Annotated in this window: 53 protein-coding genes (2 of these 53 cut by a window edge); 34 read left to right on the top strand and 19 right to left on the bottom strand. The window is 70.4% G+C overall.

The genetic code is table 11. The annotated features are described in order from the left end of the window. Both KALB_RS38685 and rsrA read left to right on the top strand, forming a co-directional pair. Positions 1-533 carry the 3' portion of a sigma-70 family RNA polymerase sigma factor gene (locus tag KALB_RS38685; protein WP_081789728.1) on the top strand. It extends 148 nt beyond the left edge of the window, so 533 of the gene's 681 nt are visible here — the last part of the coding sequence; the start codon falls outside the window, past its left edge; the stop codon is at positions 531-533. Next, positions 530-856 (top strand): mycothiol system anti-sigma-R factor, encoded by a 327-nt coding sequence (rsrA, locus tag KALB_RS38680; protein WP_025361044.1) that lies wholly within the window; start codon positions 530-532, stop codon positions 854-856. Before KALB_RS38685 ends, rsrA begins: the two co-directional genes overlap by 4 nt. Positions 857-929: 73 nt before the next feature. Here rsrA and KALB_RS50370 read toward each other — a convergent pair whose 3' ends face one another. Then, entirely contained in the window at positions 930-1,004 is a 75-nt protein-coding gene (locus tag KALB_RS50370; RefSeq protein ID WP_096498094.1) for a 50S ribosomal protein bL37, read from the bottom strand. A gap of 184 nt (positions 1,005-1,188) precedes the next feature. On the opposite strand from KALB_RS50370, the gene KALB_RS38675 reads away from it, so the two are divergent. Together KALB_RS38675 and KALB_RS38670 are read left to right on the top strand one after the other, a co-directional pair. Continuing rightward, positions 1,189-1,404, top strand: coding sequence for a biotin/lipoyl-binding carrier protein (locus tag KALB_RS38675; RefSeq protein WP_025361043.1), 216 nt, complete (start codon positions 1,189-1,191; stop codon positions 1,402-1,404). Positions 1,405-1,427: 23 nt separating this feature from the next. After that, the gene (locus tag KALB_RS38670; RefSeq protein WP_025361042.1) at positions 1,428-2,912 is read left to right on the top strand and encodes a sensor histidine kinase; all 1,485 of its coding nucleotides are present in this window, start codon (positions 1,428-1,430) and stop codon (positions 2,910-2,912) included. A gap of 88 nt (positions 2,913-3,000) precedes the next feature. On the opposite strand, the gene KALB_RS38665 is transcribed toward KALB_RS38670, so the two are convergent. Together KALB_RS38665 and KALB_RS38660 are read right to left on the bottom strand one after the other, a co-directional pair. Next, positions 3,001-3,255 carry a WhiB family transcriptional regulator gene (locus KALB_RS38665; RefSeq protein ID WP_025361041.1) on the bottom strand — a complete coding sequence of 85 codons (255 nt, stop codon included), beginning with the start codon at positions 3,253-3,255 and terminating at the stop codon, positions 3,001-3,003. 254 nt (positions 3,256-3,509) lie between these two features. After that, entirely contained in the window at positions 3,510-4,439 is a 930-nt protein-coding gene (locus KALB_RS38660; RefSeq protein WP_025361040.1) for a diacylglycerol/lipid kinase family protein, read from the bottom strand. A gap of 281 nt (positions 4,440-4,720) precedes the next feature. On the opposite strand from KALB_RS38660, the gene KALB_RS38655 reads away from it, so the two are divergent. Both KALB_RS38655 and KALB_RS38650 read left to right on the top strand, forming a co-directional pair. Beyond that, positions 4,721-5,131, top strand: a complete 411-nt coding sequence (locus KALB_RS38655) for a hypothetical protein (RefSeq protein ID WP_042223094.1) — start codon at positions 4,721-4,723, stop codon at positions 5,129-5,131. Between the two features lie 44 nt (positions 5,132-5,175). After that, positions 5,176-5,445, top strand: coding sequence for a hypothetical protein (locus KALB_RS38650; protein ID WP_025361038.1), 270 nt, complete (start codon positions 5,176-5,178; stop codon positions 5,443-5,445). A gap of 15 nt (positions 5,446-5,460) precedes the next feature. On the opposite strand, the gene KALB_RS38645 is transcribed toward KALB_RS38650, so the two are convergent. Further along, entirely contained in the window at positions 5,461-5,928 is a 468-nt protein-coding gene (locus tag KALB_RS38645; RefSeq protein ID WP_025361037.1) for a GNAT family N-acetyltransferase, read from the bottom strand. Then, positions 5,925-6,539 (bottom strand): acid phosphatase, encoded by a 615-nt coding sequence (locus KALB_RS38640; protein WP_025361036.1) that lies wholly within the window; start codon positions 6,537-6,539, stop codon positions 5,925-5,927. The genes KALB_RS38645 and KALB_RS38640 overlap by 4 nt, the downstream gene beginning before the upstream one ends. Positions 6,540-6,685: 146 nt before the next feature. On the opposite strand from KALB_RS38640, the gene KALB_RS38635 reads away from it, so the two are divergent. Beyond that, positions 6,686-7,294: a hypothetical protein gene (locus KALB_RS38635; protein WP_025361035.1), complete on the top strand. Its 609-nt coding sequence runs from the start codon at positions 6,686-6,688 to the stop codon at positions 7,292-7,294. Between the two features lie 574 nt (positions 7,295-7,868). On the opposite strand, the gene KALB_RS38630 is transcribed toward KALB_RS38635, so the two are convergent. The 4 genes from KALB_RS38630 to sodN all read right to left on the bottom strand — a co-directional run bounded on the left by KALB_RS38630 (position 7,869) and on the right by sodN (position 10,474). Then, positions 7,869-8,240 carry a hypothetical protein gene (locus KALB_RS38630; RefSeq protein WP_025361034.1) on the bottom strand — a complete coding sequence of 124 codons (372 nt, stop codon included), beginning with the start codon at positions 8,238-8,240 and terminating at the stop codon, positions 7,869-7,871. Between the two features lie 126 nt (positions 8,241-8,366). Continuing rightward, entirely contained in the window at positions 8,367-8,738 is a 372-nt protein-coding gene (locus KALB_RS38625; RefSeq protein WP_236650110.1) for a roadblock/LC7 domain-containing protein, read from the bottom strand. Beyond that, a complete protein-coding gene (locus KALB_RS38620) occupies positions 8,725-9,549 on the bottom strand; it encodes a MarR family transcriptional regulator (RefSeq protein WP_148309817.1) in 825 nt (274 codons plus the stop codon). Before KALB_RS38620 ends, KALB_RS38625 begins: the two co-directional genes overlap by 14 nt. A 517-nt stretch (positions 9,550-10,066) precedes the next feature. Beyond that, entirely contained in the window at positions 10,067-10,474 is a 408-nt protein-coding gene (sodN, locus tag KALB_RS38615; RefSeq protein ID WP_025361031.1) for a superoxide dismutase, Ni, read from the bottom strand. Between the two features lie 117 nt (positions 10,475-10,591). Here sodN and KALB_RS38610 point away from each other — a divergent pair, with 117 nt between their 5' ends. After that, positions 10,592-10,876: a S24 family peptidase gene (locus KALB_RS38610; protein WP_318296364.1), complete on the top strand. Its 285-nt coding sequence runs from the start codon at positions 10,592-10,594 to the stop codon at positions 10,874-10,876. On the opposite strand, the gene KALB_RS38605 is transcribed toward KALB_RS38610, so the two are convergent. After that, the gene (locus KALB_RS38605) at positions 10,866-11,468 is read right to left on the bottom strand and encodes a dTDP-4-dehydrorhamnose 3,5-epimerase family protein (RefSeq protein ID WP_025361029.1); all 603 of its coding nucleotides are present in this window, start codon (positions 11,466-11,468) and stop codon (positions 10,866-10,868) included. The two genes, KALB_RS38610 and KALB_RS38605, sit on opposite strands and share 11 nt — an antisense overlap. Before the next feature lie 323 nt (positions 11,469-11,791). Here KALB_RS38605 and KALB_RS38600 point away from each other — a divergent pair, with 323 nt between their 5' ends. The 6 genes from KALB_RS38600 (at position 11,792) to KALB_RS38575 (ending at position 19,994) form a co-directional block, all read left to right on the top strand. Next, positions 11,792-12,970 carry an NAD(P)-dependent malic enzyme gene (locus tag KALB_RS38600; protein WP_025361028.1) on the top strand — a complete coding sequence of 393 codons (1,179 nt, stop codon included), beginning with the start codon at positions 11,792-11,794 and terminating at the stop codon, positions 12,968-12,970. 274 nt (positions 12,971-13,244) lie between these two features. Beyond that, a complete protein-coding gene (locus KALB_RS38595; RefSeq protein WP_025361027.1) occupies positions 13,245-16,481 on the top strand; it encodes a bifunctional diguanylate cyclase/phosphodiesterase in 3,237 nt (1,078 codons plus the stop codon). A 156-nt stretch (positions 16,482-16,637) separates the two neighbouring features. After that, a complete protein-coding gene (locus KALB_RS38590) occupies positions 16,638-17,756 on the top strand; it encodes an ABC transporter ATP-binding protein (RefSeq protein WP_025361026.1) in 1,119 nt (372 codons plus the stop codon). Beyond that, entirely contained in the window at positions 17,753-18,391 is a 639-nt protein-coding gene (locus KALB_RS38585) for an ABC transporter permease (RefSeq protein ID WP_025361025.1), read from the top strand. The genes KALB_RS38590 and KALB_RS38585 overlap by 4 nt, the downstream gene beginning before the upstream one ends. 2 nt (positions 18,392-18,393) lie before the next feature. Then, on the top strand, positions 18,394-19,080 hold the full coding sequence (locus tag KALB_RS38580) for an ABC transporter permease (protein WP_025361024.1): 687 nt from the start codon (positions 18,394-18,396) through the stop codon (positions 19,078-19,080). Then, a complete protein-coding gene (locus tag KALB_RS38575; RefSeq protein ID WP_025361023.1) occupies positions 19,077-19,994 on the top strand; it encodes an ABC transporter substrate-binding protein in 918 nt (305 codons plus the stop codon). Before KALB_RS38580 ends, KALB_RS38575 begins: the two co-directional genes overlap by 4 nt. A 59-nt stretch (positions 19,995-20,053) precedes the next feature. On the opposite strand, the gene KALB_RS38570 is transcribed toward KALB_RS38575, so the two are convergent. Then, positions 20,054-20,845, bottom strand: a complete 792-nt coding sequence (locus KALB_RS38570) for an IclR family transcriptional regulator (RefSeq protein WP_025361022.1) — start codon at positions 20,843-20,845, stop codon at positions 20,054-20,056. An 84-nt stretch (positions 20,846-20,929) separates the two neighbouring features. Between KALB_RS38570 and hutH the strand changes: the two genes are divergently transcribed. The 5 genes from hutH to hutI are packed head-to-tail and all read left to right on the top strand — an operon-like array spanning position 20,930 to position 27,752. After that, positions 20,930-22,468 carry a histidine ammonia-lyase gene (gene hutH, locus KALB_RS38565; RefSeq protein WP_025361021.1) on the top strand — a complete coding sequence of 513 codons (1,539 nt, stop codon included), beginning with the start codon at positions 20,930-20,932 and terminating at the stop codon, positions 22,466-22,468. Further along, positions 22,465-24,114 (top strand): urocanate hydratase, encoded by a 1,650-nt coding sequence (gene hutU / locus KALB_RS38560; RefSeq protein ID WP_025361020.1) that lies wholly within the window; start codon positions 22,465-22,467, stop codon positions 24,112-24,114. Before hutH ends, hutU begins: the two co-directional genes overlap by 4 nt. Before the next feature lies 1 nt (position 24,115). Then, positions 24,116-25,300, top strand: coding sequence for an allantoate amidohydrolase (locus KALB_RS38555; protein ID WP_025361019.1), 1,185 nt, complete (start codon positions 24,116-24,118; stop codon positions 25,298-25,300). Further along, the gene (locus tag KALB_RS38550; protein ID WP_025361018.1) at positions 25,297-26,616 is read left to right on the top strand and encodes a formimidoylglutamate deiminase; all 1,320 of its coding nucleotides are present in this window, start codon (positions 25,297-25,299) and stop codon (positions 26,614-26,616) included. The genes KALB_RS38555 and KALB_RS38550 overlap by 4 nt, the downstream gene beginning before the upstream one ends. Further along, a complete protein-coding gene (hutI, locus tag KALB_RS38545; RefSeq protein ID WP_025361017.1) occupies positions 26,607-27,752 on the top strand; it encodes an imidazolonepropionase in 1,146 nt (381 codons plus the stop codon). The genes KALB_RS38550 and hutI overlap by 10 nt, the downstream gene beginning before the upstream one ends. 263 nt (positions 27,753-28,015) lie before the next feature. On the opposite strand, the gene KALB_RS38540 is transcribed toward hutI, so the two are convergent. The 4 genes from KALB_RS38540 to KALB_RS38525 all read right to left on the bottom strand — a co-directional run bounded on the left by KALB_RS38540 (position 28,016) and on the right by KALB_RS38525 (position 34,407). Next, entirely contained in the window at positions 28,016-28,195 is a 180-nt protein-coding gene (locus KALB_RS38540) for a DUF6104 family protein (protein ID WP_025361016.1), read from the bottom strand. 144 nt (positions 28,196-28,339) lie between these two features. Beyond that, positions 28,340-32,032, bottom strand: coding sequence for a multifunctional oxoglutarate decarboxylase/oxoglutarate dehydrogenase thiamine pyrophosphate-binding subunit/dihydrolipoyllysine-residue succinyltransferase subunit (locus KALB_RS38535; protein WP_025361015.1), 3,693 nt, complete (start codon positions 32,030-32,032; stop codon positions 28,340-28,342). Between the two features lie 210 nt (positions 32,033-32,242). Beyond that, entirely contained in the window at positions 32,243-33,718 is a 1,476-nt protein-coding gene (locus KALB_RS38530; RefSeq protein ID WP_030108874.1) for an FAD-dependent monooxygenase, read from the bottom strand. Positions 33,719-33,780: 62 nt separating this feature from the next. Continuing rightward, entirely contained in the window at positions 33,781-34,407 is a 627-nt protein-coding gene (locus tag KALB_RS38525) for a TetR/AcrR family transcriptional regulator (protein ID WP_025361013.1), read from the bottom strand. Between the two features lie 105 nt (positions 34,408-34,512). On the opposite strand from KALB_RS38525, the gene KALB_RS38520 reads away from it, so the two are divergent. The 9 genes from KALB_RS38520 (at position 34,513) to KALB_RS38480 (ending at position 45,639) form a co-directional block, all read left to right on the top strand. Then, the gene (locus KALB_RS38520) at positions 34,513-35,907 is read left to right on the top strand and encodes a DHA2 family efflux MFS transporter permease subunit (RefSeq protein ID WP_042221250.1); all 1,395 of its coding nucleotides are present in this window, start codon (positions 34,513-34,515) and stop codon (positions 35,905-35,907) included. Between the two features lie 13 nt (positions 35,908-35,920). Next, a complete protein-coding gene (locus KALB_RS38515) occupies positions 35,921-36,550 on the top strand; it encodes an FMN-dependent NADH-azoreductase (protein WP_030108875.1) in 630 nt (209 codons plus the stop codon). A gap of 457 nt (positions 36,551-37,007) precedes the next feature. Then, positions 37,008-38,027, top strand: coding sequence for a methyltransferase (locus tag KALB_RS38510; protein WP_025361012.1), 1,020 nt, complete (start codon positions 37,008-37,010; stop codon positions 38,025-38,027). Continuing rightward, a complete protein-coding gene (locus tag KALB_RS38505; RefSeq protein WP_025361011.1) occupies positions 38,024-39,577 on the top strand; it encodes an FAD-dependent monooxygenase in 1,554 nt (517 codons plus the stop codon). The genes KALB_RS38510 and KALB_RS38505 overlap by 4 nt, the downstream gene beginning before the upstream one ends. Next, entirely contained in the window at positions 39,577-40,320 is a 744-nt protein-coding gene (locus tag KALB_RS38500) for an SDR family NAD(P)-dependent oxidoreductase (protein ID WP_025361010.1), read from the top strand. The genes KALB_RS38505 and KALB_RS38500 overlap by 1 nt, the downstream gene beginning before the upstream one ends. A 462-nt stretch (positions 40,321-40,782) precedes the next feature. Further along, positions 40,783-42,825 (top strand): AfsR/SARP family transcriptional regulator, encoded by a 2,043-nt coding sequence (locus tag KALB_RS38495; protein ID WP_025361009.1) that lies wholly within the window; start codon positions 40,783-40,785, stop codon positions 42,823-42,825. A gap of 39 nt (positions 42,826-42,864) precedes the next feature. Continuing rightward, positions 42,865-44,130, top strand: a complete 1,266-nt coding sequence (locus KALB_RS38490; RefSeq protein WP_030111238.1) for a beta-ketoacyl-[acyl-carrier-protein] synthase family protein — start codon at positions 42,865-42,867, stop codon at positions 44,128-44,130. Beyond that, positions 44,127-45,350: a ketosynthase chain-length factor gene (locus tag KALB_RS38485; RefSeq protein WP_025361007.1), complete on the top strand. Its 1,224-nt coding sequence runs from the start codon at positions 44,127-44,129 to the stop codon at positions 45,348-45,350. Before KALB_RS38490 ends, KALB_RS38485 begins: the two co-directional genes overlap by 4 nt. Positions 45,351-45,390: 40 nt before the next feature. Next, positions 45,391-45,639, top strand: coding sequence for an acyl carrier protein (locus KALB_RS38480; protein WP_236650109.1), 249 nt, complete (start codon positions 45,391-45,393; stop codon positions 45,637-45,639). A 59-nt stretch (positions 45,640-45,698) separates the two neighbouring features. On the opposite strand, the gene KALB_RS38475 is transcribed toward KALB_RS38480, so the two are convergent. Together KALB_RS38475 and KALB_RS38470 are read right to left on the bottom strand one after the other, a co-directional pair. Further along, positions 45,699-46,118 (bottom strand): nuclear transport factor 2 family protein, encoded by a 420-nt coding sequence (locus tag KALB_RS38475; protein ID WP_030111237.1) that lies wholly within the window; start codon positions 46,116-46,118, stop codon positions 45,699-45,701. 16 nt (positions 46,119-46,134) lie between these two features. Further along, positions 46,135-46,581: a nuclear transport factor 2 family protein gene (locus KALB_RS38470; protein WP_025361004.1), complete on the bottom strand. Its 447-nt coding sequence runs from the start codon at positions 46,579-46,581 to the stop codon at positions 46,135-46,137. 166 nt (positions 46,582-46,747) lie between these two features. On the opposite strand from KALB_RS38470, the gene KALB_RS38465 reads away from it, so the two are divergent. Genes KALB_RS38465 through KALB_RS38440 form a run of 6 tightly spaced genes read left to right on the top strand, consistent with a single transcriptional unit; the run spans position 46,748 to position 52,947 of the window. Continuing rightward, positions 46,748-47,974, top strand: coding sequence for an FAD-dependent monooxygenase (locus tag KALB_RS38465; RefSeq protein ID WP_025361003.1), 1,227 nt, complete (start codon positions 46,748-46,750; stop codon positions 47,972-47,974). A gap of 35 nt (positions 47,975-48,009) precedes the next feature. Then, positions 48,010-48,795 (top strand): SDR family NAD(P)-dependent oxidoreductase, encoded by a 786-nt coding sequence (locus KALB_RS38460; RefSeq protein ID WP_025361002.1) that lies wholly within the window; start codon positions 48,010-48,012, stop codon positions 48,793-48,795. A 13-nt stretch (positions 48,796-48,808) separates the two neighbouring features. Continuing rightward, entirely contained in the window at positions 48,809-49,762 is a 954-nt protein-coding gene (locus KALB_RS38455; RefSeq protein WP_025361001.1) for an aromatase/cyclase, read from the top strand. Next, positions 49,749-51,440: an AMP-binding protein gene (locus KALB_RS38450; protein ID WP_025361000.1), complete on the top strand. Its 1,692-nt coding sequence runs from the start codon at positions 49,749-49,751 to the stop codon at positions 51,438-51,440. Before KALB_RS38455 ends, KALB_RS38450 begins: the two co-directional genes overlap by 14 nt. 3 nt (positions 51,441-51,443) lie before the next feature. Then, positions 51,444-52,163 (top strand): SDR family oxidoreductase, encoded by a 720-nt coding sequence (locus KALB_RS38445; protein WP_025360999.1) that lies wholly within the window; start codon positions 51,444-51,446, stop codon positions 52,161-52,163. 13 nt (positions 52,164-52,176) lie between these two features. After that, positions 52,177-52,947 (top strand): cyclase family protein, encoded by a 771-nt coding sequence (locus tag KALB_RS38440; RefSeq protein WP_025360998.1) that lies wholly within the window; start codon positions 52,177-52,179, stop codon positions 52,945-52,947. 1,024 nt (positions 52,948-53,971) lie between these two features. Here the strand turns inward: KALB_RS38440 and KALB_RS38435 are convergent. Together KALB_RS38435 and KALB_RS38430 are read right to left on the bottom strand one after the other, a co-directional pair. Further along, positions 53,972-57,586, bottom strand: coding sequence for an ABC transporter ATP-binding protein (locus KALB_RS38435; protein WP_042221247.1), 3,615 nt, complete (start codon positions 57,584-57,586; stop codon positions 53,972-53,974). A gap of 34 nt (positions 57,587-57,620) precedes the next feature. After that, positions 57,621-57,671, bottom strand: the end of a protein-coding gene (locus tag KALB_RS38430; RefSeq protein WP_025360996.1) for an ABC transporter permease. It continues 831 nt past the right edge of the window; only the last 51 of its 882 coding nucleotides appear in the window; its start codon lies off the right edge, out of view; its stop codon occupies positions 57,621-57,623.

Here is a 57,671-nt window from a genome sequence, read left to right as displayed (position 1 = left end):
AGCTCTACTCGGCCGCACTGCGGATGACCCGCAACCCGGCCGACGCCGAGGACCTGGTCCAGGAGACCTACCTCAAGGCGTACGGGGCCTTCGAGTCCTTCGCCAACGGGACCAACCTGAAGGCCTGGCTGTACCGCATCCTGACCAACACCTACATCAACGGCTACCGGCGCAAGCAGCGCCAGCCGATCCAGACCTCCACCGACGAGATCACCGACTGGCAGATCGCCGCGGCGGAGAGCCACACCTCCTCCGGGCTGCGCTCGGCCGAGGTCGAGGCGATGGACCGGCTGCCCGACGACGACGTCAAGAGCGCACTACAGCAGCTGCCCGAGGAGTTCCGCATCGCGGTCTACCTCGCCGACGTCGAGGGCTTCGCGTACAAGGAGATCGCCGAGATCATGGGCACTCCGATCGGCACCGTGATGTCCCGGCTGCACCGTGGCCGGCGCCAGCTCAAGGACCTGCTGACCGACGTCGCAAGGGAGCGTGGTTTCCTGCGTTCCCGCGAACGAGAGGTGGCTGGGTCGTGAGTTGCGGTGGACCGCACGAGACGGACTGCTCCCAGGTGCTCGCCGAGGTCTGGGCGTTCCTGGACAACGAGTGCGACAAGGGCAAGCGCGAACTGCTGCGCCAGCACCTGGACGAGTGCAGCCCGTGCCTGGAGCAGTACGGCATCGAGGAGCACCTGAAGGTGCTGCTGGCCCGCAAGTGCGGCGGGGAGCACGCCACCCAGGAGTTCCGTGACCGCCTCCGCGCCTGCATCAGGCAGACCGTGTTGCAGCAGACCCAGATCCGCGCCGAGGGCAACTCCGTGGAGGTCACCACCACCCGGGTGGAGATCACCGAGCCCTGAGGACCTGCCATCCCACCACAACAGAAGGCCCCGGTGAGCAGCTCACCGGGGCCTTCGCGCGAGTCGGGACGACTCAGGCGTTGGGGCGCTTGCCGTGGTTCGCGCCGCCCTTCTTGCGGTCGCGGCGCTTGCGTGCACGCTTGGACATGACTGACTCCTCGCTCAAGTTCTGGTCAGCTCCGACCGCCACCAGGGCAGGCAGAAGCTGAGCACTTCCCAAGGAGATTGTTGCATGTGGGCGCTTGGGCCCACGGCCAGGGCGGATCCGTGGTTGGATTGCCGCTGCTCTGGGGGATCGGTTCAGATCCCGCACCTTCCAGGAGGAGTCAGCGATGGCCGAGGAAATCCGGGCTGAGATGGTCGCCAACGTGTGGAAGGTCGTCGCCAGGGAGGGCGACTCGGTGACCGACGGCTCCGAGATCGTGATCCTGGAGTCGATGAAGATGGAGATCCCGGTCGTCAGCGAGGACGGCGGGGTGATCACCAAGCTCGTCGTCAACGAGGGTGATGTCGTCCAGGAGGGTGACCTCATCGCCGTCGTGGAGTAGTCCGAGCGACTACCGTCGTCGGGGTGTCAACCCTCACCGACCTGCTCGCGGAGCACACCGGCCTGCCCGGTGACGCGGCCGATCACCTGCAGATGGTCGCCGCGGAGTGGCAGTTGCTGTCCGACCTCGCCTTCGCCGACTTCGTGCTGTGGGTACCGCTGGACCCGCAGGGCCAGCGGTTCCTCTGCGTGGCGCAGGCCCGGCCGACCACCGGGCCGACCGCGCACCCCGACGACATGGTCGGCAGCACCGTGGCCGCCGAGGACCACCCGCAGTTGCGCAGGGCCCTGTCGGAAGGGCGGATCTGCCGCGAGGAGGACCCGCTCTGGCACCTGGGCGTGCCCGTGCGCAGGGAGACCATCCCGGTGCGGCACGGCCGCTCGGTGCTCGCCGTGCTCTCCCGGGACACCAACCTGGCCGTGCCCCGGGTACCCAGCCCGCTGGAGATCGCCTACCTGGGCAGCGCCGGCGACCTCTGCCAGATGATCGCCGACGGCACCTTCCCGGCCATCGAGCCCTCCGCCGACGTGCACACCAGCCCCCGGGTCGGGGACGGCCTGATCCGCATCGACAGCTCGGGCGCTGTGGTGTTCGCCAGCCCCAACGCGCTGTCCGCCTACCACCGCATGGGCCACGCCGCCGACCTGGTCGGCGTGCACCTCGCCCCGCTGACCCGCTCTCTGGTCGCCGACCCGTTCGACGCCACCGAGGTCGCCCAGCGGATCAGGACCGCACTGGACGGCCAGCCCAGCATGCGCATCGAGGCCGAGTCCAGGCGCGGCGCCGCCGTGCTGTTCCGCGCGCTGCCGCTGCGCCCGCAGGGCAAGGCCGCGGGCGCGCTGGTGCTGGTCCGCGACGTCACCGAGGTCAAGCGCCGCGACCGGGCGCTGTTGTCCAAGGACGCCACGATCCGCGAGATCCACCACCGCGTGAAGAACAACCTGCAGACGGTGGCCGCGCTGCTGCGCCTACAGGCCCGGCGCACCAACAACAGCGAGGCACGTGAGGTGCTTCAGGAGTCGGTGCGGCGGGTGACCTCGATCGCGCTGGTGCACGAGACCCTGTCCATGTCGGTGGACGAGCGGGTCAACCTGGACGAGGTGGTGGACCAGGTGATCCCGATGCTGTCCGACGTGGCCACCGCGGACGGCCAGGGCTCGGTGCGCCGGGAGGGCAAGCTGGGCGTGGTGTCCGCGGAACTGGCCACCCCGCTGGTCATGGTGCTCACCGAACTGGTGCAGAACGCGCTGGAGCACGCCTACCCGGCCGGTCAGCAGGGCGAGGTGGTGGTGCGTGCCGAGCGTTCCGCCAAGTACCTGGACGTGGTGGTCTGCGATGACGGCAAGGGCCTGCCACCTGGCTTCTCGCTGGAGCGCACCGAGCGGCTGGGCCTGCAGATCGTGCGCACGCTGGTCGACTCCGAGCTGCGCGGCTCGCTGTCGCTGCGGCGCAGGGAGGTCAAGGGCACGGAGGCGGTATTGCGCATTCCGCTGCGGCGCAGTCGGTAGAAATCAGAAAAGATCCGGAACGTACTGAGGGCCTGGAATCTCGGGGAAGATTCCAGGCCCTCAGTACATCCGCGGGGAAAATGCTTCGTCAGGCGTTGCTGCGAGCGCGGGTGCGGGCGTTGCGCCTCTTCAGGGCACGACGCTCGTCTTCGCTCATCCCGCCCCACACGCCGGCGTCCTGCCCGCTCTCCAGTGCCCAAGAAAGGCAGCCGGACGCCACGGGGCAGCGGCGGCAGACGGTTTTCGCCTCGGCGATCTGCAGCAACGCGGGACCACTGTTCCCCACGGGGAAGAACAGCTCGGGGTCCTCGTCACGGCAGGCCGCGCGGTGGCGCCAGTCCATTTTTCCTAGCTCCTCGCTAGGCGCGCTACGAGCGCGCCGTTGTCGTCAGCGGTCGTCGGGGTGCTTGTGAATGCTTTCACGAACTGCCGCGATGTCAAGGGGTCGGCTCTAACTCGGTGAGGGAACTCACCTGAAAGCTCGACGCTGTTGACCAGCGGTTTCGGTCCGTGACGATGTGTCATCGTCGCAAAGATCGCTACTGTGTCGCGACCTCATTACGCTAAGGTCACGGCGGCCAGTCCGCAACTCGGGGGTCAGACCGCCACGCGCAGCGCCGCTGGCACCGAGCTGAACCCGACCTGGCTGTGTTCGCCCAGGTCATCGCCGTCCACCTGGAGCCGGACCGGCTGGGAGGAGCTCACCCGCAGGTAGTCAACGTCGTCGCGGCGGACAAGATTCCCGCCGGAGGGCTCGAACTTGGGGAGCAGGATCTGCGAGAGCGTGCGTGCCACGGTCGTGGGGCCAAGACTACGGAGCGCGAACAAACCCAGGCCGCCGTCGAAGGAGGTCTCCGGGTTGATGCTGATCGGCTTGCCACCCAGGTAGGTCCACGGGTCGGTGTTGGACACGAACGCCAGGCGCACGTCGTGCACCAGTTCGCCGCCTGGCAACTCGACCCGCAACTGCGGTGCCTCGCGCATCTGCCGGAAGTAGCTGGTCAGCGCGATGGTGGCGTAGAGCAGCGGGCTGGCCTGCTTGTCGCGCCTGCGTTCCACCTCGGCGACCACGTCCGCGTCCCAGCCCAGGCCCGCGTTGAAGGTGAACCAGCGACCCGGGGTGCCGACCGGCTCCACACGGCCGAGTCCGACCTCGCGTCTGCTGCCGGTCTCGATGGCCATCAGCAGTCGGTGCGTGGCCTCGACCGGATCGCGTGGCAGGCCGAGTGCGCGCGCGAAGACGTTCGCCGACCCGCCGGGCACCACGCCCAGCATCGGGGGCGGTCCGCCGTCGGTGCTGTCGAGCAGCCCGTTGACCACCTCGTTGACGGTGCCGTCCCCACCGTGCGCGACCACCAGGTCCACACCCTCTGCCGCGGCACCGGAGGCCGCCTTCCTGGCGTGCCCTCGGTGGTCGGTCTCGACGATGTCCAACTTCACCGAGCTGGCCAGCGCGTGCGCGAGCACATCGCGGCCGGCAGCCGTGGTGGCTGTCGCCTGCGGATTGACCACAAGGAGGGCGCGCACTACTGCAGAGTAGGACAGTCCGTGACCGCGTTCCGGACGGACTTCTCCCGAACGGGTGAGTCGACTACCCGAAAGTGAGGCAGGTCTCCTTCCGCTCGTCGTGCCGGTCGTGCCGTCGCGACGAGTGCACCCAGACGACCGTCTGCTCGTCGACAACAAGTAGATCTTCTCGCGTTTCGCGGCCGAACGGGACCGGCCGACCGGGTGTCCTACGATCGGCCAGTGCGCACTCAAGGTGACATGCGCTCTCAGCCGTGGTGAACAGCGAGAAGGGGACAGCCGTGCCCACCGAAACCGCCGCGCCCGGTCCGGTGCGCCTGGCCGGGGCCCTGGTCGCGCTGCAGGGGCTCACTGCCCTGGTCTACGCACTGTTCGCGCTGGTCAGGGGCATTTTCGGGCTGGCGTACGCGGGACTGGCCTACGGGGACGCCGTGGCTTTCCTGATCATCGCCGTGGCATTCGGAGCACCCGGCCTGCTGCTGCTGCGCGGGCGGCGCGGTGCGCGCAACGCGGCGGTCTTCGTGCAGCTGCTGGTGCTGGGCGGGGTCTGGTACAACTTCAGCCCCGCCGAATGGGTGACGCTGGACCTGCTGATCTCCGCGTGGTGCGTGGCCGTGCTGGTACTGCTGTTCCTAACGCCCTCGCGGCACTGGTACGCCCCGCCGCAGGAGGACGAGCCCCCGGCTGCGTAGTTCCACTCTGGTGCCGAGTTCGGGGCTGCGGCCATGCTGGCTCCGTGCGCGAGCCGCTGTCGAAGGCCCAGGTCGCCCTGTTGCTGACTCCGCTGGCAGGCTTTGGGTGGCTCACCATGGGCTTCAAGGCGTTCCTGGGTATCGTGCTGACACCTTTCCACGGCGGTGCGGTGCTGACCTGTGCGTGGAGTTCGGCCGCATTCGCCCTCGGCGGCGTGGTGCTCGCCGTGATCACCCGTCGGGCCGGGATCATCGGCTGCTTCGTGCTGCTGACCTTGCTGGGGTTGGGTGAGGTGGCGGTCGCGAGCCGCTGACCGCCACCTCCGCGGCTAGGAACCCAGTTCGGTCAGGGCCTCGTCGGCGAGCCGGTAGACGGTCCACTCGTCCATCGGCTCGGCGCCCAGCGACTTGTAGAAGTCGATCGCGGGCATGTTCCAGTTCAGCACCGACCACTCCAGGCGGCCCAGTCCGCGCGCGACGCACTCGCGGGCCAGCGTCACCAGCAGTGCCTTGCCCAGCCCGGAACCGCGGTGCTCGGGCCGCACGTACAGGTCCTCAAGGTAGATGCCGTGCACGCCGCGCCAGGTGGAGAAGTTCAGGAACCACAAGGCACAGCCGACGACCTGACCGTCCACTTCGGCCACATGCCCGTACAGCGCCCGTGAGGGGCCGAACAGCGCGGCGTGCAGTTTCTCGGCGGTCAGGTGGAACTGGTCCGGGGCGCGCTCGTAGACGGCGAGCTCGCGCGTGAGCTCCACCACCGCGTCCACATCGGACTCCTGGATGGTCCGGATCATCCGAGCAGCTCGCCCAGCGGTGGCACGTTCAGGCGCAGGATCTGCGGCTGCCCGCGCTCGTCGCCGAGCACCGAGATGCCCGCGGGGTCCAGGCCGATGCGCACGCCCTTGTCCGGCTCGAGGCCCAGCCAGCGCACGATCAGCACCCGGCTGAGGTGCCCGTGCCCGATCAGCACCACGTCGCCCTTGGGCAGCGCCTGCCTGGCCCGCGCCAGCACCGCGTCGGCCCGCGCACCGACCTGCTCGGCCTTCTCCCCGCCGGGGCAGGGGTGCGTCCACACCGTCCAGTCGGGCACGTCCTCGCGGATCTGGGCGGTGGTCAGGCCCTCGTAGTCGCCGTAGTCCCACTCACTGAGGTCCTCGGCGATCTCGTCCACGCGCAGTCCGGCCAGTTCGGCGGTGCGCTGGGCACGTTCGCGCGGGCTGGCCAGCACCAGGCTCGGCGGCACGGTGGTGCCGCGCAGTTCGGCCAGCACCGCCCCGGCCTTGCGCGCCTGCTGCTCGCCGTGGGCGGTGAGCGGGATGTCCGTGCGGCCCGTGTGCCTGCCTGACAGGGACCACTCGGTCTCGCCGTGCCGGATCACGTACACGGCCGGCTGCTTGTCTGCCATGGACGACGATCGTAGCCCCGAAGCGGACAGCGCCCGGAGGCTGTGAGCCATCGCACTGGCGTTCGAAGCGATCGAACAGAAGAGCGATATCTGCATGTCCACGTGGTAAACTACTGGGGTTGTGCTGCGGAGAGGAAGGTGCTGCCTTGCCGTCCGGAACCCCCAAGATCGGTGTCCTCGTCGACTTCGCCAACTGCACGCCAGGCGCGCAGACCAGGATCGTCGAGGACCAGCGCAGGATGTACCTCGGTGAGGGGCGTTTGCCCTGGTCGTACTACGGGCCGATGACGCGGGCGATCCGCAGGGCGGTGGCCGATCCCGATCCGGCCGCCGTGCTCGGCGCCGCTGTGGAGGCCGTGGCGGAGCCGAGCAGGAGGGCGCACTACGAGGCGCTGCACGACGGCTGCCTGAAGTGGCTGGCCAAGTCCCGGCACACGCTGATCCCCGTGGAGCGGGCCAAGTGGTTCGGTCCCGGCGTGGTGTTCGACGTGGTGCCGCAACTGGGGTTGCTGGGCCCCCGCGGTGAACGGCTCGCCGTGCTGCTGCACATGAAGGACCCCGAACTGCGCCCCGAGGCCGTCAACATCCCGCTGCACATGATGCGGGCCGTGCTGCCCGACTGGGAGCCCGCGATCCTCGACGTGCGCCGCGGTTCGCTGCGCAGGCTGCGCACCACGCGCACCCGCAGGCGGCTGGATGCCGACGTGGCCGGTGTTGTCGCCCACTGGACCGCCATCTGGCAGGCCATCGCCTGAGCCGAGCACCCCACTTGTCATGAAGGTGCCGTTCACGGCGTTCAACGCCGCGAACGGCACCTTCATGACATTCGATCCGGCTCCCTTGACCACTGTGAAACGGGCAGGAAGAAGGGGCCAGGCACGACGGTTCTGCCGTGCCTGGCCCGGCGAATGGTGGGGGTGCTTGTCCTTCCTCGCGCGCCGCGCGGACGGCGTCGGCGCCTGGGCTGGTTCAGGTGGCTGGGGCGGTTCTGATGGCCACTCCGCGATGGCTGGCTGCGCATTTGGCGGTCTCCGCATGAGCGGCTTGACCGCCATCAGTCAGCCCGGCGGCCGGTCTGCCGATCACGGTGGATCTCGAATGCGACCACGACCGCGATCATCGCCTACTGTCGATCACGCGGTGATCGCCTTCGTGATCATGACACGCCAGGCGGGATCACGCTGTGCGGCCGCAGGTTGCGGGCGATCGGCACCCGCGCAAGTAGCCAGATTTTCTACCGCACCCGCTCCGGAAACGACACCGCGAGAACCGCTGGACAGGGCCCGGTTGTGGTGGTGTGCCACATAAGTCGCGTGTCTTGGTGGTTCCCTATATCTGCAGGTCGGATTCGACGCGCTTGAGTTGGTGTCGAGCCAATGCGAGATTCGCCAGGTCCCTCTCCAGTACCAGATACAGGAACAGTGAGTTCCGGTACTTCGCGGCGTCCATCAACCGGATCAGGTGGTACTGGCGATGTAACGTGATCAGAATATCTTCGATATTGTCGTTGAGTGAGAGTGAGGACATCACTCGAAGCTTCGATCGAACGACTTCTGTGTTTCCGGCCGCCGCGATCTCCAGGTTCAGCCAATCGCCTCCACCGCTGGAGCCGAGTGACATTCCACTTTCATAGTCGACCAACGCGACACCCACGGCGCCAGCGATGGACATGGCTTCCTTCAATGCTTTGTCGATGTTCATCAAGACGTCACTTCCCTATATCGACTGGTGATCAAGACAGCGTGACTGGTTACCTCGTGTCTCGACTGTTCGTGTGCGTACAGCGCCTTGGGGGCGCGGTACTCCTTGTGTCCTCTTCTTCCTGTGTTAGGAGGTCAGGATCGAGCTGATCCGCTCGATCACGGGCCGGGACTCGTGGAGGAGGCGTCCGACGTTCAGTCCCTTGTCACCCAGTACGACCATCAGCGCCATCCGGCCGATGGCGTACACGGCCATGTAGCCTCTGCTGCTGAACACCACGGTCTGGTTGAGCGTGCCCAGACCGATGACCTCGGCCGCCTGGCGTGCGATCCCGAGGTCGGCGGCGGCAAGCGCGGAGATCTTTGCGGGGTCGATGGTTTCTGCCGAGTCGGCGATGATGGGGATTCCGTCGACTGCGGCTATTATCGTGTCGGTTACTCCGGCGACATTATCTCGAAGCTTTCGCAATTCGGTGGACAGTGCGTCATAGTCCAGCATGTTTGCTTTCTGTTTCGGAAAGGCTGAACAGATCAGACAGGGCATGCCACCCAGACGGTCTCAGGTTGTTCTGGGAGTCCGAGATAGCCCGCCCCGGGCGGCGAGTGGGCAGCGATGTCACCTGGTCGATGCCGGGGTCGGCGGCCCGCTCTACTTCTGCCCGGGGGCGCAATGAGGTAGATCCCCAGTGTGAAGGACTGATCAAGGTTGCAGGTGGGGCGATTTCCAGCAGGTCCTCGCTGAGCATCTGGGAAATCTCGACAGTGGTCGAGTAGACGCTCCGGCCGGCCGCGAAGGCGATATCCCGCGCATTGCGCCTGCCGGTGGCGTGCGCGATGATCTCCCGCCGTCCCGCGGTCAGGGCGGGCGACTCGGTCCCGCACACGGGCACCACGCGTTCCTGGTAGGGCGACAAGGGGAACGGCAGCGAGGCAAGCGCATCCAGTCGGCGGGCCGTTTCCTGCAGCAGCAGGTCCGGGGCGACGCCGTCCGGCACGGGCAACAGCACGTCGATGGGGTCGTCGTCGACGACGAGGTATCGCTCGATGTCGCCGGCGGCGGTGGCGAACGCCCCGTCCTGCGCGGCCGCCATGGCAAGGACCTGGAGTTCGGTGGACTCGATGGTTCCGCGGGCGATGAGTGCCGCTTGGTGGGAGCGCGTCTCGGCGCCCCCGCTCAGGGCCGCGGTCCAGTCCTCCTCACTGATCCTGCCCGAGCACAGCAGCAGAGTCTCCGCTCCGGGCGAGCCGGAACTGTCCACGGCGATCACCGCACCGTCGCGCAGGTGAAACAGTCCGCCCGGATTGCCCACGATCTGCACTGTTCCGGTGACTCGATCTGCGCGGCACTGCGCCAAAGCGTGCGCGAGGACGTCGAATGCGGCTCGATAATCGCGTCTCAGAGGTCACTCCGTGTGAACTCGGGGTCTGCAAAACGGGGTATCCGGCGAACTGATCATCCAATCGGGTTTCCTCTATCATCGAACGAACTACCGTCATCGTTACTTCTCGGCTGTCGATACTGCATGCGAACGTCAAGCGCTACACGATCGAGTGAAACGTTCCGATTCCGCGTAACAAAACAAGTTGACCGACGGTTCGTCGACGACGGGCTTACCGTGAACGCGAACGGAACTTTGATCAGTGCGCCATGTCCGATTTCATGATCGCTACCTGGAAACCGGCAGGCGATTGGTGCGGGTCGGCGTATCCGGGGGCGCGGGTGGCGGTTTGTCCCACAGATGGGTCAAGTGTGAGGACGTGACGCAGAACGGCGCTGCCCAGCGGGATACGTCACCGCTGGTCAGCGCCGTTCTTGGGACCTGGAACTCAGGCCGCCTTGGTCTCCCAGAAGATCTTGTCGATCTCGGCGATCAGGTCCAGCAGCTCCTGGCCCTTGGCCGGGTCCATGGACGCCTTGGTGCCGCCGGCACCCGCGGCCTTGGTGGCCTTGTTGAACAGCTCGTGCAGCTGCGGGTACTTCTCGAAGTGCGGGGGCTTGAAGTAGTCGGTCCACAGCACCCACAGGTGGTGCTTGACCAGCTCGCTGCGCTGCTCCTTGATGGAGATGGCGCGCGCCCGGAACTCCGGGTCCTCATTGGCCTGGTACTTCTCCTGGATCGCCTTGACCGACTCCGCCTCGATGCGGGCCTGCGCGGGGTCGTAGACGCCGCAAGGCAGATCGCAGTGCGCGCTCGCCTCCAGACGCGGCCCGAGGATGCGCGACAGCAGACGCATTGTTCCTCCCTGACAGTGGATGCTCCGACGTGACTGACCCTACTCCGGGCACACTTGAGCGGCAGTCGGAGGTGATCGTTGTCCCGGTCGGGAACAGGTTGGTGGCCCTACCGCCGCGTGCGGGTGCGCGGCCCGTCGATGGCGCCTGCCCTGCGGGACGGGGACGTGCTGCTGGTGCGCCTGCGGGCGAAGCCGGTGCCGGGGGCGGTGGTGCTGGTCAGCTGGCCGTCCAGGCCGGGGCAGCTGTCGGTCAAGCGCGCGGTCCGCGAGGAGCCGGGCGGGTGGGTGGTACATGGGGACAACCCGCTCGCCACCACCGACTCCCGGCAACTGGGTCCGGCGCGGGTGCACGGGGTGTTCGGCTGGCGGCTGTGGCCGCGCCCTGGGCGGCTCAGCGCTTGAGCAGCTTCTCCCGGTACGCCATGCAGTCGGCGTAGTTGGGCAGCAGGCCCTCGGCCAGCGCCTCCTTGAGCGTGGGTGCGGCGAGGTCCTTGTCGGAGACGATCTGCGGCAGCTCGGCGGGCCAGGGCAGGTTCAGGTCGGCGTCCAGCGGGGAGATGCCGTGCTCCGCGCCGGGGTTGTAGCCCTCGGAGCAGAGGTAGGTCATGGCGGTGTCCTCCTCCAGCGCGACGAAGGCATGCCCGAGCCCCTCGGACATGTACACCGCGCGGAACTCGGTGGAGTCCAGCCGCACCGCCTCCCAGTGGCCGAAGGTGGGCGAGCCGACCCGGATGTCCACGATCACGTCCAGCAGGGCGCCGCGCGGGCAGTAGACGTACTTGGCCTGGCTGGGCGGCACGTCGGCGAAGTGGACCCCGCGGATGGTGCCCTTGCGGGACACGCTGTGGTTGGTCTGCGCGACGCGCAGCGGGTGGCCGAGCGCTTCCAGGAAGACCTGTTCCTGGAAAGGGGCCACGAAGGTGCCTCGCCTGTCGGGGAACTGCGAGGGGATGAACTCCCAGGTACCGGAGATGGTCAATTCGCGCGCCTGCATGATTGCTGAGGCTAGCTCCTTGACCGATCGTGACGCCCATAGCCTGCGAAAACTGACCGGCCAGTGCAACAAGCCGAACGGACGTCTTGCTATACCGCCTCTGACCTGCGGAAAAAGAAGGCCGGGATGTGATCCCCGCCGCAGACACGGTGATGATCGGCTGTCACACTGTGCGAACCCCAAGGTCCACCGACGGGCCAGCGACACCCACCGCGAACCCCGTCGGCCTGATCGCCGAGGCGTGACCGAGGCGGCGTGACAGCGCCGCGTGAACGGTCCGCCCCCTGACCCGTGCCTGCTCCCATTCCATTCGGAGTGCCGCCGTGACCGCAGTGAACGAATCCGCCATCGACCTGACCGACGAAGAGATCTTCACCGCCCACGAGGGCGGCAAGTTGGGGATTGGTGTAACCGCTTCTCTTGCCGACCCGAGGGCGCTGTCCATCGCGTACACCCCCGGTGTGGCCAGGGTGAGCAGGGCGATCGCCGAGGACCCCGCGCTGGCCGCCAAGTACACGTGGACCCACCGGCTGGTGGCCGTGGTCAGCGACGGCACGGCCGTGCTCGGGCTCGGCGACATCGGTGCGAGCGCCTCGCTGCCGGTGATGGAGGGCAAGTCGGCCCTGTTCAAGAACTTCGCCGGGCTGGACTCCATCCCGCTGGTGCTCAACACCACCGACGTGGACGAGATCGTGCGGACCCTGGTCCACCTGCGGCCCTCCTTCGGCGCGGTGAACCTGGAGGACGTCTCCGCCCCGCGCTGCTTCGAGCTGGAGGCGAAGCTGATCGAGGCGCTGGACTGCCCGGTCATGCACGACGACCAGCACGGCACCGCGATCGTGGTGCTGGCCGCGCTGCGTGGCGCCACCGCCGTGCTCGACCGGAACCTGGCCGACCTGCGCGTGGTGGTCGCCGGTGCGGGTGCCTCGGGTGTGGCCTGCGCCAACATCCTGATCTCCGCCGGGGTGGGCGAGGTGACCGTGGTCGACTCGCGCGGCATCATCCACGCCGGCCGGGACGGGCTGAACCCGATCAAGGTCGAACTGGCCGGGCGCACCAACGCCAGCGGACTGCGCGGCGGCATCGCCGAGGCGCTGCGCGGGGCCGACGTGTTCCTCGGCCTGTCCGCCTCCCAGGTGCCGGAGGAGCTGATCGCGACCATGGCGCCCGGCGCCATCGTGTTCGCCCTGTCCAACCCCGATCCGGAGATCCACCCGGAGGCCGCTGCCCGGCACGCCGCGATCGTGGCCACCGGCCGCAGCGACTACCCGAACCAGATCAACAACGTGTTGGCCTTCCCCGGGGTGTTCCGCGGCGCGCTGGACGTCGGCGCCCGCCGGATCACCGAGAACATGAAGCTCGCGGCGGCTGACGCGATCTTCGGGGTGGCCACCGACGAGCTGGCCGCCGACAGGATCGTGCCCAGCGCCCTGGACCCGAGGGTGGCCGTCGAGGTGGCCGCCGCCGTCGCGCAGGCGGCTAGGGCAGACGGAGTAGTCTGAGCCGCACTGTAAGGGCGCACCTGACACCGACGCGTCCGGTCGCACGGGGCTGGCAGGCCCCCGCGACCGGACGCGACGCGTAAGGGGCAGGGACGCGGTGCGGATTTTTGGGCGGGGACGGCTGTGAGTTGGACGGTCAACGCGATACCGTCGCTCAGTCAGGTGCACCGCAGGGGGTGCGTCGGGTACGGCGGACTCCTGCGTGCACTGCTGATGCAGTCGCCGGCTTGGCCACCCGATGCCGCCCCGGTGGCCGACGCGGAAGGGCGGAGCCGTGGCTGAGCGCACAGGGCAGACGGGGAGTGCACCTGTCGCGCCCAGGGCAGCCGCCGCCCGCCCACTGACCAAGCGCACCCCCGCTGAGCTGGACGGACTCGCCCTCGCCGAGGCCCCGTCCCTGCTGTGCGACCCCAAGGGCGTGGTCATGCAGGCCAACGACGGGGCCGCGGAGCTGACCGGGGTACCCAGTCCGCAGCAGCTGATCGGCCGACCGCTGAGCACGCTGATCACCGGGGTCGGCAACGACCTGTGCCTGAACCGGCACGACGGCAGCAGGCTGCCGGTGCGCGTGGTGCGCACGGCCGTGCCCGGCACCGGGTTGCAGGCGGTGCTGCTGGTGGACGTCTCCGACCTGGCCACGGCCACCGAGCAGCTGCGCGAGGAGCGCCGTCGGCTGACCCAGGTGCAGGACGTGGCGGGCATCGCCTCCTGGGAGTACGACCCGGAGACCGGGACCACGGTGTGGTCGGACAACCACTACGACATCCTCGGCGTGGCCCGGGGCTCGGTGGTGCCGGGGGCGCAGGCCGTGCTGGACCTGGTGCACCCCGAGGACCACGACAAGGTCCGCGACTACTGGGCCAACCACCAGTTCTCCGGCGAGCCGATCGACATCGAGTACCGGGTGGTGCGCCCCGACGGCGAGGAGCGCTGGATCCGCGGCGAGGCCAAGGCGGAGTTCCGCGCCGACGGCAGGCCGCACCTGGTCACCGGCTACATCCGCGATGTCACCGACCGGCTGCGGACCAGCGGCGAGCTGGCCCTGGAGCAGGCCAGGCTGCTGGAGGCACAGCGCATCGCGCGCATCGGCAGCTGGAGCTTCGAGGCCGATTCGCAGGCGGTGCACCGCAGTGCCGTGCTGCGCGAGATGTACGAAGAGGTCGGCATCGAGCCGGACGATGACCTGCTCTGCGGGGTGCACCCGGAGGACCGCGAGCTGCTGGCCGACCTGCGGGACAAGCTGCTCAACGCGCAGAGCGACGAGCCGATCGAGGTGGAGGTCCGCGGCGAGCGGGAGGACCGGGTCTACATCTGCCGGGTCCGCGCCGTGCTCTCGCCCGCGGGCAAGGTCGTGCGGCTGATGGGCACCATCCAGGACGTGACCGGGCAGCGCGCACTGGAGCGTGACCTGCGCGAGGAGCGCCGCCGGCTGTCCGACGCGCAGCGCGTGGCGAACCTGGGCACCTGGGAGTGGGACACCTCCACCGACGAGTGCCTGTGGTCGGACATGATGCGCGGCCTGCTCGGCGTGACCGACCAGGAGCGGGCGACCTACCAGCGCTACCTGGCCCTGGTGCATCCGGACGACCGGAGCTGGGTGGACGAGCTGTGGCACCAGCTGGCCACGACCCGCGAGCCGGTGGAGTGCGAGCACCGGATCGTGCGCCCGGACGGGGCGGTCCGCGTGCTGCGCTGCCACGGCGGCACCATCGCCGGCCCGGAGGACAGCCCGACCCGGCTGGTCGGCACCGCGCAGGACATCACCGACCAGCGCGCCGCCGAGACCCGGATGCGCCTGTCCAGCCAGCGGTTCACCGATCTGGTGGCGGTGACCCCGGTGGGCATCGGGCTGTTCGACGAGTCCGAGCGGCTGGTGGACGCCAACGACGCGCTGTGCGACCTGCTCGGCATCGACCTGGAGCAGTTGCGCGGCATGACCGCGGGCGCGCTGACCCATCCCGACGAGCCCGCGGGCTGGCTGCCCGCCGCGGGCAAGCTGATCGGCGACCCGGTGGCGCGGGTGTCCTCGGTGAGCGCCGACCGCGACCGCAGCTACAAGATCCCGCAGCGGGTGCTGGTCCGCCCGGACGGTGAGTTGGTCTACTGCGAGCTGCACATCGCGATCTCCGTGCAGGACGACGGCAGGCGCTTCTGGCTGGTGGTGTTCCAGGACATCACCGAGCGGCGGCGGGTCGCCGAGGCGCTGCGGCACCAGGCGCACCACGACGAGCTGACCGGCCTGCCCAACCGCACCGCGGTCAAGGAGATGCTGGCCAAGCTGTTGCAGGGCGAGGCCGCCGAGCGCATCGCCGTGCTGTTCTGCGACATCGACAACTTCAAGCGGGTCAACGACTCCCTTGGCCACGACGCGGGCGACGAGCTGCTGGTGGCGCTGGCGAGGCGGCTGGAGGGCGGCCTGCCCGAGGGCTCCACGGCGGCCCGGCTCTCCGGCGACGAGTACGTGATCATCTGTGAGGACATCGAGGCCGTCGGCGGGGTGGACGCGCTGGCCACCCGCGTGGCCAGCCTGCTGCGCGCCGCCGTGCCGGTGCACGGCCAGCTGGTCCGGGTGTCCGCCTCGATCGGCGCCGCCGTGCCCAACGGGTCCCGGGCGACCGGGGTCGACCTGCTGCGTTTCGCCGACGCCGCGATGTTCGAGGCGAAGCGGCGCGGTGCCGGCCGGGTCTCGCTGGCCAGTGCCGCGCTGATCGCCTCGGCGGACCGCCAGGTGCACCTGGAGGGCCAGCTCCGTGAGGCACTGGCCAAGGACGGGCTGACCCTGCACTTCCAGCCGGTGGTCGGCGTGGACGGCACGGTGCTCACGGCCGAGGCGCTGGTGCGCTGGCCGCACCCGGACCGCGGCCTGCTCGCCCCCGACGTGTTCCTGCCCGTGGCCGAACAGGGTGACTTGCTGCGCGAACTGGACCGCTGGGTGCTGCGCACGGCGCTGCGAGAGGCCTCGACCTGGCCGGCGCCCAACGGTCAGCCGGTCGCGGTGGCGGTGAACCTGTCCGGACTGGTCCCGGGTGACCCGGACTTCGTGGACGCCGTGTCCAACGCGGTGGCCGAGTCGGGCATCGACTGGGACCGCGTGGTGCTGGAGTTGGTCGAGACGGCCCTGGTGGACCTGCCCTCCCGTACCCGGCAGGCGATGGGCGTGCTGGTGGAGCGGGGCGTGCGGTTCGCCGTGGACGACTTCGGCACCGGCTACTCCTCGCTGGCCCGGCTCAAGGACCTGCCCGCGCAGATCATCAAGGTGGACCGGCGCTTCGTGTCCGGTGTGGGCAACGACCCGTCCGACTTCGCGGTGGCCCGCGCGGTGGTGGACATGGCGCGGGCGATGGGCCGCAGCTGTGTCGCCGAGGGCGTGGAGACCGCAACGCAGTTCCACGTGCTGCACGGTGTCGGCGTGGACGCCTACCAGGGCTGGCTGTTCTCCCGGCCGGTGCCGCCGCGCGAGTTCCGCGCCGTGCTGGCGTTGGGCCCGCTGCACGTGCCGCGCGCGGGCTGATCCGGTAGCGCAGGGCAGCCGCCCGGTGACTCAGCGCTGAACAGGTTTCATCACTGGTCAGATGGTGGAATGCCATGCCGTTGTCAGTGGTTGCGGCTACTGTCGACCACTACCGCGGCGGCCGGCGAGTGGCCGTCACGACCGGAAGGATCTCGTGTGATCGAGTTCCAGGCCGTGACCAAGCGGTTCGATGACGGCACCGTGGCCGTCGACGAACTGAACCTGTCCGTCGATCCGGGACGGATCACCGTGTTCGTCGGGCCCTCCGGCTGCGGCAAGACCACCTCGCTGCGCATGGTGAACCGGATGATCGATGCCTCATCGGGCACGATCCTGGTGGACGGCAAGGACATCCGGCAGTCCGACCCGCCGCTGCTGCGCAGGGGCATCGGCTACGTGATCCAGCAGGCCGGGCTGTTCCCGCACCGGACCGTGCTGGACAACGTGGCCACCGTGCCGCTGCTGTCCGGTTGGGACCGGCGCAAGGCGCGCAGCAGGGCCGCCGAGCTGCTGGAGATCGTCGGCCTGCCCTCGGAACTGGGCAAGCGGTACCCCGCCCAGCTCTCCGGCGGCCAGCAGCAGCGCGTGGGCGTGGCCAGGGCGCTTGCCGTGGACCCGCCGGTGCTGCTGATGGACGAGCCGTTCAGCGCGGTGGACCCGGTGGTGCGCGAGGGCCTGCAGGACGAGTTGCTGCGGTTGCAGGACGAACTGGACAAGACGATCGTCTTCGTCACGCACGACATCGACGAGGCGATCAAGCTCGGGGACAAGGTCGCGGTGTTCCGCACCGGCGGCAAGCTCGCCCAGTACGACAAGCCCTCGGAGCTGCTCGCGCGTCCCGCCGACGACTTCGTGGCCTCCTTCGTCGGCAGGGACCGCGGTTACCGCGCGCTGGGCTTCCTGTCCGCGGACGGGCTGCCGGTGGGCGAGCTCGCCTCGGTCGTGCTGGGCACGCCGGTGGACCAGGCCCGCGCCGCATTGCGCCAGGGCTGGGCGGTGGTCGTGGACGAGCGCAAGCACCCGGTCGGCTGGGTCTCCGCCGATCGTCTCTCCACTGTGGACGGTTTGGTCACCGAGGACGTGTTGCTGTCCGGTGGATCCCTGTACGACGTGGACAGCGGTTCGCTGCGCAGCGCGCTGGACTCGGCGCTCAGCTCGCCCTCCGCGCTGGGCGTGGCCGTGGACGGCACGGGTGCGCTGGTCGGCTCGGTGACCGCCGACGAGGTGCTGCGCGCACTGGCCAGCGCCCGCGACGCCGGTGAGGTGCCGCAGTGACCTGGGTCCTCGACCACCTGGGGCTGCTGGCGGAACTGACCGGCACGCACGTGTACCTGTCACTGGTCCCGCTGGTGCTGGGCCTGGTGCTGGCGGTCCCGCTGGGCTGGCTGGCCAGCCGGTCCCGGTTCGCGCGCGCCACGCTGCTGTCGGTGTCCAGCCTGCTCTACACGATCCCCTCGCTGGCGCTGATCGTGATCCTGCCCGGCATCCTGGGCACGCGGATCATCGACCCGCTCAACGTGATCATCCCGCTGACCATCTACACGGTGGCCCTGCTGGTGCGCTCCATCGCCGACGCGCTGTCCTCGGTGCCCGCCAACGTGGTCGCCGCCGCGACGGCCATCGGCTACCGGCCGCTGCGCCGGTTCCTCGGTGTGGAGTTCCCGTTGGCGGTCCCGGTGATCGTGGCCGGGCTGCGGGTCGCCGCGGTGTCCAACATCAGCCTGGTCAGCGTCGGCGCGCTGATCGGCATCAGCGGCTACGGGGCGCTGTTCACCGACGGCTTCCCGATCGGGTTCATGACCGAGGTGGTGGTCGGTGTGCTGGCCACCCTCGTGCTCGCGCTGGTGGTCGACGCCGCGCTGCTGCTCATCGGACGGCTGCTGACGCCGTGGACCAGGGCGGGGAGGTAGCCGTGGACTTCGTCTCGCTGCTGATCGGGTGGCTGTCCGACGCCGCGCACTGGGCCGGTTCGGACGGGGTTCCGGTGCGCGTGCTGGAACACCTGGAGTACACGGTGATCTCGCTGCTGATCGCCGTCGTGATCGGCTTCCCGCTCGGCGCCCTGGTCGGGCACACCGGGCGCGGCGGCCTGCTGCTCGTGGGCGCTGCCAATGGGTTGCGCGCGCTGCCGACCCTCGGTGTGCTGACCATCGTCGTGCTGCTGGCCGGGATCGGCGTGGTACCGGCGATCGCGGGGCTGGTGCTGCTGGCCGTGCCGCCGGTGATGGCCGGTACCTACGCGGGAATCCGTGCCGTGGAGCCGATCGTCGTCGACGCGGCGCGCGGGGTGGGCATGCGCGAGTGGAAGGTCCTGGCGAGCGTGGAGGTGCCCAACGCCATGCCGCTGATCTTCGGCGGGGTGCGCAGCGCCGCGCTGCAGGTGGTGGCCACCGCGACGGTCGCCGCCTACGTGGGTCTGGGCGGCCTGGGCCGCTACGTGTTCGACGGCCTGGCGATCCGGGACTACGCGCAGGTCGCGTCCGGGGCGCTGGTGGTCGCCGTGCTGGCGGTCGTGGTGGACCTGGTGTTCATCGGCTTGCAACGACTGGTGGTCTCACCGGGGCTGGCCCCCGCGAAGAGTGGAAAGGCAAGTGCATGAACAAGACCGTCGCTGGACTCGTGGGCCTCCTGGTGGCGACCCTGGGCCTGTCGGCCTGCGGTGGCTCGGGCGGCAACCCGCTCGGCGGGCCCTCCGGTGGGCAGTCCCCCTCCGACACGATCACCGTCGGCTCGGCGAACTTCCCGGAGAGCAAGCTGATCGCCGAGATCTACGCGGCCGCGTTGCAGGCCAAGGGCGTGAAGGTCGGCAAACAGCTGAACATCGGCAGCCGGGAGACCTACCTGCCCGCGCTCAAGGACGGCTCCATCGACCTGATCCCGGAGTACACCGGCACCCTGTTGCAGTACGAGGACAAGGAAGCCACCGCGACCAGCTCCGACGAGGTCTACGCGGCGCTGAAGTCCAAGCTCCCGAGTGGACTGTCCGTTTTGGACAAGTCGGCCGCCGAGGACAAGGACGCGGTGGTGGTCACCAAGGAGACCGCCGACAAGTACAACGCCAAGTCGATCGCCGACCTCGCCCCGCACTGCAAGGAGCTCGTGCTCGGCGGCCCGCCGGAGTTCAAGACCCGGCCCGACGGCGTTCCCGGCCTGGAGAAGCGCTACAACTGCACGTTCTCGGACTACAAGTCCCTGGACGCGGGCAGCACGCTGACCCAGACCGCGCTCAAGCAGGGGACCGTGCAGGCCGCCGACATCTTCACCACCGATCCGTCGATCACCAACAACGGCTGGGTGGTGCTGGCGGACCCGAAGAACAACTTCGCCGCGCAGAACGTGGTACCGCTGATCAACACCAAGAAGGCCAGCGACACCGTCAAGCAGGTGCTCAACGCGGTCTCGGCCAAGCTGGACACCGAGACCCTGACCAAGCTCAACGCCAAGGTCGCCGGGGACTCGCACCCCGACCCGTCCAAGGTCGCCGCCGACTGGCTGGCCGAGGTACACCTGTAACGCCCCACCACATGCCATGAAAGTGCCGTTCCTGGCGTTCAACGCCAGGAACGGCACTTTCATGGCACTGGGCTGGTGCCGCCGATCCGGGTCGTCAGCTCCACGGCGGCGCGGCGCACCTCCACGGCGAGGGTCGGCCACTGCTCACCGCACTCCGACTCGCCGGGGCACAGGTGCCGGAACGTCACGCTGATCGCGGCGATGGGCCGCCCGCCGTGGTCGAAGACCGGGGCGGCCACCGAGGCGAAGTCGGCGGTGACGTAGCCGTCCTCCACGGCCCAGCCGCGCTGGCGCTCCGCGGAGAGCAGTCGCCGCAGCGCGGGCAGGTCGCGCGGCCCCCGCCCGGTGCGGTCCACGAAGCTGGCCGCCCCCGGGAACAGCGCGCGGACCTGCGCGAACAGCTGGTGCGCCAGCATCGCGCGGCCCGAGGCGGGCAGGTGCGCGGGCAGCCGCACCCCGATGTCGGTGACCAGGGTGTTCGGGTGCCGGGGCTGCTCGCGCAGCAGGTAGAGCGCCTCGGCCCCGTGCAGCACGCCCAGGTGCGCGGTGGCGTCGACCCGGTCCACCAGTCGGCGTAGCACGGGGCGGGCCAGTCGCTCCAACGGGTCGTGTCGCAGGTAAGCCGAGCCCAGCTCGAACGCGGCCACGCCCAGCCCGTAGCGGCGCTCCTCCGGCAGGTGGGTCACGAACCCGGCCCCGACCAGTTCGGCGAGCAGGTGGTAGGTCGTCGACCTGGGCAGATCCAGCTCGCGGGCCACGGTCGCCGCCGACACGGGGCCGGGCCGGGTCGACAGCAGGCGCAGCACGGCCAGGCCCTTGCGCAGGGCCGGTACGTCGCTGCTCGCGCCCACCACTCCACCGTTCGTCTGGTATCCCAGACGGTGTCACGCCGTCCGGGCTCGTGCAAACCGCGCGCTGGGGCTGTGATGGGGGACATGGCGAACCCGGTTGCAGTCCCGCTCGGCGCGCAGGCGCTGGAGCGTGAGCAGGTCGTCGCGGTGGCCCGCGAGGGCGCTGCGGTCGAACTCGGGCACGAGACGGTCGCGGCCGTCACCAAGGCCCGGGCGCACATCGAGGAACTGGCCAACGCCACCAAGCCCACCTACGGCGTGTCCACCGGTTTCGGCGCGCTCGCGGTGCGCCACATCCCGCCGGACCGGCGCGCGGCCCTGCAACGCTCGCTGATCCGCTCGCACGCGGCGGGCGCGGGCCCCGAGGTGGAGCGCGAGGTGATCCGCGCGCTGACCCTGTTGCGGCTGCGCACCCTGGCCACCGGGCACACCGGGGTCCGACCCTCCACTGTGGACGCCATGGCGCGGATGCTCAACGCGGGCATCACACCGGTCGTGCACGAGTACGGCTCACTGGGCTGTTCCGGCGACCTCGCCCCGCTGTCCTCCGTGGCGCTGGCCCTGATCGGCGAGGGCCAGGTCCGCGACGCCAGCGGCGAGCTGCGCCCGGCCGCCGAGGCCCTGGCCGAGGCCGGGATCGAGCCGGTGGCGCTGGCGGAGAAGGAGGGGCTCGCGCTGATCAACGGCACGGACGGCATGCTGGGCATGCTGGTGCTGGCGACCACCGACCTGAACCAGCTGCTCGACCTGGCCGACCTGACCGCCGCCATGAGCGTGGAGGCCCTGCTGGGCACCGACCGCGTGTTCGCGGCCGACCTGCACGCGCTGCGCCCGCACCCCGGCCAGGCCCGCTCGGCGGCCCGGATGGCAGAGCTGCTCGCCGGGTCGGAGATCGTGGCCAGCCACCGCGGTCCGGACTGCACCCGCGTGCAGGACGCCTACTCGCTGCGCTGCTCCCCACAGGTGCACGGCGCCGCCAGGGACACCGTGGCCTACGCGGAGACCGTGGCCGACCGCGAGCTGGCCTCGGCCATCGACAACCCGGCGGTGCTCGCCGACGGCCGGGTCGAGTCCAACGGCAACTTCCACGGCGCCCCGGTGGCCTACGTGCTGGACTTCCTGGCGATCCCGGTCGCCGACGTGGCGAGCATGGCCGAGCGGCGCACCGACCGCATGCTGGACGTGGCCCGCTCGCACGGCCTGCCGCCCTTCCTGGCCGACGATCCCGGAGTGGACTCCGGCCACATGATCGCGCACTACACCCAGGCCGCGGTGGTCTCCGAGCTCAAGCGGCTCGCGGCCCCCGCCTCGGTGGACTCCATCCCGACCAGCGCCATGCAGGAGGACCACGTCTCCATGGGCTGGTCGGCGGCCCGCAAGCTGCGCCGCGCCGTGGACGGCCTGGCCACCGTGCTCGCCGTGGAACTGCTCACCGCGGCCCGCGCGCTCGACCTGCGCGCCCCGCTGCGGCCCGCGCCCGCCACGGCCGCCGTCGTGCGGCTGCTGCGCGAGCACGTCGCGGGCCCCGGCCCGGACCGCCACCTGGCGCCGGAGATCGCCGCCGCCACCGAACTCGTCCGAAGTGGACTCGTGACCAAGGTTGCCGAGGAGGCCCTCTCATGACCCAGCCGGTTCGCGCCGCACGCGGGACCCAGCTGACCGCCCGCAGTTGGGCCACCGAGGCCCCGCTGCGCATGCTGCACAACAACCTCGACCCCGAGGTGGCCGAGCGCCCCGAGGACCTGGTGGTCTACGGGGGCACCGGCAAGGCCGCCCGGGACTGGCCCAGCTTCCACGCGATCACCCGCGAGCTGACCACCCTGGGCGAGGACGAGACCCTGCTCGTGCAGTCCGGCCGCCCCGTCGGCGTGCTGCGCACCCACGAGTGGGCGCCCCGCGTGCTGATCGCCAACTCCAACCTGGTCCCGGACTGGGCCACCTGGCCCGAGTTCCGCCGCCTGGAGGCCGCCGGGCTGACCATGTACGGCCAGATGACCGCCGGCTCGTGGATCTACATCGGTACCCAGGGCATCCTCCAGGGCACCTACGAGACCTTCGCCGCCGTGGCCGACAAGCGGTTCGGCGGCACCCTCGCGGGCACGCTCACCGTCACGGCCGGGCTCGGCGGCATGGGCGGCGCGCAACCGCTTGCGGTCACCATGAACGACGGGGTCGCGCTGGTCATCGAGTGCGACCCGCAGCGCGCGCACCGCCGGGTCGAGCACCGCTACCTGGACGAGGTCGCGCCCGACCTGGACGAGGCGATCCGCCGCGTGGAGGCGGCCAAGAAGGAGCGCCGCCCGCTGTCGGTGGGCGTGGTCGGCAACGCCGCGCAGGTGCTGCCCGAACTGCTGCGCCGCGGGGTCGAGGTGGACATCGTCACCGACCAGACCTCCGCGCACGACCCGCTGGCCTACCTGCCGCTGGGCGTGGACCTGGACGACTGGCACGACTACGCGGCCAAGAAGCCCGACGAGTTCACCGACCGCTCGCGGGAGTCGATGGCCGAGCACGTCAACGCCATGCTGGGCTTCCTGGACGGCGGGGCCGAGGTCTTCGACTACGGCAACTCGCTGCGCGGTGAGGCCAAGGCCGGCGGCTGCGAGCGGGCCTTCGACTTCCCCGGCTTCGTGCCCGCCTACATCCGGCCGCTGTTCTGCGAGGGCAAGGGCCCGTTCCGCTGGGCGGCGCTGTCCGGGGACCCGGCCGACATCGCGGCCACCGACAAGGCGATCCTGGAGCTGTTCCCGGACAACGAGCCGCTCAAGCGGTGGATCAGGATGGCCGGTGAACGTGTTGCCTTCCAAGGGCTTCCGGCCCGCATCTGCTGGCTGGGCTACGGGGAGCGGCACCTGGCGGGCCTGCGCTTCAACGAGATGGTGGCCAGCGGGGAGCTGTCGGCCCCCGTGGTGATCGGCCGCGACCACTTGGACTGCGGCTCGGTGGCCTCCCCGTACCGGGAGACCGAGGCGATGGCCGACGGTTCCGACGCGATCGCCGACTGGCCGCTGCTCAACGCGCTGGTCAACACTGCCTCCGGGGCGACCTGGGTGTCCCTGCACCACGGTGGCGGGGTCGGCATCGGCCGGTCCATGCACGCCGGGCAGGTCACCGTGGCCGACGGCACGGCGTTGTCCGGGCAGAAGATCGAGCGCGTGCTCACCAACGACCCGGGTATGGGCGTGCTGCGGCACGTGGACGCCGGGTACGAGCGCGCCGACAAGGTGGCCGCCGAGCGCGGGGTGCGCATCCCGATGAAGGCGGAGTGAGGTGACCGCGACGGGTCTGCTCGCGGCGATCACCGACCTCGGCGCCGACAAGGTACGAGGCGGCTACTCGCGGCACGGTTTCGACCGGGTCGAGCTGGAGCTGCGCGAGTGGTTCACGGCGGAGGCCGAGCGGCGCGGGTTGTCCGTGCGGGCCGACCGCAACGGCAACCTGTGGGCCTGGTGGGGAAACCCCGGCCCGGACGCCGTGATCACCGGTAGCCACCTGGACTCCGTGCCCGGCGGCGGTGCCTTCGACGGGCCGCTGGGCGTGGTTTCCGCGCTGGCCGCGGTGGATGCCTTGCGGGCCAGCGGGTTCAAGCCGCGGCGGCCGTTCGCGATCGTCGTGTTCGTGGAGGAGGAGGGCGGCCGGTTCGGCGTGCCCTGCCTCGGTTCACGGTTGATGACCGGCGCGATCGACGCCGACGCGGCGCGCAACCTGCTCGACCCGGAGGGCGTCTCGCTCGCTGAGGCCGCCCGTGGCGCGGGTGTGGACCCCGCTCGACTGGGCGCCGACCCGGAGGCGTTGGCGGGCATCGGCTGCTTCGTGGAGCTGCACGTGGAGCAGGGGCGCGGGCTGACCGTGCCGGTGGGCCTCGCCTCCTCGATCCTGGCCCACGGCCGCTGGCGGTTCACCTTCACCGGTGAGGGCAACCACGCTGGTGCGACGCTGATCGAGGACCGGCGCGACCCGATGCTGCCTGCGGCGCGGATGGTGCTGGCCGCACGCAAGGCGGCGGTGAACGGCGCGCGGGCCACGGTCGGACGGGTCGTGCCGGTTCCGGGCGGTACCAACGTGATCGCCTCCTCGGTCGAGGTCTGGCTGGACGCCCGCGCCGAGGACGACGCCAGCACCAAGGCGGTCGTCGCGGAGATCATGGCCCAGGCCAGGCAGGCCGCCACTGAGGAGGGCTGCGGGGTCAGCGTCACGCAGGAGTCCTACGGTGACACCGTGGTGTTCGACCACGAGCTGCGCGATCGACTGTCCACTGTGCTCGGTGGCGTGCCCGCACTGCCGACCGGGGCGGGGCATGACGCGGGCATCCTTGCCGGATCCGTTCCCACGGCGATGTTGTTCGTGCGCAACCCGACCGGTGTGAGCCACGCGCCGGAGGAACACGCCGAGCCGGAGGACTGCGAGGCCGGGGTCGCCGCGCTGGCCACGGTGCTGGAGGACCTGGCGTCGTGACCACGGCCTACTGGTGTGAGCGAGCCTGGCTACCCGCCGGTGTGGCGGCTGGTGTGGTGGTGCGCGTCGGGGCTGACGGGGTCATCGCTGGCGTGTCCACTTCGGACAGATCGCCGCTCGGTGCGCAGCGGTTGCGCGGCATGGTCTTCCCGGGCTTCGCCAACGCGCACTCGCACGCGTTCCACCGTGCGCTGCGCGGGCGGACCCACTCCGGTGGCGGCACGTTCTGGACGTGGCGGCAGGCCATGTACCAGTTGGCGCAGCGGCTCACCCCGGAGCTGTACCTGCGACTGGCCACCGCCGTCTACGCCGAGATGGCGGTGGCCGGTGTGTCCTGTGTCGGCGAGTTCCACTACGTGCACCACAACCAGGACGGCACGCCGTACGCCGACCCGAACGAGATGGGGCTCGCGCTGCGGGAAGCCGCTGCCAGCGCGGGGATCCGGCTCACCCTGCTGGACACCTGCTACCTGGCCGGTGGCATCGACATCGAGCTGTCCGGCCCGCAGGTCCGGTTCAACGACGGGTCGGCGGATGCCTGGGCCAGCCGGGTTTCGGCGCTGCGCGACGACGAGGTGATGCGCGTCGGTGCCGCGATCCACTCGGTACGAGCCGTTCCGCGTGATCAGCTCGGAGAGGTCGTTGCGGGAGCGGGTGATGACCGTCCACTGCACGTGCACCTGTCCGAGCAGCCAGCGGAGAACGAGGCGTGCCTGTCGGCGTACGGCCGCACGCCGACCGAGCTGCTGCACGAGGCGGGTGCGCTGTCGGCCCGCACAACTGCCGTGCACGCGACACACCTGACCGTGGACGATCGGCGGCTGCTCGGCGAAACCGTTACTACTGCTTGTTTCTGCCCCACGACCGAAGCGGATCTCGCCGACGGTATCGGCCCGGCGCGGGAGCTCGCCGACTCGGGCTGCCCGCTGTCCCTTGGCAGCGACCAGCACGTGGTGATCGACCCGCTGCTGGAGGCCCGCGCGCTGGAACACGGCGAGCGGCTGCGCACCGGTCAGCGCGGGCGGTTCAGCCCCGCCGAACTGGTCACCGCCTCGACCGAGGCCGGGCACGCCTGCCTGGGCTGGCCCGAGGCCGGGCGGATCGCCGTCGGCGCACCCGCCGACCTGGTCGCCGTGCGCATGGACAGCCCGCGCACCGCGGGCAGCCTGCCGGAACAGGTCGTGCTGGCCGCCACTTCGTCCGATGTGGACACTGTCGTGATCGGCGGTCGGGTCGTCGCCTCCGGCGGGCGGCATGTCAGACTCGGGGAGATCGGCGCGCTCTACGACCAGGTGATGGGGGAGCTGTGGCAGTAGTCGTCACGGGAATCGCGGAGCTGACCACCAACGACGAGGAACTCGGCACGCTCTCCGGGGCCGCGCTGGTCATCGACCGGGGCCGGATCGCGTGGGTGGGCCCGGCCGCTCAGGCGCCCGCTGCCGACGACCGTGTGGACATCGAGGGGCGTGCGGCCCTGCCCGGCTGGGTGGACAGCCACACCCACCTGGTGTTCGCCGGGGACCGGACCGCCGAGTTCGGCGCACGCATGGCGGGCAGGCCCTACTCCGCGGGCGGCATCGCGGTCACCGTGGACGCGACCCGGGCCGCCACCGACGAGGAGCTCAGCGCCGTGCTGCAGCGGCACACGGTGGAGGCCGTGTCGCAGGGCACGACGTACCTGGAGACCAAGACCGGGTACGGCCTGACCGTCGAGGACGAGCTGCGCTCCGCCGTGCTGGCCGGGCAGTTCGCCGACGAGGTGACCTTCCTCGGCGCGCACCTGGTGCCGCCCGGGTCGGACGCCGACGAGTACGTGGAACTGGTCTGCGGCAAGATGATCGACACGGTGGCCCCGTTCGTGCAGTGGGCCGACGTGTTCTGCGAGACCGGTGCCTTCGACGAGGACCAGTCGCGCGCCGTGTTGCAGGCCGCCAAGGAACACGGGCTGGGCCTGCGCGTACACGGCAACCAGCTCGGCGCGGGGCCCGGTGTGCGGCTCGCGGTGGAGATGGGTGCGGCCAGCGTCGACCACTGCACCTACCTCACACCGTCCGATGTGGACGCCCTGGCCGGTTCGGACACCGTGGCCACCTTGCTGCCCGCGTGCGATTTGTCGACAAGGCAACCGCTCCCGGACGCCCGCGCGCTGATCGAGGCCGGAGCGAGCATCGCGCTGGCCTCCAACTGCAACCCCGGCAGCTCCTACACCTCCTCGATGGCGTTCTGCGTCGCCACGGCGGTGCTCCAGATGCGGCTGAGCGTGGAGGAGGCCGTCCGCGCCGCCACACTCGGTGGCGCACAAGCGTTGCGCAGGCCCGATGTCGGCGTGCTGCGCCCCGGGGCGCGGGCCGACATCCACGTGCTCGACGCCCCCTCGGTGACACACCTCGCGTACCGCCCCGGTGTGCCGCTGACCTACGCCGTGTGGCGCAAGGGATTCCGCGTCCGCTAGGCCCTCACCCCCGCGAGTCCCGCTCTCCGGCTCGCGAGTCCCGCTGTGGGGAGCATGAGTCCCGTTCTGGGCCTTGGCTGTGGACACGGCTCAGCGGGATTCGTGTGCTCCAGGGCGGGACTCGGGCTCTCCTGGGCGGGATTCGTGTGCTCCAGGCCGGGACTCGCGCTCCCTTGAGCGGGACTCGCGGGCCCCTGGCCGTGACTCGTGCTCCCGAGGCCGGGACTCGCGTGCCCCAGACCGGGACTCGCCGGGTGTCGGCCTCAGTCGTCCTCGGAGGAGTCGTCGCGGGCGAGGTAGGTGGCGAGGCGCTCGATGGCGGTCTCGAACTCGGGGTTGGTGTCCACGAAGGCGCGCAGCTTCTCGGCGAGCCAGCCCAGGGTGACCTCCTCGTCCCCGCGCCGGTCCTCCAGCTCCTCGATGCCCCGGTCGGTGAAGTACATGGTGATTCCTCCGCAGACAGACGAACCGCCGGGCCCCGGTGCACCCGGTCCCGGCGGTCAGTGACCCGAGCCCGTCATGAAGGTGCCCTTCGCGACGTTCACCGTCGCGAAGGGCACCTTCATGACACAGCTATCGGCTACAGCCTAGTCGAACGCCTTGGTGATGATCTCGCGCTGCTCGACCTCGTGCACCTTGCTGGAACCCGAGGCGGGCGCGGCCATCGGGCGGCGCGACACCCGGCGCATGCCCGCCAGGCGCGGCAGGGCCTCCGGCCCGACCAGCCCGAAGAACGGCCACGCACCCTGGTTGGCCGGCTCCTCCTGCACCCAGCGGATGTCGGAGGCGTTCGGGTAGCGCTCCAGCGCGGCGGCCAGCTTCTTCTCGGGCAGCGGGTAGAGCTGCTCGATGCGCACGATGGCGGTGTCGTCCGCACCGCGCTTGGCCTTCTCGGCTGCCAGTTCGTAGTAGATCTTGCCGCTGCACAGCAGCAGCTTGGTGACGCCCTCGGCAGCGGGCTGCGTCGGGTCGTCGATGACCGACATGAACCGGCCGCTGACGAAGTCCTCCACGGGGCTCGCGGCGGCCTTCAGGCGCAGCATCGACTTGGGCGTGAACACCACCATCGGCCGCTTCACACCGTCCAGCGCGTGCCTGCGCAGCAGGTGGAAGTAGTTGGCCGGGGTGGAGGGCACCGCCACGGTCATCGAGCCCTCGGCGCACAGCTGGAGGAACCGCTCGATGCGGCCGGAGCTGTGGTCGGGGCCCTGGCCCTCCAGGCCGTGCGGCAGCAGCAGCACGACGTTGCCGCGCTGGCCCCACTTGGCCTCACCGGAGGAGATGAACTCGTCGATGATCGACTGGGCGCCGTTGACGAAGTCGCCGAACTGCGCCTCCCACAGCACCAGGGCGTCCGGGTTGGCCACGGAGTAGCCGTACTCGAAGCCCACGGCGGCGAACTCGGACAGCGCCGAGTCGTACACCATGAACTTGCCCTGCTCCGCCGCCAGGTTCTGTAGCGGGGTGTGCTCCTGGCTGGTCTTGCGGTCGATGACCACCGAGTGCCGCTGGCCGAAGGTGCCGCGCTGCGAGTCCTGGCCGGACAGGCGGATCGTCTTGCCCTCCAGCGCCAGCGAGCCGAAGGCCAGCAGTTCGCCGAAGCCCCAGTCGATGCCGCCCTCGCGGGACATGGTGACCCGGCGCTCCAGCACCGGCTTGACCCTGGGGTGGGCGGTGAAGCCCTCGGGCAGTTGCACCTGGGCGTCACCGATGCGCTCCACGACCTCGCGGGCGATGGCGGTGGGCACCTTGGCCGGGACCTGCTGCTCGGACTCCACCGAGGGGCTGGGCACGATCGGGTGCTTCTCCAGCTCGCGCACCTCGTTGAACACGTGCTCCAGCTGGCTGGCGTAGTCGCGCAGTGCCTTCTCCGCCTCGTCCACGGAGATGTCCCCGCGGCCGATCAGCGACTCGGTGTAGGTCTTCCGCACGCTGCGCTTGCCGTCGATGATGTCGTACATCTCCGGCTGGGTCATCGAGGGGTCGTCGCCCTCGTTGTGGCCCCGGCGGCGGTAGCAGATCATGTCGATCACGACGTCCTTGTGGAACGTCTGCCGGTAGTCCACGGCCAGCTTGGCCACCCAGTAGCAGGCCTCGGGGTCGTCCCCGTTGACGTGGAAGACCGGCGCACCGATCATCTTCGCCACGTCGGTGCAGTACTTGCTGGAGCGGGAGTGCTCCGGGTTGGTGGTGAAGCCGACCTGGTTGTTGACCACCACGTGCACGGTGCCGCCGGTGCGGTAACCGCGCAGCAGCGCCAGGTTCAGCGTCTCGGCGACCACGCCCTGGCCCGCGAAGGCCGCGTCCCCGTGCAGGGCCACGGGCAGCACGGTGAAGCCCTCGCCGCCCTTGTCCAGCAGGTCCTGCTTGGCCCGGACGATGCCCTCCAGCACCGGGTCCACGGCCTCCAGGTGGGACGGGTTGCTGGCCAGCGACACCTTGGTCTCGCCGTCGCCGAACATCCGGAAGTACTTGCCCTCGGCGCCCAGGTGGTACTTGACGTCGCCGGAGCCGTGCGCCTGGCCGGGGTCGAGGTTGCCCTCGAACTCGCGGAAGATCTGCGAGATCGGCTTGCCCACGATGTTGGCCAGCACGTTCAGCCGGCCGCGGTGCGGCATGCCGATGACGACCTCGTCCAGCTCGTGCTCGGCGGCCTTGTCCAGCACCGCGTCCAGCAGCGGGATCAGCGTCTCGCCGCCCTCCAGCGAGAACCGCCGCTGACCCACGTACTTGGTCTGCAGGAAGGTCTCGAACGCCTCGGCGGCGTTGAGCTTGGACAGGATGTACTTCTGCACGGTCGCGGCGGGCTTGTCGTGCACGACCTCGACCCGCTCCTGCAGCCAGCGCCGCTCGGCGGGCTCCAGGATGTGCGTGTACTCCACGCCCACGGTGCGGCAGTAGGAGTTGCGCAGCACCCCGAGGATGTCGCGCAGCTTCATCTTCTCCTGGCCCGCGAAGCCGCCGACCGGGAACTCGCGGTCCAGGTCCCACAGGGTCAGGCCGTGCGAGAGCACGTCCAGGTCCTCGTGGCGGCGCTGGCGGTAGTTCAGCGGGTCGGTGTCGGCCATCAGGTGGCCGCGGGCGCGGAAGGCGTCGATCAGCTCGATGACCCGCGCGGTCTTGTCGACCGAGCCCTCGGGGATGTCCTCGACCCAGCGGATGGGCTCGTAGGGCAGCCGCAGCGAGGTGAAGATGTCGTCGTAGAACCCGTCCTCGCCCAGCAGCAGCTGGTGCACCTTGCGCAGGAACTCACCGGACTCGGCGCCCTGGATGATGCGGTGGTCGTAGGTGGAGGTCAGCGTCATGATCTTGCTGACGCCCATCTCGACCAGGGCCTTCTCGCTGGTGCCCTGGAAGTGCGCCGGGTACTCCATGGCGCCGACGCCCACGATCGTGCCCTGGCCCGCGGTCAGCCGGGGCACCGAGTGGTTGGTGCCGATGGTGCCGGGGTTGGTCAGCGAGATGGTGCTGCCCGCGAAGTCGTCCGCGGTCAGGCCGCCACCGCGGGCCTTGCGGATCAGGTCCTCGTAGGCGCCCCAGAACTGCGAGAACGTCATCGTCTCGCAGCCCTTGATGGAGGCAACCACCAGCGTGCGCTGGCCGTCCTTGCCCGGCAGGTCGATGGCCAGGCCCAGGTTGACGTGCTCCGGGGTGACGAGGACGGGCTTGCCGTCCACCAGCGAGTAGGAGCGGTTCATGTTCGGGTACGCCTGTAGCGCCCGGACCACCGCGTAGCCGATCACGTGGGTGAAGGAGACCTTGCCGCCACGGGTCCGCTTGAGGTGGTTGTTGATCACGATGCGGTTGTCGGCCAGCAGCTTGGCGGGCACGGCGCGCACGCTGGTCGCGGTCGGAACGGTGAGCGAGAGCTCCATGTTCTTCGCGATCGCGGCGGCGGCTCCGCGCAGCGGCTTGGTCTCCGCGCCCTGGGCCGGTGCGGGCGGCTTGGGGGCCGCGGTGGCCGCGGCCGCCGGGGTCGGCTTGCTGCTGGGCAGCTTCGGCGCCGTCGCGGCCGGGGTCCCGTTCGCCGGGGCTGCCGGCGGCGGGGTCGGCGGCGCGGCGGGTGCCGGCGCTGGCGCGGTCGTGGTGACTGTCCCGCCCGATGCTCCAGCCGTGCTCGCGCTGCCATTGCCGGTCGTGCGCTGCGTCGGCTTGAAATCGGCGAAGAAGTCGTGCCACGCCGGGTCTACGGATGACGGATCCGCGAGGAACTGGTCGTACATCTCCTCGACCAGCCACTCGTTCGGGCCGAACTGTGACGCAGGGCTGCTGCTGGACACGGCTGGCGCTCGCCTCTATCTATCTCGCTCTTGGTATTGACACACTCCGCAGCAAGGCTAGTCCTCCGCGCGGGAGGCTTCATACGCGGAGGAGGTCGCACAAGGAGGGGTCCGTCACAGGATCGATACCGATCTTCCTCGTGTAACGCTCGCCATGCACCGGTGATTGAGCTAGATTTAGGGATCTGTATCGATCGAGAACTGTCAAGTTCAGCTCATCGGCGCGGCGAGTCGCTGTGTTCCGAACCACGTTCCGGCCGCCAGGTCAAGGCCTTCGAGGGCACCGCCGACCCACGCGATGTACCCGTCCGGGCGGACCAGCACGGCCTCGGGACGGCCCGGCTCCACCGCCTCGGCGCTGAACACCTCCACCCGGCCGCCCAGCACCGACTCGAACTCGGCGCGGCGCGCGCCCCCGGTCAGGTCCAGCAGCAGGCCGGTGCCCCGATGCAGCAGCCGCATGGCGCCGAACCGCTCCCCGTCGGCGGTCAGCAGCCAGTCGGGCAGCCGCGAGCCCAGCAGCGGGTCGGGCTGCTCGGGGGCGCCGGGCATCTCGTAGCGCAGGTCCAGGCCGGTGATCATCTCCGACAGGAACTTGTTGACCTCGCGGAAGGCCATCATCTCGGCGAACAGCTCGCGCAGCGGGTCCACCGACGGGCTCGGGTTCATCAGCGCGAGCTGGGCCTGGGTGTTGTGGCAGACCCGCTTGGCCACCGGCCAGCGCTCGGAGTGGTAGGTGTCCAGCAGGGCGTCACCGGCCTGCCCGCGCACCGCGGCGGCCAGCTTCCAACCCAGGTTCACCGCGTCCTGCACGCCCGTGTTGAGGCCCTGCCCACCGGCCGGGAAGTGCACGTGCGCGGCGTCGCCCGCGAGGAACACCCGGCCCTCGCGGTACCGGTCGGCCTGGCGGGTGGCGTTGCCGAACCGGGACAGCCAGTAGGTCTCGCCAACCTCGATGTCCAGGCCCGTCACGCGCTTGGTGGTGTCCAGCAGCTCCTTGAGCGTCACCGGGTCGTCCCGGTGCGCGGTGGGCGGCACGAACTCGGCCGCCACGATCCGGTACCGGTCCCCGCCCAGCGGCACGGTGCCGAACACGCCGCCCGCGCAGCGGCTCAGGTGCGGGCCGGTGGGGGTCTGGTCCAGCTGCACGTCGCCGAGCACGGCGTTGAGCGTGGAGGAGTTGCCTGGGAAGCCGATGCCCGCCAGCTTGCGGACCTTGCTGCTGCCGCCGTCGCAGCCGACCAGGTAGTCCGCGCGCAGCTCGTACTCCCCGTCCGGCCCGCTGACGGTGACCGTCACGCCCTGCTCGTCCTGGACCAGGCCGGTCAGGTCGTGCCCGCGCCGCAGGTCCGCGCCCAGCTCGGCCGCGCGCTCCTCCAGCACCGCCTCGGTGCGCGACTGCGGCACCATCAGCGCGTAGGTGTGCCGCCCGTCGAGCTGGTCCAGTTCCAGCAGGCGCATCCCGGCGAAGTGGCCCTTCGGCCAGACCGGGGCGCCCTCGCTGAACCTGTCCAGCAGGCCACGCTGGTCGAGCACCTCCACGGTGCGCGAGTGCAGGCCGAGCGCCCGCGACTGGCCGGTCGGCTTGGCCAGCCGTTCCAGCACCACGGGGCGCACCCCGCCGAGGGCGAGTTCGCAGGCGAGCATCAGACCGACCGGACCTGCACCGACGACGATGACTGTCATGCACTCACCGTCGCCCACGGCGCCGCCCCCGTCAAAGGTGGCTGACCTGCGGATTCAGCAGGTCATGAAGGGTTCTTGACGGCGTAGGCGCGCAGGAACACCTCGACCGCCCCGGAGACCGTCTCCTCGACCCGCGCCGTGGTGAGCGGGACCGCGCCGAACAGGGAGAGGGTCTGCAACTCGCCGACGAGCAGCGAGGTGAGCTGGCTGGCCGCGCGGGCCGGGTCCGGCACGTCCAGGACGCCCTCCTCGTGCAGCCGGGCCAGGTGCCCGGTGAGCTTGGGCTGGGCCAGCCCGGGCCCCGCGTTCTGCCAGGCGCGCAGCAGCTGCGGGTACCGGGTCGCCTCGCCGACGATCAGCCGCCGCAGCGCGGCCAGTTCCTGGTGCGAGAGCAGTTCCACCCACTCGCGGCCGAGCCGGGTCAGCCCCGCGGCCAGCTCGTCGGACTCGGCAAGCACCTGGTCGAGGATCTCCAGGAAGCGCGCCGCCGCCGGTTCGAGCATCGTCTCGATGACGGTCAGGAACAGGTTCTCCTTGTCCCCGTAGTAGTTGTAGATCGTCTGCTTGGAGACGCCCGCCTCGGCCGCGATCACGTCCACGCTGGTCCCGACGTAGCCCTCGCGCACGAACACCTGGGCGGCCGCCTCGACCACGGCCCTGCGCTTGGCCGACAACGTCTGCACCGACATGCGATCAGTGTCCTCTCCGCGGCTGGGCAACTGCTGGGGCTTCCCAGTTTGGACTACCTAGTCTATTCTCGTTTGGACTAGACCGTCTAGTCCAAAGGAGGAGGCATGACCACGGCACCGGCACCGGCGCGCAAGCTGGATCCCGCCCTGCTCAAGCTCGCGGGCGTGGTCGTGCTGGGCGCGCTGATGTCCTCGCTGGACACCACCGTGGTCAACGTCGGCGTGGACACGCTGGGCACCGACCTGCACGCCCCGCTGCCGCTGGTGCAGTGGGTGAGCACCAGCTACCTGCTCGCGCTCTCGCTGGTGATCCCGCTGTCCGGCTGGGCCGTGGACCGGTTGGGGGCCAAGAAGGTCTGGCTGCTGTCGCTGAGCGTGTTCGTGATCGGCTCCGCGCTGTGCGGGCTGGCGAACTCCATCGGCGAGCTGATCGCGTTCCGCGCGTTGCAGGGACTCGGCGGCGGCCTGCTCATGCCGGTGTTGCAGACGATCCTGGCCCGTGCGGCCGGACCGGCGCTGGTCGGGCGGCTGATGAGCCTGGTGACCCTGCCGGTGATGCTCTCCCCGGTGTTCGGCCCGGTGCTGGCCGGTTTCCTGATCGACACCCTGGGCTGGCAGTGGATCTTCTACGTGAACCTGCCCATCGGCGTGGTCGCGCTGGCGCTGGCCTGGTTCAAGCTGCCCGCGGGCGAACCGGTGCCCAGCGAGCGGCTGGACTGGCTGGGCATGCTGCTGCTCTCGCCCGGGCTGGCGGCCTCGGTGTACGGCCTGATCCTGATCGGTGAGGGCGGCGACACCGCGGGCGGCGCCGGGTGGCTGGTGGCCGGGCTCGCACTGGTCGGCGCGTTCTGCTGGCACGCGCTGCGCGGCCGGGAGGCCAAGCCGCTGCTGGACCTGAGGTTGTTCGCCACCAAGGGGTTCAGCGTCTCCTGGCTGGGCGCCTTCCTGCTCGGCGCGGGCCTGTTCGGCTTCCTGTTCGTGCTGCCGCTGTACTACCAGGTCGGCCTGGGCAAGAACGCGCTGGAAGCGGGCCTTTTCCTGCTGCCGCAAGGTGTTGGCGTGGCCCTGGTGTCCCCGTTCACCGGTCGGCTCACCGACCGCTTCGGGGTGCGCGCCGTGGTCACGCTGGGGGTGCTGGCCATGGTCGTCGGCACGGCGCCCTTCGTGCTGCTGGACAGCCACCCCGACTCGGTCCAGCTCGTGGTCGCGCTGGTGCTGCGCGGGCTCGGCCTGGGCGCCAGCCTGATGCCGACCACGGCCGCCGCCTACCAGTTCGTGGCCAAGCAGACCGTGCCGCGCGCGGCCACCCTGATGGCCATCAGCCAGCGGATCGGTGGATCACTGGCCACCGCGGTGCTCGCCGTGGTGCTGCACCGCTGGCTGGACGCCACCGGCAACAACATGGCCTTCTCCTTCGGCCAGACCTTCCTGTGGGCGCTGGCCATCGGCCTGCTCGCACTCGTACCCGCACTGATGCTCCCGGCAAGAACCCGTCCCTAAAGGAGTCCCCGTCGTGGCCCACCTTCTGCACATCGACACCTCGGCTCGGCAGGAGGGCTCGATCAGCCGCCAGCTGACCCGCGCCTTCGCCGACGCCTGGCGGGCCGCCAACCCCGGCGGCACGGTCACCTACCGCGACCTGGCCGCCAACCCCATCCCGTACGCGGACATGCCCGACCTGGCGACCGCCTTCCTGCCCGCCGACCAGCTCAGCCCCGAGCTGGCGGACAGCTTCGCCGTCACCGAGGAGCTGATCAGCGAGCTGGAGGCCGCCGACACCTACGTGATCGGCGCCCCGATGTACAACTTCATGGTGCCCGCCGTGCTCAAGGCGTGGGTGGACCGCATCGTGCTGCCGGGCCGCACCTTCGACCCGAACAGCCGTGAGGGCAAGCTGGTCGGCAAGGACGTCACGTTCATCACCTCGCGCGGCGGTTCCTACGCCCCGGGCACCCCGCGCGCCGGGTTCGACTACCAGGAGCCGTGGCTGCGCGCCGCCCTTGGCCAGGTGGGCCTGGACGACATCCGGTTCATCCACTGCGAGATGACCCTGGCCAAGGTGATGCCCAAGCTGGCCCAGTTCATCCCGCTGGCCGACGAGTCCTACGACAAGGCCATCGCCACCATCAAGTCCCTCTTCTGACCCCGAGTCCCGCTCTGCGGAGCGCGAGTCCCGGCCAAGGGCGCGCGAATCCCGCCGAGCGGGCGCCCCACCCCGGGAACCCCCGCGCGTGTCGGCGCTTCCGGTGACGCGTGTCGGCGCTTGCGGTACGGCGTGTTGCCGCTTCCGGTACGGATTCCCACGAGCCGGGAAGCCGCCCGCGAAGTGCCAACACACCACGCCGGAAGCGCCGACACACCGCCCACGGAGCGCCGACACGCGGGGCTCCCCCGTGGGGCCGCACGAGACCACCTGGCCACCCCTCCGGGGCGCCGCGCCTCACCCCTCACCCCGGCGCGGCGCCCCACCCCGCGGCGCTCTGGGGGTGCCGCGGGGGTGAATCTGGTCCCCGACCACGGGATTCACCGCTCCATCAGTTCCCTTTCAGCACTGGTGAGCACAGTCGTGCCAAGGACCAGTACGAGGTGAGGGGCGCCAGATGGGCAACACCGGCCGGCAACCGACCGACGCGGCGGCGATCGGGCGCCTGAGCACGGCCTACGCGCAGTCGAAGATCCTGCACAGCGCCGTGGAGATCGGGCTGTTCGAACTGCTGGCGAAGGGACCGGCCAGCGCGGGGGAGATCCGCGAGCAGCTGGGGCTGCACCCGCGCCTGGTGCGCGACTTCCTCAACGCGCTGGTGGCGCTGGACCTGCTGGAGCGCGAGGGCGAGCAGTACCGCAACTCCGCCGCGGCACAGGAGGTGCTGGTGCCCGGTGGGCCGGTCTACCTCGGCGGGCGGATCAAGACCGCCAGCCAGCGGCACTACCAGATGTGGGGCAAGCTGGCCGAGGCGCTGCGGGACGGCGAGCCCAAGGCGGCGCAGGGCGGGCACGGCGCATTCGAGCGGCTCTACCAGGACCCGGTGGCCGCCAAGAACTTCCTCGTGCACATGGACGCCAACAACGCCGTGGTCGCCCCGCAGCTGGCGGAGGCCGTGGACTGGTCGTCCTACCAGGACTTCGTGGACGTGGGCGGCGCGCGCGGCAACGTGGCGGGCCGGTTGGTGCAGGCGCACGCGCACCTGCGCGGCGGCGTGTTCGAGCTGCCCGCGATCGAGCCGTTTTTCGACGAGCTGATGGCCGAGTTCGGCGTGACCGACCGGGTTTCCTTCCACGGCGGGGACTTCTTCACCACCCCGTTGCCGGAGACCGATGTCGTGGTGTTCGGCCACGTGCTGCACGACTGGGACGCCACGCGCAACCTGGAACTGCTGGAGCGCGCGCACGCGGCGATCCGGCCGGGCGGTGCGGTGGTGGTCTACGACCAGATGCTCGACGAGGACGCGCCCGACCTGCGCAGCCTGATCGGCAGCCTGAACGTCGCGCTGATCACGGAGGGCGGCGGGGAGTACACCGTGGCCGAGGGCCGGACCTGGGTGGAGAAGGCCGGGTTCACCTTCCGGTACGCCAAGAAGCTGGCCAAGGGCAACGACACCGTGCTGGTGGCCACGCGATGACCTCACCCGAGGTGTTGCTGGTCGGCGCGGGGCCGGTCGGCCTGGTCGTCACGCACGAGCTGGCCCGCCGAGGCGTGCGGGTGCGCGTGGTGGACGCCGCAGCCGGGCCCGCGGTGACCAGCCGTGCGCTGGCCACGCACCCGCGTTCGCTGGAGACCTACGACCAGATGGGCGTGCTGGCGGACCTGCTGCCGCGTGGCCGGCAGGTCACCCGGTTCACCCTGCACAGCGGGCGGCACGAGGCCCGGCTGGGTGCCGACTACTCGCACCTGCCCACCCGGTTCCCGTTCACGCTGATGATCGACCAGGTGATCACCGAGGAGGTGCTGCGCACGGCGTCGGCCCGGCTCGGCGTGCGGGTGGAGTGGTCCACCCGGCTGGAGTCCTTCCAGGAGCGCGGGGACCACGTGCACGCCGTGCTGCGGCACGCCGACGGCAGCACCGAGGAACTGGACGTGCCCTGGCTGGTCGGCACCGACGGCGGGCACAGCACCGTCCGAAAAGGACTCGGGCTGCCGCTGATCGGCGACTCCTCGGAGACCTGGCTGATCGCCGACGCGCAGGTGGACACCGAGCTGCCGCAGACCAGCATCCACTGGGTGCGCACGCCCACCGGCACGGTGATGCTGGTTCCCTTCCCGGACAAGGGAAAGTGGCGGCTGCTGGACACCGCCGAGGCCAGCTACGACGGGGACGACACCGCGGTGGCCGCCCGGTTCCAGGCCAAGATCGCGGCCGGTACCGCCAGCGAGCTCGTGGTGCACCCGCCGACCTGGGTGTCGGTGTTCACCATCCAGCAGCGCATGATCCCGCGGATGCGCCGTGGCCGGTGCTTCGTGGCCGGGGACGCCGCGCACGTGCACAGCCCAGCCTCCGGGCAGGGCCTGAACACCGGCGTGCAGGACGGCTACAACCTGGCGTGGAAGCTGGCCGACGTCGTGCGGGGGCACGCGCCGGACTCCTTGCTGGACAGCTACTCCGCGGAGCGCGTGCCAGTGGGCAAGGCGCTGCTCGGGTCCACCAAGAAGGCAACCAGCCTGGTACAGCTGAAGAGCACGGCCGCGGCGATCGGGCTGCCCATCGGACTCGCCGTGCTGCGTACGCTGAACCCGTTGCGCAACAAGATCGAGCGCAAGATCATGGGCGGCATGTCCGCACTTGGACTGTCCTATCAGGACAGTCCGTTGACGCGGACCGGTCCCGGTGAGCGGCTGCTCAAGGTGGACGCCTCGGGTGCGCTCAGCCCGGGCTGGGCGGCCCTGGTGGAGGAGGTCCGCGACACCCGGTGGAGCCTGTTGCTGTTCTCGCCGGGCGAGGCGGCCACCGAGCGGGCGCGGCTGCTGGACAAGGAGCACGCAGCCTGGCTGTCCGTGCGCTCGGTGCACCGCGGAAATGGCGCCGACGATCTGGTGAACCCACTTTCTGATCCGGACGGCCGCGTTCACCTGGACCATTCGGCGGAACCGGATTCGTGGATTCTGGTCCGTCCGGACGGGTACGTATCGGCGAGTGGATCCGGCGACTTCACAATTCCTTACCTGGAGAAATGATGGACTACGGGCTGGCGGGCAAGGTCGTTCTGGTCACCGGGGCGAGCGGCGGAATCGGGGGGAGCACCGCTCGCGTTTTCGCGGCCGAGGGCGCGACCGTGGCCGTGGCCTACCGGGACAACCTGGCCGGGGCCGAGCTGCTCGTGAAGGAGCTGGGCCCCACCGCCTTCCCCGTCCGCTATCTGCTGGAAGAACCGGAATCCGCGGTCGAGCAGGTCTCACAACGCTGCGGCGGGGTGGACGTGCTGGTCACCAGTGCGGTGCGGCCCGGAGCGCGCCGGGCCCCCGGCAGTCCATTTGAAACACTCGCACCCGCGGAATACGCGTCATTCCTGCAGGACAACCTGACCGCCACCCTGCGCACCACCCAGCTCGTGCTGCCGTGGATGCGCCAGCGCGGCTGGGGGCGCGTCGTGCTGGTGTCCTCGCGCGTGGTCGACGGCGGCAAGCCGGGCCGGGAGGTCTACGGGGCGGCCAAGGCGGGCCTGCACGGCTTCGCCAGCAGCCTGAGCTGGGACGTCGGCCGGGACGGTGTGCTGGTCAACGTGGTGTGTCCGGGCATGGTGCCCACCGAGTCGGTGGCCGCGCAGGTACCCGCTCCGGTGCTGAAGCAGGAGGCGCAGCGCACGCCGACCGGCCGGCTGGCCACCCCGGAGGAGGTCGCGGGCGCCATCGTGTGGCTCGGGTCGGCGGCCAACGGCAACATCACCGGACAGGTGCTGACCGTCGCGGGCGGGCGCTGACCGCCCTGCACGTTTGAGGTGCATTCCTGCCCGCGTGTCACTTGAATCCGAGAACGGTCCCGATTGGTTACGCTTTGTCCGTTTTTGGTTGTCGGTGATTGGCGTACATGCTGGTTGTGCACTTTCGTGCAATCGATCGTCAACCGCATAGCGGTTATGCGTCTCACGTCACTTCGCAAGACATTACCCCGTGACTAGTCGAGTTTCTTACATTCCCTTGAGATTGGGCGACTGTGGGTAGTTGTGCCTGTTCCCGAGGTGTCGGACGGTAGTCGTGTATCGGTTAAGCGGGTGCTCGATCACGGACCGTTGCCGGTTGAATGCGCCGCTCGGAGCGTTACGAAAACGCTGAGCGCTTGCTATTGTCGGCGCCTGGGGGAACGTCAGGGCGCATCGCGAAATCGTTCTGTGATCACGAGCGGTCGCCCCGCGTGTCCAAATGCGGATGAAGGGGGCTCTGCGGTGTTCGTCGGCTTGCTCGGCTCGTTCGAGGTCCGGCTGGGGGACAGGCCCGTCACGCCCTCGGCGCCGAAGTTGCGCACGGTGTTGGCGTTGCTGGCGCTCAGCGCCGATTCGGTGGTCCACCTGGACCAACTCGTCGAGGAGCTGTGGGAGCACAACCCGCCCGGCAGCCCGTCGACCACCTTGCAGACCTACGTCTACCAACTGCGCAAGTTGCTCGCGGGCGCCTACGGCCCGGTCGAGGACACGCTGCCGAACGGAGTCACCCTGCTGACCCGTTCGCAGGGCTACGAGTTCCGGCTGTCCAAGGATTCCGTGGTCGACGTGCAGACCTTCGAGACCCTGCTGGAGCGCGGGCGGCGCGCGCTGGACGGCGGTCGCACCGAGGAGGCCGCGCAGCTGCTGCGCGACGCGCTGGGGCAGTGGCGCGGTCCCGCCTTCGGTGGCATCACCACCGGGCCGGTGCTCTCCGCGCGGGCCACGCACCTGGAGGAGAGCCGCAAGAGCGCGCTGGAGCTGCGCTTCGAGGCCGACCTCGCGCTGGGCCGCCACCGCAGGGTGGTGGACGAACTGGCCGGGGTGGTCAAGGCGCAGCCCACGCACGAGGGCTTCTCCGCCAAGCTGATGACCGCCCTGTACCGCTGCGGGCGGCGGGTCGAGGCGCTGGAGGTCTTCCAGCGGCTGCGCTCGGAGTTCGTCGCACAGCTGGGGCTGGAGCCCTCGCTCACCCTCAACGCACTGCACCAGTCCGTGCTGACCGACGACCCCGCACTGGTGCTGCCCGCCTCGACGGTGCGCATCGCCGCGGTGCCCGCGCAGCCCGAGCCCGAACCCGAACCGGCCCCGCAGGCGCGCCCCATCGCCCCGGTGACCCGGCTGCCACTGCCCGCGCCCGAGGGCACGATCGCGCAGATCCCGCCCGCCACGTTCCACTTCGTCGGCAGGCACAACGAGCTGGCACTGCTCACCGAGCTGATCGGCGCCGCGGCCACCGACGACCGGCACGGCCTGCGCATGGCCGAGGTCACCGGCCCGCCCGGGGTCGGCAAGTCCACGCTGGTGGTCACCGCGGCGCACCACGTGCGACGGTCCTTTCCGGACGGTCAGGTCTTCGTGGACCTGCGGCCGGTCAACGACGGGGCCGAGTCCCTGCACGAGGTGCTCGCCGGCGCCCTGCGCTCGGCCGGTGTCCCGCTGCGCCCCGGGCAGGTGACCGCAGCCGAGATCGCCTACTCGTTCCGGAGCTGGAGCGCGGAACGGCGGGTGCTGGTGGTGGCCGACGACGTGATGTCCATCGGCCAGCTCGACGGGATCCGGCCCAGCGGGCCGGGCAGCGCCATGCTGGTGACCAGCCGCCGCAGGCTGCACTGCCCCGGTGCCGTGTCGGCCATCGAGCTCGCCCCGCTGTCGATCTCCGAGGGCGTGCAGCTGTTGCAGGCCGTCCTCGGTGAGGCACGGGTGCGCGAGGAGCGGGAGCACGCCGCCGAACTGGTCGGGCTGTGCCTGCGGCTGCCGCTGGTGATCAGCGCCATCGGTGGGCGGCTGGCCTACCGCAGGCGGTGGACCCTGGCCCGCATGCGGTACCGCCTCGCGGCCGATCCCGGTGTGCTGCTGCGGGTCCGGACCGGCGGGGCGACCCTGCGCGACACCCTGGTCGGCAACTACTGGACGCTGACCGCCCAACAGCGGGCCGCGTTCCTGGCGGTCGCCGCGCAGGACGAGGACTTCGTGGACGAGCGGGTGCTCGCCGAACTGCTGGCGACCGACACGATGGACGCTGAAGAACTGCTGGAGGCGTTGGCCGACTCCTACCTGTTGGAGGAGGTCATGGACCTGGTCTACGGCAGCACCACCCGCTACCGCATCACCAAGCCGCTGCGGCTGATCGCCGCCGAGGTGCTGCGGCCCGCGCGGGGGTGCCAGTCCGAACCGGTCCTTCAGAGCGGTTTCAGCCCGTCCTCACAGGCACGTGCGAGCTTGGTCGACGACAGTGACGAGGCTGTCGTCGATCACGGCCCAGCCGGCCGCTCCCTCACCGGATAGCGATCTTCCCCAGGCTGGGCGCATCTGGAGGGTGCTGTTGTGGACACAGGCAGACGTGTGGTGGTCACCGGCATCGGTGTCGTGGCGCCGGGTGGCACCGGGCGCGAAGCCTTCTGGGACCTGATCTCCTCGGGCCGCACCGCGACCCGGCGCATCAGCTTCTTCGACCCGAGCCCGTTCCGGTCCCAGGTGGCCGCCGAGTGCGAGTTCGACCCGGTGCACCAGGGCCTGACCCCGCGCCAGGCAAGGCGGATGGACCGGGCCGCCCAGTTCGCCGTGGTCTGCGCCCGCGAGGCGCTGACCGACAGCGGGCTGTCCACCACCGACCTGGACCCGCGCCGCACCGGTGTGTCCATCGGCAGCGCCGTCGGCTGCACCACCGGGCTGGAGGCGGAGTACTCGGTGGTCAGCGACAGCGGTCGCAAGTGGCAGGTGGACAACGACTACGCCGTGCCGCAGCTGTTCGACTACTTCGTGCCCAGCTCGATCTCCTCGGAGGTGGCCTGGGACGTGGGCGCGGAGGGGCCGGTGGCGCTGATCTCCACCGGCTGCACCTCTGGGCTGGACGCGGTGGGCCACGGCCGGGACGTGATCACCGACGGGCTGGCCGACGTGGTGATCGCGGGCGCCACGGACGCACCCATCTCGCCGATCACCGTGGCCTGCTTCGACGCGATCAAGGCGACCACCCCGCGCAACGACGAGGCCGAGACCGCCTCGCGGCCGTTCGACCGCAGCCGCAACGGTTTTGTGCTCGCCGAGGCCTCGGCCGTGTTCGTGCTCGAGGAGCTCGGGCACGCGCGTCGCCGGGGCGCCCGGATCTACGCGGAGATCTCCGGCTTCGCCACGCGCTGCAACGCCTTCCACATGACCGGGCTGCGTCCGGACGGCAAGGAGATGGCCGAGGCGATCCGGGTCGCGCTGGACCAGGGGCGGATCAACCCGACCGAGGTGGACTACGTCAACGCGCACGGCTCGGGCACCAAGCAGAACGACCGGCACGAGACGGCCGCGGTCAAGCTCAGCCTCGGTGAGCACGCGTACCGCACCCCGATGAGCTCGATCAAGTCGATGATCGGCCACTCGCTGGGCGCGATCGGCTCGGTGGAGATCGCGGCCTGCCTGCTGGCGATGCGGGAGGACCTGTTGCCGCCCACGGCGAACCTGCACGAGCCCGACCCCGAGTGCGACCTGGACTACATCCCCAGGGTCGCCCGCGAGAAGAAGGCGGACGTGGTGCTCACCGTGGGCAGCGGCTTCGGTGGGTTCCAGAGCGCCATGGTGCTGGACAGGAGAACAGCATGAACAAGCCGATCGTGACCGGCATCGGTGTGCTGGCCCCGACCGGGCTGGGCACCGAGCAGTACTGGGCCGCGACCCGCAACGGTGCCAAGGGAATCGGTCCGGTGAGCCGGTTCGAGACCGAGCAGTACCCGGTGGTGCTGGCGGGGGAGATCGACGGGTTCGAGGCCCGCGAACACCTGGCGAGCCGCCTGCTGCCGCAGACCGACCACATGACCCGGCTCGCGCTCGTGGCGGCCGACTGGGCGCTGGCCGATGCCGGGGCCAAGGCCGAGGAGCTGCCCGAGTTCTCCGCCGGCGTGGTCACCGCCAGCACCTCCGGTGGCTTCGAGTTCGGCCACCGCGAACTGGAAGCCCTGTGGAGCAAGGGAAGCGAGCACGTCAGCGCCTACCAGTCCTTCGCCTGGTTCTACGCCGTCAACACCGGTCAGATCTCCATCCGGCACGGCCTGCGCGGCGCGGGCGGCGTGGTGGTCACCGAGCAGGCGGGTGGCCTGGACGCCTTTGCCATGGCGCGCAGGAGGTTACGCGACGGCGCGGGCCTGATGCTCACCGGCGGGGTGGACAGCGCGCTGTGCCCGTGGGGCTGGGTGGCGCAGATCGCCTGCGGGCGGCTGAGCACCTCCACCGACCCCGAGCGGGCCTACCTGCCCTTCGACAGCGCCGCCAACGGGTTCGTACCCGGTGAGGGCGGTGCGATCCTGGTCGTCGAGGACCCCGAGTCCGCGGCGGCGCGCGGAGTTGCCCGTGACTACGGCACCTTCGCCGGCTACAGCGCCACGTTCGACCCGCCGCCCGACTCGGGACGGCCCTCGGCGCTGCGCCGTGCCATCGAGAACGCCCTCGACGACGCGGGCTGTCAACCGTCCGATGTGGACGTCGTGTTCGCCGACGGGGCCGGTGTGCCCGAACTGGACCTGGCCGAGGCCGAGGCGATCAGCGCGGTGTTCGGTGCCAACGGGGTCCCGGTCACCGCGCCGAAGACCGCCACCGGCCGGCTCTACTCCGGTGGGGCCGCACTGGACCTGGCCACCGCCCTGCTCGCCCTGCGCGACGGACTGATCCCGCCCACGCCCAACGTGTCCGAACTGGCGCCGGGCATCGACATCGACCTGGTCACCGGCCAACCGCGCCGCGCCGACCTGCGCACCGCTGTGGTGCTCGCCCGCGGCTACGGCGGCTACAACTCCGCCGTCGTGCTGCGCGCGCCCGACAAGCCCTGATCAGCACTAGACCCTTGAGGAGTACCGCAAAATGTCCGAGATGACCTGTACCGACCTGGTGGCCATCATCCGCGAGTGCGCAGGCGACTCCGACACCGCCGACCTGGACGGCGACATCCTCGACGTGAGCTTCGAGGAGCTGGGCTACGACTCGCTGGCCATGCTGGAGACCGCGGGCCAGACCCAGCGCCGCTACGGCATCACCCTCGACGACGACGTCGTGGTGGAGGCCAAGACCCCGCGCGAGTTCCTCGACCTGGTCAACGGCAAGCTCGTCGCCGCCGCCTGACCCCAAAACGTCGCGTGCCGCTTGAGACGCGAAGCGTCTCAAGCGGCACGCGACAGGACTCAGAGGTCGTCGCGGGTGACCTTGCGGTACTTGACCAGCCAGGAGCCGCCGTCCTGTACGAGGGTGTCCTCGCACAGGGTGCTGAACGCGATGCTTGGGGTGCCGCCCTTCTTGGTGGCCACGATCAGGGCGTAGCTGCGCACGAACAGGGTGTCGTCCTCACCGCGGTCGATGGTGAGCATGCCCAGCCAGTGCCTGCGCACCTCCTGGGCCTCGGTCAGCTTGGCGTGCGCCTGGCGGACCGCCGCTGAGATCACGGCGCGGCCCATGGAGGGCTCCGGGTGCGCGTTGGCCTCGAACACGCCGTCCTCGGTGAAGGTGGCGGCCCACGCCTCGGCCTCGCCCGCGTCCAGCTGCTGCATCTGGCGGGCGTAGAAGTGCTGGATCTCCTGGTACAGCTCGGTGGAGACGGTACTCATCAGTGTTCCTCTCGGCTCAGCTGCCGTCATGGGTGACGTAGCGCTCACGGACCTGCCAGCCGGACCCGTGCCGTACGAGCACGTCACGGCCGATGGTGCTGCGGTAGAACTCCGGCTGACCGCCCTTCGCGGTCTCCACGACGAAGGCGTAGAAGCGGGTCGCCAGCGAGTCGGGGCCAAGCCGGTCCACGGTGAGCATGCCCAGCCAGTGCCGGTGCAGCACCCCGTTCTCCCTGGCCTCGTTGACGATCCGGTGCGCGACCCTGGTGATGATCTCCCGGCCGCGCGCGGGTTCCGGGTTGGCGTTGTTGGCGATCACGGCGTCCTCGACGAAGGTCTCGACCCAGTCCTGCACCCGCCCGGAGTCGATGAGCTGCATCTGACGGGAGTAGAAGCAGCGCACCTGCTCGTAGACCTCCGCGCTGACCGGTGTGCTCGTTGTCGTGGACGTCACGATGCTCATCTCCTCACCACTCTGATCGCCCAACAGGCTGGGCACTGCGGCTGGTGGACAACTGAAGGAGCGGTGAAGCGAACCGGTCCCGCGCAATCACCGGGAGTTCAGCGGACCACCACGCGCGCTGGGCACAGTGAGCGGCAAGTCAGCGCCGAGCACCCAGGAGGCAGTCGTGGAGGTCATCCAGACCGACGTGTGCGTCGTCGGTGGCGGGCCTGCCGGGCTGACCCTCGCGCTGCTGCTGGCCCGTTCCGGGGTGGACGTGGTCCTCGCCGAGCGGATGCGCTCCTTCGACCGCGAGTACCGGGGCGAGATCCTCCAGCCCAGCGCGCAGCTCGCCCTCGCCGAGATCGGCGTGCTCGACGCGGTGCTGGCCCGTGGCGCCTACCCGATGCGCAGCTTCCAGCTCGCCACCCCGGACAAGGTGCTGCTGGACATCGACTACCGCAGGCTGCCCGCCCCGCACAACCACCTGTTGAGCGTCCCGCAGCGGCACGTCCTGGAGTCCCTGCACGAGGCGTGCGCCGCGACACCCGGTTTCCGCCAGCTGGACGGCAGTTCCGCCAACCAGGTGCTGAGCCAGGACGGCCGCGTGGTCGGCATTCGCTGCGGCACCGGTGAGTCCGAGCGCGAGGTACGTGCGCGCTGGGTGGTGGCCGCCGACGGCCGGTACTCCAAGACCCGCCAGCTGGCGGGTATCGACTACAGGCGGGTCGACACCTTCCAGCACGACATCGCCTGGCTCAAGCTGAAGGTCCCCGGCTTCCGGTCCGAGGTGGTCCAGATCCACCGCAACGGTGAGCACGTGTCGCTGATCCACGACTCGTACCCGGACCAGGTGCAGGTCGGCCTGCTCGTGCCGCACGGGCGCTACCGTGAGCTGTCCCAGCAGGGCATCGACCACGTGAAGTCCTTGCTGTGCAAGGCGGTTCCGCAGTTCGCGGGCGAGATCACCGACCAGGTGCACAAGCTCGGTGACCTCACCCTGCTGGACGTCTTCTCGGGCAGGGCGAGCGAGTGGGTCCGCGACGGCCTCGTGCTGATCGGCGACTGCGCGCACACGCACAGCCCGATCGGCGCGCAGGGCGTCAACCTGGCCATCGCCGACGCCGTGGAACTGCACCCGGCGCTGGTCGAGGCGCTGCGGGCCGACACCAGCAGCGCCGGCGCGCTCGCCGAGTTCGCGCAGCGCAGGCAGCGAGCCGTGGAGTCGGTCTTCTCCTTGCAGGCCAGGCAGAGCAGGGCGATGCTCTCCGACGGCAAGGTCATCAACGCGCTGCGGCCGGTGCTGGCCAAGGTGCTGCCGCACACCCCGATCTTCGGCAAGGTCCTGCGCACCATCGCCTACGGCGCCGTGCCGACCCGCCCCCGCACCGACCTGTTCGCCCCGGTCGCGTGATCCCTGAATCCGAAAAACCCTTGGAGGGCAGCAAGATGTCCGTGGCCGAGAAGCGGGTCGCCGTGGTGACCGGTGCGACGAGCGGGATCGGGCTCGCGATCACCCGCAGCATCGCCGAGCAGGGCAACCAGGTGTTCTTCTGCGCCCGCGACGGCGAGCGTGTGGCCTCCACCGTGAAGGAGCTGCGCGAGGCCGGGCTGGACGTGGACGGTGCCTCCTGCGACGTGCGCTCCCCGGAGGAGGTCAAGTCCTTCGTGGCCGCGGCGGTCAACCGCTTCGGCCCGATCGACATCCTGGTCAACAACGCCGGGCGCGGGGGCGGCGGGGAGACGGCCAAGATCCCCGACGAGCTGTGGTACGACGTGATCAACACCAACCTGCACAGCGTGTTCCTGATGACCCGCGAGGTGCTCGCCGAGGGCGGCATGCAGGACAAGGCCAGCGGGCGGATCATCAACATCGCCTCGACCGGCGGCAAGCAGGGCGTCGTGCTCGGTGCCCCGTACTCGGCGGCCAAGCACGGGGTGGTCGGCTTCACCAAGGCGCTGGGCCTGGAGCTGGCCAAGACCGGCATCACCGTGAACGCGGTCTGCCCCGGCTACGTGGAAACCCCGATGGCGCAGGGGGTTCGCCAGCGCTACGCGAAGTTCTGGGAGACCAGCGAGGACGCGGTGCTGGAGAAGTTCAACGCCAAGATCCCGCTGGGCCGCTACTCCACCCCACAGGAGGTGGCCGGACTGGTCGGCTACCTGCTCACCGACACCGCAGCCTCCATCACCGCACAGGCGCTCAACGTCTGTGGTGGCCTGGGCAACTACTGAGGAGACCACGACGATGACCGAGCTCACCGTGCACAACACCGAGCACCGGATCACCATCTCGGCTCCCGTCGAGGCGGTGTACGGACTGCTCGCCGACGTCATCCGCTGGCCGCAGCTGTTCGGACCCACCGTGCACACCGAGCAGGTGGAGCGGACCGAGACGACCGAGCGCATCCGCATCTGGGCCACCGCCAACGACGAGGTCAAGACCTGGACCTCGCGCCGCGAGCTGGACCCGGTGGCGCACCGCATCACCTTCCGCCAGGAGGTCTCCCAGCCCCCGGTGGCCGCCATGGGCGGCGCCTGGGTGCTCAGCTCCACTGAGGACGGTGGCACGCTCGTCGTGCTGGAGCACGACTTCTCCGCCGTGGACGACCTGCCCGAGAACGTGGACTGGGTCAGCAAGGCAGTGGACCGCAACAGCGAGCACGAACTGGCCAACCTCAAGCAGATCGCGGAGAACCTGTCCGCCACCGAGGACCTGCTGATCAGCTTCGACGACGTGGTCGAGATCGAGGGCGACCGCGCCGACGTGTACCGGTTCCTGTACCGCTCGCAGGACTGGCCGGACCGGCTGCCGCACGTGGCCAGGCTGGACCTGGTCGAGGACGTGCCGGGCATCCAGCTGATGGAGATGGACACCAAGACCGCCGACGGCTCCATGCACACCACCAAGTCCGTGCGGGTGTGCACGCCGGAGTCGGTGATCGTCTACAAGCAGCTCAAGGTTCCCGCCCTGATGACCGTCCACACGGGCCGGTGGACCCTGGAGGAGGCCGGCACCGGCGTCCGCGCCACCTCCACGCACACGGTCGTGATCAAGCCCGACGCCGTGACGAAGATCCTCGGCGAGCAGGCCACTGTGGACGATGCCAAGGCGTTCGTGCGCAAGGCGCTCGGCACGAACAGCACCACGACCCTGCGCTACGCCAAGGAGTTCGCGGAGGCAGCCCGTGCTGGTCGATGACCTGCTCCGGGTCGCGGCGGAGAAGGCCCCCGACCAGCCCGCCGTGATCGGGTCGAGCCGGACCCTGACCTTCGCCGAGCTGGACGCCGAGGCCACGGCCTTCGCCTCGGCCCTGGTCGAGCAGATCGGGTCGGAAGGCTCGATCGTGGCGCTGACCTCCTTGCTGGAGCCGGAGTTCGCGGTCGCCTACTACGGGGTGATCCGCAGCGGCAACGTGTCGCTGCCGGTCAACCCGCTGCTGCGCGAGGACGGCCTGAACCACATCCTCACCGCGTCCGCGGCCCGGCTGCACTTCAAGCTCGACGAGCCGCTGCCCCGCTCGGACAAGCCGCTGCCCGCGCGTGAGTCGAGTGTGGACGATGTGGCCTGCGTCCAGTTCACCAGCGGGACGACGGCGCTGCCCAAGGGGGTTCGGCTCACCCACGCGAACCTGACCACCAACGCGGCGCAGATCGCGCAGGCGCACGAGCTCGGCCCCGACTCGGTCACGGTCAACCACCTGCCGACCTACCACCTGATGCACCTGAACTCCGCGGTGCACGCCGGTGCGACGCAGGTGCTGTGCACCGACACCGACCTGGCCGCGTCGATCGAGCTCGCCAACGAGCGCCGGGCCACGCACTACTACAGCCTGCCGGTCAAACTTGGCCGCCTGGCAGCGGATCCGCGGCTGTCCGAGCTGAAGCTGGACACCGTGCGGGTGATCGCCTCCGGGGGATCCGCCCTGCCGCCGCGGTCCGCCACCACCCTGGGCGAGCACTTCGGCATCCCGGTGATCCAGGGCTACGGCCTGGCCGAGACCTCCCCGCTGACCCACTCCGACGGGCCGTCCCACCCCAAGATCGGGTCGGTCGGGCCGGTGGTCGAGGGCACCGAGTGCCGGATCGTCGGCATCGAGTCCCGCGAGGTGCTCGGCACCGGGGAGCAGGGCGAGGTGCAGTTGCGCGGCCCACAGCTGATGAAGGGCTACCTGGACACCGACCTGTCCGAGGTCACCGAGGACGGCTGGCTGTCCACAGGGGACGTCGGCTACGTGGACGAGGACGGCTACCTGTTCCTGGTCGACCGGATCAAGGACGTGTTCAAGCACGACAACTGGCTGGTGTCGCCGACCGAGATCGAGCGCGTGCTCGAAGGTCATCCGGCGGTCGCGGAGTGCGTCGTGATGGACCAGCCCGACGAGCTCAGCGGTGCGGTGGCCGCCGCATTTGTCGTGGCCAAGCCGGGCTGGACCGGCAAGTCGCAGGAGTTCGTCGAGTACGTCAACGAGCGGGTGCCGTACTTCAAGCGGCTGGTGCACGCGGTTGTCCTGCCGGGCATACCGCGCTCGGCCAACGGGAAGATCCAACGCCGCGACCTGCGGGCGCGGATGCTGCAGTGGAGGAGCGCAGACGTGGTCACGTTCATCACCAAGTTCACGGTCAAGGGCGACCCGGCCGAGTTCGAGCGGGTGTTCAAGGAGCACTCGGAGTTCATGAAGGCCCAGCCGGGTTTCGTCGGCTTCCAGATGGTGCGCTCGCTGCGCACGCCCACCGTGTACGTCAACATCGGGCAGTGGGCCGACGCCGACGCGCACCGCGCCGTGGTCAGCAACCCCGAGTTCCAGGAGCACGCCAAGGCCATGCGCGAGCTGGTCGAGGTGGAGGCCGACCTGTACTCGCCGATCGCGGGCGCCTGAACCGTGCCTGTCGCGCTGGACAAGAAGGTCGCGCTCGTCACCGGCGGCAGCAAGGGCATCGGGCTGGCCGTCGCGCGCAAGCTCGCGGCCAGCGGCTGCCGGGTGCTGATCAACTACGCCGGTGACGAGGCCGCTGCCACGCAAGCAGCGTCCGAAGTGGACGGTGAACTGCTGCGCGGGGACGTGTTCGCCCCCGGCGGCACCGCCGAGCTGCTGCGCTCCGTCGGGCGACTGGACGTGTTCGTGCACAACGCGGCGTCCTGGCACCCGATGCCGACCGGCCGGGTCGACCCCGCCGGGCTGCGGGCCGATGTCGAGGCGGCGCTCAACCCGTTGCTGGACGCGATCACCGTGCTGCCCGAGGTGATGCCCGAGGGCGGACGCGTGGTCGCCTTGTCCAGTAACGGTTCCAGTCGCGTGATCCCGGCCTACGTGGCGCTGGGCGTGGCCAAGGCCGCGCTGGAGAGCCTGGTCCGCTACGCGGCGGTCGAGCTGGCGCCCAAGGGCATCGCCGTCAACGCCGTGTCCACCGGCAAGGTCGACAAGGGGCCGGGCACGCCCAACGCCCAGCTGATCCCGATGCTGGCCGCGCGCACCCCCGCGGGCCGGTTGACCACCCCTGCCGACGTGGCCGACGCGGTCGCCCTGCTGTGCGCCGAGGAGGCCGGCTGGATCCACGGCCAGGTGCTCACCGCTGACGGCGGCCTCGGCCTGCTGTCCTGACTATGGAGGAACCGTGCCCCTGATCGACCTGTCCTCACCGGTGGACGCCAGCTTCTGGGAGCCAGAGCCGGTGTCGATCACCACCATGTCCGCCGCGGACGGGGCCAAGCACCTGTCCGCGGAGATGCTCGAGCACTTCGGCATGGACTTCGACCCGAACGTGCTGCCCGGCGCCGAGTTCCTGACCAACGACACGCTGTCGTTGACCACGCACACCGGCACCCACGTGGACGCGCCCGCGCACTACGGCTCGAAGGCCACCTACGGTGAGCCGCGCACGATCGACCAGCTGCCGCTGGACTGGTTCCACCGGCCCGCCGTGGTGCTCGACCTCACCGATGTCGGCATCGGCGTGGTCGGCGCCGACGTGCTGGCCGGCAAGCTCGCCGAGGTCGGCTACACCCCGCAGCCGCTGGACATCGTGCTGCTCAACACGGGAGCCGCCCGCCTGGTCGGCACCCCGAAGTACTTCACGGACTTCGCCGGGCTGGACCGGTCCGGGGTGGACCTGCTGCTGGACTACGGCGTGCGGGTCATCGGCACCGACGCGTTCAGCCTCGACGCGCCGTTCACGTACATCATCGACCAGTTCAAGAAGACCGGGGACCGCGGCGTGCTGTGGCCCGCGCACTTCGCCGGGCGGGAGCGCGAGTTCTGCCAGATCGAGCGGCTGGCGAACCTCGACGCCCTGCCCAGGGCGCACGGCTTCACGCTGTCCTGCTTCCCGATCAAGATCGCCACCGCCGGTGCGGGCTGGGCCCGCGCCGTGGCCATCGTCGACTAACCCCGCGCGAGTCCCGCCCACTGGAGCGCGGGTCCCGTTCTGTCAAGCGCGAGTCCCGCTCACCGGACACCGAGTCCCGCTCACCGGAGCGTGAGTCCCGCTCATCGGAGCGGGGGTCCCGTTCTGTCAAGCGTGAGTCCCGCTCATCGGAGCGGGGGTCCCGTTCTGTCAAGCGCGAGTCCCGCTCACCGGAGCGTGAGTCCCGTTCTCCTGTGGCTGAGTCCCGCCCACCGGTGGGCGAGTCCCGCTCTCTGTTGGGCGAGTCCCGTTCTGCGGTGGGCGGGTCCTGTTGTCCGGTGGGCGAGTCGCGTTCCGTTGTGGGCGAGTCTCGCCCACCGGAGGGTGAGTCCCGCTCTCCGGTGTGCGGGTCGCGTTCACCCGGTGGGCGGATGCTGTTCGCCGGTGGCTGAGTCCCGCCCATCGGAGCGCGAGTCCCGTTATCCGGTGGGCGAGTCTCGCTCTGCGGTGGGCGGGTCCCGTTCTGTCGAGAGCGAGTCCCGCTCTCTGGTCGGCGAGTCCTGTTCTGCGGCGGGCGAGTCCCGTTCACCCGATGCCAAGTCCCGCACTCCGGTAGGCGAGTCCCGCGTACCCGATGGCCGAGTCCCGCTCCGTGGGGGGGGCGAGTCCCGCCCATCGGACACCGAGCCCCGCCCATCGGAGCGCGAGTCCCGTTCGCCGGTGGCTGAGTCCCGTTCACCCGATGCCGAGTCTCGTTCTGTTGATGCCGAGTCCCGCTCGCCGGGTGCGCTGACACGGCGCATCCGGAGTGTCGGGCACGCGGTACCGGAGCGTCGAACACGGCGTACCGGAGCGCCGGACACGCGGTACTGGAACGTCCGACACGCGGTACCGGAGCGTCCAACACGGCGTACCGGAAGTGCAAACACGGCGCCCTGGAACGTCCGACACGCGGTACCGGAAGCGCCGACACGCGGGGGAACCTCGTGTGTTGGCGCTTCCCGGGGCGGGATTCGAGCGCCCCAGAGCGGGACTCGCGTGCGCCAGAGCGGGACTCGCGGGTTGGTTAGGCGGCGGCTTCGTCGGCGGTTCCGGAGCGCCACATGGCGGCGTACAGGCCGTTGGCGGCGAGCAGGTCGGTGTGCGAGCCCTGTTCGGCGACACGGCCGCCGTCCAGCACCACGATCCGGTCGGCTCGTGCGGCCGTGGCCAGGCGGTGTGCCACCACGAAGGTCGTGCGCTTGCCCGCCACCCGGTCGCTGGCGGCCAGCACGGCGCCCTCCGTGGCGGGGTCGAGCGCCGCGGTGGCCTCGTCCAGCAGCAGCAGGCTCGGGTCGACCAGTTCGGCACGCGCCAGCGCGATGAGCTGGCGCTGACCTGCGGACAGCCCCTGGCCGCGCTCGCCCACCTGCTGGCGGAACCCGGCCGGTAAGCCAGCGACCTGGGGCAGCGCCCCGACGGCCCGCACCGCCTCGGTGACCTGCTCGGGGCCAGCCGAAGGCCGGCCGTAGGCCACGTTGGCCGCGACGTCACCGGTGAACAGGTGGGCCTCCTGCGGGACCACGCCGAGCCGCCCGCGGTAGCCGTCCAGGTCGTAGTCGCGCACGTCCACCCCGTCGACCAGCACCTGGCCGCCGGTGGCGTCGTAGAACCGGGCGATGAGCTTGACCAGTGTGGACTTGCCCGCACCGGTCCTGCCGACCAGTGCGACGGTCTCGCCGGGCAGCACGTGCAGGCTGACCCGGTCCAGTGCGGGCTGGTCGGCGCCCGCGTACTGGAACGACACCTCGCGCAGTTCCACCTCGCCGCGCAGCCGCTCGGGCACCGGCCTGGGCTGCTCGGGCGGCAGTACGGAACTGGGCGTGTCCAACAACTCGCCGATCCGCCGCAGTCCGACCATGGCCTGCTGGTAGCCGTCGAACACGCCGGAGAGTTGTTGCACGGGGGCGAAGAACAGCCCCAGGTAGAGCTGGAAGGCCAGCAGCACGCCGGGGGTCAGCGCGCCATCGGCCACGCGGTAGGCGCCGACGGCGAGCACGGCGGCCTGGGCGAGTCCGGACAACAGGGCCACGAAGGGGAAGTACGTGGCGATGTAGCGCTGGGCGCGGAGCCGGGAGTCGCGGTAGGCGAAGCTGCGCTCGGCGAACACGTCGGCGGAGTGCTGCTCACGGCTGAACGCCTGCGCCACGCGCAGACCGGACACGTTCTCCTGGAGGTCCGCGTTGACCGCGCTGACCCGTTCCCGTGCCTCGGCATAGGCCACAGTGGACAGTCGGCGGAACACGACGGTGGCCACGGCCAGCACCGGCAACACCGCCAGGGACACCAGTGCCAGCCCGGGATCGGTGACCACCAGCGCCACGGCGATGCCCGCCACGGTGAGCACGCTGACCGCCGCGGTGACCAACCCGGTCTGCAGGAACGTGGACAGCGCGTCCACGTCGGTGGTCATCCGGGTCATGATCCGCCCGGCCAGCTCGCGCTCGTAGTAGTCCAGGCCGAGCCGTTGCAGGTGCGCGTAGCTGCGGACCCGCAGTACGTACAGCAGCCGCTCGCCGACGCGGGCGGTCAGCACGGTCTCCAGCGCCGTGTCCGCCCAGCCGATCAGCACCACCCCGGCGCCGATCGCGGCGGCGAGCCACAGCGTGCTGACCGAGCCCGCCGTCACGCCCTGGTCCACGCCGAACTTCACGAGTGCGGGCAGGGCCATGGAGCTGAGCGCGTCCACGACGACCACCAGGGTCACACCGAGCAGCGCCCAGCGAACGGGGCGCAGCAGCTCGGCGAGCCCGAACCGGCGACCGGGACGGGCGGGTTCGGCGGCGATCCGCGGCTGCTCCCCGGCGGGCGGCAGTTCGGCGACGCGGGCGGCGATCTCGGGGTCGGCGACCTTGGCGACCGGCTCGACCTCGGGCCAGAGCGCGGCCTCGGTGGGGGCGCAGCAGGGCGATTCGATCGCCTCGCCGGGGCCGGACAGCAGGTCGCGGAACAGGGCGCAGCGCTCGGTGAGCTCGGACTCCGTGCCCACGTCGACGACCTTGCCGCGGTCCAGTACGGCGATCCGGTCGGCCAGGGCAAGCGTGGAGCGGCGGTGGGCGATCAGCAGGGTGGTGCGCTGGGCCGTGACCGAGCGCAGGGTCTGGTGGATGGCCGACTCGGTGACCGGGTCCACGGCCGAGGTGGCGTCGTCCAGCACCAGCACGCGCGGGGCGGACAGCAGGGCTCTGGCCAGCGCGATGCGCTGCCGCTGACCGCCGGACAGGGTCAGCCCGCGCTCGCCGACCCTGGTGCCGTAACCCAGGGGCAGCGCGCTGATGAACTCGTGCGCCTCGGCCGCGCGGGCGGCCTGCTCGATCTCCGCGGCGGTGGCCTCGGGCCGCCCGTAGGCGATGTTGGCGGCCACGGTGTCGGAGAACAGGAACGCCTCCTCGAACACCACGCCGATGCCCTGCCGTAGGGACCGCAGCCGCAGGTCGCGCACGTCCACGCCGCCGACCCGCAGTGCGCCCTCGTGCACGTCGTAGAACCGGGGCAGCAGCAGGGAGACCGTGGACTTGCCCGAGCCCGCGGTGCCCACCAGGGCCAGGGTCTCGCCGGGGGAGACGGTGAGGCTGACCCCGTCCAGCACCGGCTCACTGCGCGTGTAGCCGAAGCTCACCCCGTCCAGCTCCACCTGCAACGGGCCCTCGGGCAGGTCCACGGCCGCCGGCCGGTCGCGCACGTCGGGCTGGGAGTCGATCAGCTCGTGCACCCGCTCCGCGCTGGCGCGGGTGGTCTGCGCGGTGATCATCAGTGCGGCCAGGAACCGCGCCGGGCCGACCAGTCCGGCCACGTAACTGGCGAAGGCCAGGAAGGTGCCGAGGGTGACCTGGCCGTTCATCGCCAGCCAGCCGCCAAGGCCCAGCACGGCGACCTGCCCGACCGCGGGCATCGCGCCCAGCGTGGCGGAGGGCAGCGAGGTGAGCTTGGCCGCCCGCATGCGTTCCCCGAACAGCTTGCGGGCCTGCTTCTCCAGCGCGGCGATCTCGCGGGCCTCCTGGCCGAAGCCCTTGACCACGCGTACCCCGGTGACCGTCTCCTCCACGTGCTGGGCCACGTCGGCGGCGCGCTGCTGGGCGGCCCAGGTGGCGGCGAACAGCCGCTTGCGGGTGCTCAGCGCGATGAACACCACGGAGGGCACCACGACCAGCGCCACCACGGTCAGCAGCGGGGAGAGCCAGAGCATGGCCCCGATCGCGACCACGGCGAAGGCGGCGTTGCCCAGGGCGTAGGGCACCATCGACAGCAGGCCCTGCACCTGGTTGAGGTCGCTGATCGACCGGGACACGACCTGGCCGGTGCGCAGCTCGTCCTGCTTGCCGCCGTCCAGCCGCTGCACCGCGGCGAACACCGAGCGGCGCAGGTCGTGCTGCACGTCCAGGGCGAGCCGGCCGCCCAGGTAGCGCCGGACGAAGGCGGTGCCGAAGGTCAGCAGCTCCATGCCGCCCAGCGCGAGGATCAGCCAGCCCAGCCGTGAGGTCGTGCCCGCCACGGCGTCGTCCACGGCCAGCCGCACCACCAGCGGGGCGGCGGCCTGCTGGCCAACGCCCAGCACCGCTGAGGCCAGTGCCAGCACCACCACCACGGGGTGCCGCCAGCACGCGGCGCTCAGTCTTCGGACCCACCCAGTTCGCTCGGACACAGAGGCAACGTAGCTCGCACCCCTGACAACGCGCTCAGGTGATGTCCCTGGTCCTGCTGACCAGCCAGCCCGCGACCACGAAAAC

This window comes from Kutzneria viridogrisea DSM 43870, from assembly GCF_000525635.1.
GTDB lineage: Bacteria > Actinomycetota > Actinomycetes > Mycobacteriales > Pseudonocardiaceae > Kutzneria > Kutzneria viridogrisea.
This window is presented reverse-complemented; position numbering and strand designations above follow the sequence as displayed.

What these genes read in the sequence shown, in the direction of transcription:
- KALB_RS38460 (WP_025361002.1), top strand. Translation starts at nt 48,010, where the DNA reads ATGTCCGTGGCCGAGAAGCGGGTCGCCGTGGTGACCGGTGCGACGAGC.
- KALB_RS38520 (WP_042221250.1), top strand. Translation starts at nt 34,513, where the DNA reads ATGACCACGGCACCGGCACCGGCGCGCAAGCTGGATCCCGCCCTGCTC.
- hutU (WP_025361020.1), top strand. Translation starts at nt 22,465, where the DNA reads ATGACCCAGCCGGTTCGCGCCGCACGCGGGACCCAGCTGACCGCCCGC.
- KALB_RS38640 (WP_025361036.1), bottom strand. Translation starts at nt 6,539, where the DNA reads ATGGCAGACAAGCAGCCGGCCGTGTACGTGATCCGGCACGGCGAGACC.
- KALB_RS38500 (WP_025361010.1), top strand. Translation starts at nt 39,577, where the DNA reads ATGGACTACGGGCTGGCGGGCAAGGTCGTTCTGGTCACCGGGGCGAGC.
- KALB_RS38505 (WP_025361011.1), top strand. Translation starts at nt 38,024, where the DNA reads ATGACCTCACCCGAGGTGTTGCTGGTCGGCGCGGGGCCGGTCGGCCTG.
- KALB_RS38605 (WP_025361029.1), bottom strand. Translation starts at nt 11,468, where the DNA reads ATGCAGGCGCGCGAATTGACCATCTCCGGTACCTGGGAGTTCATCCCC.
- KALB_RS38455 (WP_025361001.1), top strand. Translation starts at nt 48,809, where the DNA reads ATGACCGAGCTCACCGTGCACAACACCGAGCACCGGATCACCATCTCG.
- KALB_RS38575 (WP_025361023.1), top strand. Translation starts at nt 19,077, where the DNA reads ATGAACAAGACCGTCGCTGGACTCGTGGGCCTCCTGGTGGCGACCCTG.
- KALB_RS38630 (WP_025361034.1), bottom strand. Translation starts at nt 8,240, where the DNA reads ATGAACATCGACAAAGCATTGAAGGAAGCCATGTCCATCGCTGGCGCC.
- KALB_RS38530 (WP_030108874.1), bottom strand. Translation starts at nt 33,718, where the DNA reads ATGACAGTCATCGTCGTCGGTGCAGGTCCGGTCGGTCTGATGCTCGCC.
- KALB_RS38540 (WP_025361016.1), bottom strand. Translation starts at nt 28,195, where the DNA reads ATGTACTTCACCGACCGGGGCATCGAGGAGCTGGAGGACCGGCGCGGG.
- hutH (WP_025361021.1), top strand. Translation starts at nt 20,930, where the DNA reads ATGGCGAACCCGGTTGCAGTCCCGCTCGGCGCGCAGGCGCTGGAGCGT.
- KALB_RS38470 (WP_025361004.1), bottom strand. Translation starts at nt 46,581, where the DNA reads ATGAGCATCGTGACGTCCACGACAACGAGCACACCGGTCAGCGCGGAG.
- KALB_RS38485 (WP_025361007.1), top strand. Translation starts at nt 44,127, where the DNA reads ATGAACAAGCCGATCGTGACCGGCATCGGTGTGCTGGCCCCGACCGGG.
- KALB_RS38645 (WP_025361037.1), bottom strand. Translation starts at nt 5,928, where the DNA reads ATGATCCGGACCATCCAGGAGTCCGATGTGGACGCGGTGGTGGAGCTC.
- KALB_RS38475 (WP_030111237.1), bottom strand. Translation starts at nt 46,118, where the DNA reads ATGAGTACCGTCTCCACCGAGCTGTACCAGGAGATCCAGCACTTCTAC.
- KALB_RS38480 (WP_236650109.1), top strand. Translation starts at nt 45,391, where the DNA reads ATGACCTGTACCGACCTGGTGGCCATCATCCGCGAGTGCGCAGGCGAC.
- KALB_RS38625 (WP_236650110.1), bottom strand. Translation starts at nt 8,738, where the DNA reads ATGCTGGACTATGACGCACTGTCCACCGAATTGCGAAAGCTTCGAGAT.
- KALB_RS38510 (WP_025361012.1), top strand. Translation starts at nt 37,008, where the DNA reads ATGGGCAACACCGGCCGGCAACCGACCGACGCGGCGGCGATCGGGCGC.
- KALB_RS38665 (WP_025361041.1), bottom strand. Translation starts at nt 3,255, where the DNA reads ATGGACTGGCGCCACCGCGCGGCCTGCCGTGACGAGGACCCCGAGCTG.
- KALB_RS38675 (WP_025361043.1), top strand. Translation starts at nt 1,189, where the DNA reads ATGGCCGAGGAAATCCGGGCTGAGATGGTCGCCAACGTGTGGAAGGTC.
- sodN (WP_025361031.1), bottom strand. Translation starts at nt 10,474, where the DNA reads ATGCGTCTGCTGTCGCGCATCCTCGGGCCGCGTCTGGAGGCGAGCGCG.
- KALB_RS38525 (WP_025361013.1), bottom strand. Translation starts at nt 34,407, where the DNA reads ATGTCGGTGCAGACGTTGTCGGCCAAGCGCAGGGCCGTGGTCGAGGCG.